Consider the following 55931-nt stretch of genomic DNA (forward strand, 5'->3'; position numbering starts at 1 on the left):
TGGCGGCCAGATCTTGCATGAGTCACTCGTCGATCACCGACGTCGAACCCTACCGATGCCAACCTCCCGGAACCGGCCCACCTATAGAAGCGTCGGCGGGATCTTCGCGCTCATTGCATGCGGAGGGCTTCCGGGGTGTGCAGGCGGAGCATGGTGGCCGCGACGTCGGCCGGGGCCCGCCGGCGGGTTGCCATCGACACGACGACCATCACGGTGAAGGCCAGCGGCACCGTCCAGGCGGCCGGCTGCGCGATGAGCGTGGCCGGCCAGCCGGACAGCGCCGGGCCGAGCACGGTGACCACCACCGCGCCGATCGCGGCGCCACCGCCGACCACCACGCCGGCCGTGGCGCCCACGTCGGTCAGCCCGCGCCACCAGATGCCGAGCACCAGCAGTGGGCAGAAGCTCGACGCGGCGACCGCGAAGGCCAGCCCGACGACCTGCGACACGTCCAGTCCGGAGACGTGCAGCGCCAGCACCGCCGGCACACCACCGGCGATGACGGTGGCCAGCCGGAATCCGCGTACCGAGCCCCGACCGAGCACGTCCGTCGAGATCACCCCGGCGACGCTTGTCAGCAGGCCGGACGAGGTGGAGAGGAACGCCGCGAACGCGCCCGCGGCGACGAGCGCGGCGAGCAGGCGCCCGGTCAGCCCGTCGCCCAGGGCCGCGCCGGGCAGCAGCACCACCACCGCGTCGGTCTGGCCGCTGAGCAGCAGTTGCGGGGTGTAGATCCGGCCGAGCACGCCGTACAGGGTGGGGAGGAGGTAGAAGGCGCCGACAAGCGCCAGCACGACGAGGGTGGTCCGGCGCGCCGCCGCGCCGTCCGGGTTGGTGTAGAAGCGGACGAGCACGTGCGGCAGACCCATGGTGCCCAGGAAGGTGGCCAGGATCAGCGAGTACGTGGCGAACAGTCCCCGGTCGTCGTCGCCGGCGGCGCTCGGCAGCAACCAGTCGTTGGCGTCGGTGGCCACCCCGGAGACGCCCGGCACCGGATCACCGGCGGCGAAGGTCAGCTCGTCGCCGGGGCGTACCTCCCGGATGTCGCCGTCGGGCAGGGTGAGGGTCGCGCGGTGCTCGACCACGACGGTGGTCGCGGCCCGGAACGTCGGCCCGTCGGGCGGGGTCACCGCCGGGCGGCCGTCGGCCTGCCACTGCAGGGCCAGGAAGATGACGGGTACGGCGAGAGCTGTCAGCTTGAGCCAGTACTGGAAGGCCTGCACGAAGGTGATGGCCCGCATGCCGCCCAACGCCACGTTCGCGGTGACCACGGCGGCCACCAGCAGGGCACCGAGGGGGTACGGGGAGCCGGCCACCGTGGCCAGGGTCAGCCCGGCGCCCTGGAGTTGCGGCACCAGGTACAGCCAACCGATGAAGATCACGAAGGCGGTGGCCAGGATGCGGAGTCGATGCGACCCCAGCCGCAGCTCGCAGAAGTCGGGCAGGGTGAACGCCCCGGAGCGGCGCAGCGGCGCAGCCACGAAGAGCAGCAGGGCCAGGTAGCCGGCGGCGAACCCGACCGGATACCAGAGCACGTCCACGCCGTACTTGAGGACCAGCCCGGCGATGCCGAGGAAGCTCGCCGCCGACAGGTACTCCCCACCGATGGCGGCGGCGTTCCAGGTCGGGCTGATCGCCCGCGACGCCACCAGGAAGTCGGACGTGGTGCGGGCCAACCGCAGCCCGTAGAAGCCGATCCCGACGGTGACCAGGGTGACCGCGACGATGGCCGGGACCACGAAGTCGTTGCCCACTCAGCGCTCCGGCCGTTGCACCAGGTCGGTGAAGTCCTGCTCGTTGCGCTCGGCCAACCGTACGTACGCCCAGCCCACGGCGATCAGGAACGGGAAGGAGGCCACTCCGAGCAGCAGCCACGGCAGGTTGACGCCGGCGACTGTGGTCCGGCCGAGCGACGGCGCGATCGCGAACAGCCAGGGCAGCCCGCCCAACCCGATGGCCACCACCAGGGACAGCCGCAGCGCCAACGCGAGTTGGGCCCGGACCAGGCCGCGGACCAGCGCCTCACCGACCTGGGTCTGCTGGGCCAGCTCGGCGCGGGTCCGGTCGGCGCGGGTGTCCTGCCGGGTGATCTCGGCCAGCACGATCCGGGACCGCCGGGGCGGCGGCACCGCACCGCTCGACCCCACGTCCGGGAGTTGCTTGGCCACCCCGGCAGTCTCGCCCGCCGTGCGCGATTGTCAAGCGTTCACGCTCACCAGCGCTTCAGGTCGAGGCAGTAGGTCAGGGTGGTGTTCACCGGAATCGTGTCGAGTTCCGCTCGGGCCCGCAGCCGACCGAGGTTCGTCGCCCAGAGGCCGTCCCGGGGCTGCTCGGCGGCGATCTGGGTCAGCGCGCAGACGCGGATCGGGTCGGGTAGGCGGGCCAGCGCCGGCACGGCGTCGGCCGACAGCCCGGACACGTAGTCGACGTCCAACCGGCCGGTCTGCAGGTAACGGTCGACGTTCCGGTCGGCGATCAGCCGGTCCGGATCGACAAGTGCCAGGCCGAGCAGGGCCAGCACCGCCGTGCCGATCACCAACCGGGGCAGCCACTCGGCCCGCAGCCGCACCACGGCGACCCCGACCAGGAGGAAGAGCAGGCCGAGCCACAGCTCCACGGTCGCCACGGCGAGCCGCAGCCGGGTCGCCCCGTAGGCGTCGGCGTAGACCTGCATCCGGTACAGCGCCGAGGCGACGATCACCAGACTGAGCACGGTGAGCGTGCCGAGCAGGATCCGGACCAGCAGCCGGTCTGCCCGGGTGGCCTTCGGTGCGCGGCGAGCGGCGATGGCGATCACCAGCAGGGTGAGCGCGGTGACGGCGAGCAGTTGCCAGAAACCACCCCGGGCGTACTGGGCGTACGTGAGCCCGGCCGTCCGCAGCACGTGCCCCGCGCCGCCGAACAGCACCGTCAGCTGGACCAGCACGAACGCCGCGAACAGGGCGTCGAGCAACACCAGCGGAACTGTCCACTCCAGCCGGTGGACCGGGCGCGACGGCGGCGGCCGTAGGCCCTCCAGGTCGGGTGGGCGACTGACCAGGTACGCGCCTCCGAGCAGCACACCGCCGATCAGCACCAGGCGGAACGTCCAGCCGATCGCGGCGGGCAGCGAGACGTCCGGCAGTAGGCCGGTGACCAGCTCGGCGAAGACCGCGTCGGCGGAGGCGAAGAGCACCCCGAACAGCGCCAACAGCACGGCGGAGATCGCCAGGCTGGTGAGGATGCGCCCGAAGCCGATTCCGGACCCCGCCGGGCGGGTGTCCCGTACTCCGCGTGCCGCCCACGGGAGGGCCCGTACCGCCGCGGCGGGCGGCAGTGTCGCGGCGAGCAGCATCCCGAGCGGGCTCCGCGCGCCGGTCACCGCGAGAGTCCCGGTCACCAGGGCCGCGAGCAGGCAGAGGGCGAAGAGCCAGGCCGCGGCCCGGACCGTGCCGACGGCTGTCAGCGCGACAGTCGAGACGGCCCAGATGGCCTGTTCCGCCCGCCCCGGTGCCCCCGTGGCACCGGGACGGGCGGTGGCCGCCTGGACGCTGGCGGCGACGAGGGCGGCGGTGACTGCAAGCGCCGCCACCAGCCAGCCGAGACCAGGACGAACCATCGTCAGGGTCGACGCGCCGACGACCGCCGCAGCCGCCAGCGCCCCCAGCGCCAGCGGGCGGGCGGAGTCGGGAGGCCCCGGCCAGCGGCGCGTGATCAGCGACGGGGGCCGGGGCGGGGCAGGTGTGAGCGGCGACGCCTGAGGTCGGCCGGCGACAGGTGTGGCAGCCGGGCCGGGCCTCACCGCCGGGGAGTCCTGCGGCCCGGTGGCCGGGAGCGGGCTACTGCCGGGGCTGGTCATGCTGCCTCTCCTCGGGATGGCCCGTCGCACGGGATGGTGACCTGGATGCGGCAGCCGGGCCGGGCACCGTGGACTGGTCGGGCGGGGTCGAGGACGCGGATCCGACCGCCGTGCAGTTCGACGACCCAACGGGCGATGGCCAGGCCGAGCCCGGTCCCGCCGCCGGCCGACCGGTCGCCTCGGGTGAACCGCTCGAAGACGCGGGAACGCTCGATCGGCGGAATGCCCTGGCCCTCGTCGCTCACCTCGAAGCTGAGCTGGTCGCCGTGTTCCTCCGCGCTGACCCGCACCATGCCACCGGGTGGGCTGTGTCGCGCCGCGTTGTCGAGCAGGTTCGCGAAGACCTGGTGCAGCCGCCACGGGTCCGCGTGGACCGTCAGCGGCGCCGGCAGGTCACGGAGTTGGAAGCGCACGTCCAGACCGGCACCGGACGCGCTCGCCGTGGCGTGCTCCACCGCCTCGTCGAGGAAGTCCCCCACGTCGATGCGTACGCGCCGCAGCGGCACCACGCCCGCGTCGAGGCGGGACAGGTCGAGCAGGTCGGCGACGAGGTGCCCGAGCCGTTCGGTCTGGGCCAACGCCGAGCGCAGCGCCGCGGGTTCGGGGTCGGCCACCCCGTCCACCATGTTCTCCAGCACGCCCTGCAACGCGGTGATCGGCGTACGCAACTCGTGCGAGACGTTCGCGATCAGCTCGCGTCGGCGCTGGTCGGCGGCGTGCAGGTCCTCGGCCATCTTGTTGAACGCCTGGGCCAGCTCACCGACCTCGTCTCGGGAGGTGGCACGCACCCGACGGGTGTAGTCGCCCCGGGCCATCGCACCGGCGGCTGCGGTCATGTCCCGCAGTGGCGAGGTCATGCCGTGGGCGAGCACCTGCGAGGTGAGCAGGGCGACGGCGATCGCGGTCGCCGAGGTGACCGGTGGCGGCCAGCCGATGCCGTACGAGAAGTAGGCCAGCCCCGCCGCGCCGGACGCGACGAGCAGCACGCCCAGCTTCAGTTTGATCGAGCGCACCGGGTCCAGCGGTCGGGGCAGCAGCTCCAGCACCCGGTCCAGGCGGGTGAGCAGGGTCGCCGTCACGACGGCAGCTCCAGTGCGTAGCCGACCCCGTGCACGGTGCGGATGAGGTCCGCGCCCAGCTTGCGGCGCAGGGCCTTGATGTGGCTGTCCACGGTGCGGGTGCCGCTCCCGTCACCCCACCCCCAGACATCGGCGAGCAGCCGTTCCCGGGGGAGCACCGTGCGGGGTCGCCCCGCGAGGTGGACCAGCAGGTCGAACTCGGTCGGGGTGAGGTGCACGTCCGCGCCGGCCCGGCGGACCCGTCGCTCGGCCTCGTTGATCTCGATGTCGCCGAGGCGGATGGCGGGCGGCGCGGGAGTGGCGGCGGCCCGCTCCACCCGACGCAGAAGGACGTGCACCCGGGCGGTGAGCTCCCGCATCGAGAACGGTTTGGTGAGGTAGTCGTCCGCGCCGAGGGCCAACCCCACGAGCAGGTCGGTCTCGTCGTCCCGGGCGGTGAGCATCAGCACCGGCACCGGTCGGTCGGCCTGGATCCGGCGGCACACCTCCAGGCCGTCGAAGCCGGGCAGCATGACGTCGAGGACGACGAGATCCGGCTGTCCGGCGTGGAACTGGGCGACCGCGCTCGGCCCGTCCGCCGCGATCTCCACGGTGAAACCCTCGGCCCTCAGGCGGGCGGCGATGGACTCGGCGATGGTTCGTTCGTCCTCGACCACCAGGACCCGGCGTTCGTTCATGGGTCCTGACTGTAGGGATCGGCCATGGAGATCGTTGGGTCGCGTTGTGAACAACCTGTGGAGAACTGTTCACGCCTGTGGATAACTCGGGGACCACGCCCGCTGGCGTGTGGCAACTCCCGAGGCTCGTTGTGGACAACCGACCGAGCTGTCAGGGTGGTCGGGTAGAGAGGAGGTGCGACGGTGACCAACCCTGCCCGGCCCGGCTGGGGCGACGCCTGGACGGTGGACGACCTCCAGAGCCTCCCCGAGGACGACCAGGTCTACGAGATCTTCGACGGGAGCCTGCTCGTGTCCCCCCATGCGGACGTCTTCCACGGCGCGGTCGCCAACCGCCTCCGCCGCATCCTCGACCGGCAGGCCCCCGCCGGTGTGCTCGTCGGTCAGGACATCGGGGTCAGCGCGCAACGCTCGTCCTACTTCGTGCCCGATCTCTTCGTCGCCAGGGAGAGCGCACTGGACAGCGGCGGTGCCGCGCTCGACCCGGCCGACGTGCTCCTCGTCGTCGAGGTGATCTCACCGAGCAACGCCGGCCGCGACCTGGTGCTCAAACGGCACGGGTACGCGGCCGCCGGCATTCCGCTCTACTGGCTGGTGGACCCCCGTAAGCAGATCCTGACCGTGCTGGGGAACGGCGCGGGCGGTTACCGCGAGCACGCCGTTCTGCCGACCGGTGAGTGCTACCGCACCGAGCAGCCGTTTCCTCTCGTCCTGCCGCTGGCCGACATCTTCTGACCTCAGGGCTTGGCCCCTCGGCCTGCGCAACGTCGGCGTCCGACTGTCACTCCAGGCCGATGCGTTCCGGTCGGGCCGAGGCGGAGCCGAGCCAGGTGTGCGGGTTGCCGTACCAGCACCAGCCCAGCTTGGGTGCGCCCTGGCTGATCCAGAGCGCCGGCACCCGCTTGTCGCCGCAGCGGGAGCCGACGAGCGAGAAGCACCTGTTGCTCGCCAAGGCGGTCGGGTGCAGCGTGATGAAGGCGAGCCCCTCGTCGATGCTCAGCGGTAGTCGACCCCGCGCGGTGATCCCCTCCATCGCGGTGGCGGGGGCCAGGTTCCGGAACTCCTCTCCCCGGTCGACGTCGAAGAGCAGGTACGCCGGCCCGGCCGGCACCTCCAACTCCTTGATCGGGTCGAAGCGGGGCAGGTCGTCCTCGGCGTAGTTCCGGTCGACGACACCGGGCTTGCTCTTGCCGGCAAGGGTGGTCAGCTCCACCCGCTCCGGCACCCCGATCAGCTCCCGGGCGACGACAAGCAGGAACGGCGTCCGGGCATCGGTGGGGGCGGGCAGCCCGGCGGCGCCCTCGACGGCGCGCGCCCGCAGTGGTGCGACCAGGCCACGGAAGGCGCTCTCGGTAAGCCCGGCGAGGGCGGGATAACCGAGCTGCACCAGTCGGTCGAGTTGCCTGTCGAATTCGGTTTCGGCGTGGAACGGGGTCTCGGTCACGGCAGGCCTCCCGGAAGTCGTACGGACTAGCGTACAACGTACGGTAGGGCTCTGCCCATTCCCGACTCAGCGACTCCAATCCTGTTTCGCGGCCCTGACCAGCTTGTCCTTCAGCTCTCTGGTGTGCCGCCGGCTCACCGGCAGCTCAGTAGAGTCGATCACCACCACGTAGCCGGAGTTGACGAGCCGCAGCTCCGCGATCAGCTTCAACTGGACCAGGTACGACCGGTGCACCCGAACGAAACCGGCGTCGGCCCAGCGCTCCGCCAACGTGGCAAGCGAGACGCGCACCAGGTGCGACCCCTCGGCGGTGTGCAACCTGGCGTAGTCGCCCTGCGCCTCCACCCAGCGCACCGCCGAGCGGGGCAGCATCCGGGTGGTCCCGGCCAACTCGATGGGAATGGTCGGGTCCTCCTCGGCGCGGGCCAACGCCGCCGGGTGCGACGGCACCACCCGCGAACCGATCACCCGGCGCAGCGACTCGGCCAACCGATCGGCGCGAACCGGCTTCCGCACGTAGTCGGTGGCGCCCAGATCGAAGGCGTCCACCGCGCCGTCGTCGTACGCGGTGACGAACACGATCGCCGGTGGCCGGGCGAAGCGGCGCAGCACCCGGGCCAGCTCCATGCCGTCCAGGCCGGGCATCCGGATGTCCAGGAAGACCACGTCCACGTCCGCGTCGCGCAGCAGCCGCAGCGCCTCGGTGGCATCCCCGGCCGTGTGCAGCCGGGCCACCCGGGGGTCGGCCCGCAGGTGGTACGCCAGCTCGTCGAGCGCGGGCGGCTCGTCGTCCACCGCGAGGACGCGCAGGAAGCCGGACGCGTTCACCGCGCCCATCCCGGTTCGCTCGCTCACGACCCGGCCCGTACGCCCGGATGGAACTTCGGCACCCGCATGCTCACCTTCGTGCCCGAGCCCAGCCCGGTCTCCACGACCAGGCCGAAGCGGTCCCCGAAGACCGAGCGCAACCGCTCGTCGACGTTGGAGAGGCCGACGTGCTGGCCCGTGTCGTCACCCGGGTCGCCGGTGCCGCGGGCCAGCTCGGCGATGCCGGCGGTAAGCGTGGTCGGATCCATTCCCACTCCGTCGTCCTCCACGGTGATGTGGCATTCGGCGCCCGCGTCCCGAGCCTCGATGCTCACCATGCCCGTGCCCGGCTTGCGGGACAACCCGTGGCGAACCGCGTTCTCCACCAGCGGCTGGAGGCAGAGGAACGGCAACGTCACCGGCAGCACCTCCGGGGCGATCTGCAACCGCACCTGCAACCGGTCGCCGAACCGGGCCCGTTCGATGGTCAGGTAACGGTCGATCGACCGCAGCTCCTCGGCAAGCGTGGTGAACTCCCCGTGCGCCCGGAACGAGTACCTGGTGAACTCGGCGAACTCCAGGATCAACTCCCGGGCCCGCTCCGGGTCGGTGCGCACGAACGAGCCGATCGCGGTAAGCGCGTTGTAGATGAAGTGCGGGCTGATCTGCGCCCGCAACGCCCGGATCTCGGCGCGGGCCAGCCGCTCCCGTGACGAGTCCAGCTCGGCCAGCGCGAGCTGGTTGCCGGCCCAGTGCGCCGTCTCCAGGGTGGCCTGCACCAACCCCGGAGGTGGCGGGCTGTCGGCGACCGCAACCAGCGCGCCGACCACCCGGCCGTCCGCAGCCAGCAACGGTGCGACCACCGCACCCCGGATCGGGCAGTCCACCCGATCGCAGTGCAACTCCTGCTCACCGAGCACGGTCGAGCGGCCGGAGCACACCGTTCGCTGGGCCGCCGCGAGCAGTTCCGCTGCGTGGTGCGTGCCTCGTCCGTCGAGGGCCAGCAGCCGGTCGACGTCGGTGAGCGCCAGCCCGGCCGCGCCAACCAGAGCTCGCAGATGGCGTACGGCCTTCGCCGCGCCCGCCTCGCTCAGCCCCGCGCGCAGCGGGTCGGCGGCCAGGCCGGCGGTGTGCAGCACCTCGTAGGTGGCCCGCTGGGTGGCGGTGGCGATGCCGCGCCGGGCCCGCAGCCGCAGCACCGCGAACAGGGCTGCGGTCAGCGCGGTGACGAGTGAGACGACGCCGACCACGGCGGAGAGGTTGGCAGCCACGCAGCGATCCTCACCCCTGCGGGCCGTCGCGCCAACCCTCTAGTACGCGCCCTTGCGGGCGAGCACCACCCCGACCGTGCGCCACAGGATGCTCAGGTCGTACGCCAGCGACCAGTTGTCGACGTAGTAGAGGTCCAGTCGGACCGACTCGTCCCAGGACAGGTCGGAGCGGCCGGAGACCTGCCACAGCCCCGTCATGCCGGGGCGGACCAACAGGCGGCGGCGGACGTCACCAAGGAAGTCACCGTCGTCGGCCGGCAGCGGTCGGGGCCCGACGAGCGACATCTCACCCCAGAGCACGTTGATCAGCTGGGGTAGCTCGTCGAGCGAGGTGGCCCGGAGGAAACGACCGACCGGGAAGACCCGAGGGTCCTCCTTCATCTTGAAGAGCATGCCGTCGGTCTCGTTGCGGTCGACCAGGCTGGCCAGCCGGTCCTCGGCGTTGACGTACATGGTCCGGAACTTCCACACCCGGAACGTGCGCCCCTCGTGCCCCACCCGGGGCTGGCGGAAGAAGACCGGCCCGGGGTCGGAGATCCGGATCGCCACGGCGATGGCCAGGAAGAGCGGGATCAGCAGCAGCAGGCCGAGGCCGGCGGCGACCCGGTCCATCAGGTTCTTCGCCAGCAGTGCCGGCCCGGAGAGGGTCGGCTCCTCGACGTGCAGCAGCGGCAGACCCTCGATCGGCCGGATGTGCACCCGGGGCCCGGCGATGTCGGTCAACTGCGGGGCGACCACCAGGTCGACGCCGGAGCCCTCCAGCTGCCAGGCCAGCCGGCGCAGCTCGCCCGGCTCGGCGCTGGCCGACCCGCAGACGGCGATGGTGTCCCCACCGACCTCACGGACCAGCGCCAGCACGTCGCGTCCGGCGTACACCGGAACCGGGGTCGGCATGCCTCGGGCCGCCGCGTACCCGTCGGTGATGTGGATGGCGACGGGCATCAGCCCGGCGGCCGGGCTGCGGGTGACCGCCGCGTAGACCTCGAGACATTCGGGCAGGGTGCCGACAAGCACCATCCGGTGCGCGGCCTGACCGGCGCGCCGCCGGATGTAGTGCAACGCCCAGCGGGCCACGAAACGGCCCCACAGGATCAACAGCAGCGCCCCGAGCAGCGCGGTGCCGACCGTCCAGCGGGACAGCGCGGTCTTGGTGGCGAAGGCGAGGAACGAGACGCTCGCGGCGACTGTCACCGCGGCCCGGATGACCCGTTTGAACTCGTCCGGCCCGAGCCCCAGGTAGCGCCGGTCGTAGGCCCGGTTGCTCCAGAGGATGACCACCCAGCCGAGCGGAAGCAGCAGGTAGGAGACGGTGTGGAACCAGGTCGGGTCCTGCTTGAGGTCGGAGAACCCGGAGGCGGCCTGATCGAACAGTTGGATCGCGATCCAACTTGCGAACGCCGCCGCGCCGAAGTCGAGGAGCAGCAGGATCGCCGTGTAGGGGCGGTGCCAGCGGGAGACACGGCGTCGCGCTCGGGCCCAGGCCGACCGGGGTACGCCGTTGTGGGACGGCGGCGTCGGCGGCTGGATCTCGAAGCTGTCGACGTGCCGCACGAGTCTGCTCCGGCCTTCGTTGGTTACCGGGCGCTGGAGGCTTGCCGTCACCTCACCCATGTCCTCCCGCATGACACGGGCCGCTCACTCGGCGTGAGGGCCCGGTCGCCCACCGTCCCAGTCTCCCACGCGGGCTCCGAGCGGTCGCCGCTCCGATGGAGATTGGCGATCGACGGTGCTGGCGGGATCTGGCCGGCTCCGCACCTTTTCAGAAGCCGGGGACCGGGCCACTATACCGATGGATGCGCGCCTGACCAGAACGGCGGACCGGAGCTTCCACTCAGTGAGGGCGATTCCACTCGGTAGTCCTGAAGTGGAATTACTCACCGTACGAGGCGGGACAACCGACGGTCAGCGAGCGGCTTGCCACCGGTCTGGCAGGTCGGGCAGTACTGGAGGCTGGAGTCGGCGAACGACACCTCGCGGACGGTGTCCCCGCACACCGGGCAGGGCAGCCCGGTGCGCGCGTGCACCTTCAGCCCGGAGCGCTTCTCGCCCTTGAGTTCCGCGGCCCGCTGACCGAGGGACCGTTCGACCGCGTCGCCGAGGACCTGTCGGGTGGCGGCGTGCAGGGTGGCGATCTGAGCGTCGGTGAGCCGGTCGGTGATCGCGAACGGGGACAGCTTCGCGGCGTGCAGGATCTCGTCGGAGTACGCGTTGCCCACCCCGGAGAGCACCGACTGGTCGGTCAGCACCCCCTTGACCTGCCCCCGCCGGCTTCGCAGCCGCTCGGCGAAGGTGGGCAGGTCCGCGGCGAGCGCGTCCGGGCCCAGCTTGGCCACCCCGGGGACCGCCGCGAGGTCGGTGACCAGATACGCGGCGAGCTTCTTCTGGGTGCCCGCCTCGGTGAGGTCGAAGCCGGAACCGTCGTCCAGGCGTACCCGCACGGCGATCGGGCCCTTACCCGGGCGCAGCGGAGTGGTGGCGGGGAAGGCCTCCCGGTAGTGCAGCCAGCCGGCGCGCGCCAAATGCACCACAAGGTGCAGGTCACCCTCGAAGAGGACATCGAGGAACTTGCCGTGCCGACCGGCGTCGACCACCGCCCGACCGGCGACCTCGGTGGGCGCCGGCTCGTACGTCTTCAGGGCGCTGATCGCGGCGATCTCCAGCCGATCGACGCGCCGCCCCACCGCGCGCTGACGCAGGTAACCCGCGAGCGCCTCAACCTCCGGTAGTTCGGGCATCAGCCAACGGTAGCCTTCTTTCCCGTGAGCGTGAGGAATGAGCTCGCGACTCCCCGCCGCGAGCGCGAGGAGTGAGCTTGCGAGCCCCGCAGTCGCGAGCAACAGTCGGCACAGCCGCGAACGAAGGGCAAGCTCAGTGAGAATCGTGGTGGCGCACAACCGGTACCGGGAAGCCCAGCCCTCCGGTGAGAACACGATCGTCGACTCGGAGATCGCCCAGCTCACCGCCGCTGGCGTCGAGGTGTTGCCCTTCATCCGCAGTTCGGACGAGATCCCGTCGATGTCGAAGGTGGCGAAGGCGCTCCTGCCGATCTCGCCGATCTGGGCGCCGCGCGCCCAGCACGACCTGAGCCGGCTGCTCACCGAGCACCGACCCGACGTTCTGCACCTGCACAACCCGTACCCCTTGCTCTCGCCCTGGGTGGTGCGGACCGCGCACCGGCACGGCGTGCCGGTGGTGCAGACGGTGCACAACTACCGGCAGGTCTGCTCGTCGGGGATCTACTTCCGGGACGGCGTGATCTGTCAGGACTGCAAGGGTCGGGCGTTGGGTGTGCCGGCGATCAAGCACCGCTGCTACCGCGACTCGGCGGCGCAGAGCGCGTTGATGGCGACCACCCTGGCCGTGCACCGGGGCACCTGGCGCTCGGTGGATCGGTACATCGCGCTCACCTCGGCGATCGCCGACCACCTCCGCGACTACGGCATTCCGGACGACCGCATCGTGGTGAAGCCGAACTCCGTACCCGACCCGGGCCGGCCGGCGCCGCTCGGTGACGGGTTCCTCTACATGGCCCGACTATCTCCGGAGAAGGGTGTCGACCTGCTGCTGGACGCCTGGCGTCGGCACCCGGTGGGTTCCCTGGGCACGCTGCGGGTGGCCGGCGACGGTGAACTGCGCCCACTCGTGGAGGCGGCCGCGGCCGAGCGACCCGACGTGGTCTACCTCGGTCAGCTCGACCGGGCCGGCGTGCAGGCCGCCGTCGAGGCGAGCGCCGTGGTGATCGCCGCCGCGATGTGGCACGACGTGCTGCCCACCGTGATCATCGAGGCGTTGGCGAGCGGCCGCCCCGTGCTCGGGACGGCGTTGGGTGGCATTCCGTATCTGGTCGGGGCGGACGCCCCGCACGAGCCCGCCGGCACCGGGCCCGCCGCGGTCGCCTCCGCGGTCGCCTCGCCGGTCGCCGCCGAGGTCGCCTCACCGATCGCACCCGGGGTCGGGCGGTCGGCGATGCCGGCCGGGATCGCCCAGGGTGAGGCCGGTTGGGTGGTCGCGCCGGAGCCAGCCGCGCTCGCAGCCGCCCTGCCGGTCGCCCGCGCAGGTGCGCCCGGACTGGCCCTGACCGCCCGCGCCCGCTACGAACGCACCTTCCACCCGGACGTGGTCACGAAGCGGCTCATCGACGTCTACGCCGGCCTGTCCCGTACCCCCGACCACGTCTGAACCTCGCCCCGGGCGGCCTTGCTCCGCCCCGACCACCCCGCCTTCCCGGCATGATCGATGGATCTTCCGGGCGGGGCGGGTCAGCGTAGGGAGGCGCGGGCCGAGAAGGCGATGCTGGCAAGCAGGAAGCCACCGTTGACGATGGTGAAGGCGATCATCACCCAGAGGGCCAGCGCGGGAGCCACGGCGAGCACCAGGGCGGCCACGAAGATCACCGCGCCGTAGTCGCGCACAAGCTTCACCAGGCGTACCGGCAGCGAGGTCGAGGTGACCATGCTCGCCGCGTTCGGGCCGGTCTGCATCACCGACGTCACCAGGTTGACCATCCAGGTGCCGGCGAAGGTCGCCACGAGCCAGGTCGGCGTGGACGGCTCCTGCGCCACGGCGGTGGCGGCCAGCGCTGCCACCAGGGCGATCTGCGCGGCCACGTCGCAGAGCACGTCGACACGGGCACCGGCCGCGCTGCCCTGGCCGGTGACCCGGGCCAGCTGCCCGTCCGCGCAGTCCAGGGAGTACGCCACCTGCCAGCCGACCAGGGCGAGCAGACCGACCACCCAGGCCGGTACGTCCCCGGCGGCGACCGGGCCGGCGAGCGCCACCACGGTGACGGAGGTGGCCAGCCCGAGCACCAGGTTGGTGATCGTCAACGCGGTCGGTCGCAGCCCGAGCCGCTGGGCGACGAGCGCGAAGACGGCCCCCAGCCACTGGCTGATCGACTCGCTGAACAGGCCGCCGCCCCGGTTCACCCGGTGGAAGTCGGCGACGGTGGGACGGGGGTCAGCCAAGCTGGTCGCGGATTGCACCGGCGTAGTCTGCCAGCCGTTCCCGGGTCTCGGTAGGCGACAGTGCCAGGTGTTCGAGGATGGTGTACCGATCCGGCCGGGTACGCGGCGCGAACTGCACCGCCTCGATGAACTGGTCGTCGGTGAGCGCCACCTCGGCGGGGAGCCGGGGCAGACCGTGCCGGGCCAGGCAGGCCGACATCTCGCCGAAGCGGCGGAGGTCCCCGCGCAGCCAGGTGCAGAACAGCGCACCCAGCCCGGCCAGCTCGCCGTGCGACGCGGTCCCGGGGAAGAGCGCGTCGACCGCGTGCATGATCTCGTGGCAGCCCCCACTGCACGGACGGCTGGTGCCGTCGACGGCCATCGCCAGGCCGCTCGAGATCAACGCCTCGGCGAGGACGGTCACGAAGGCGTCGTCGCTCATGTCGCCCGGGTGGTTGAGCACCGCCTCGGCGCCCGCCCGCGAGAGCGAGGCGGCCAGCCCGTCGACCGGCTCACCGCGTACCTGCCGGGACAGCTCCCAGTCGGCGAGCGCGCTGATGTTGCTGACCACGTCGCCGATGCCGGCCCGGTTGTGCCGGTCCGGGCCGCTCTCCACGAAGTCCAGGTCGACGATCACCCCGATCGGGATGTGTACGCCGTAGGAGCCCTTGATCCCGTCGGTGATCAGGCTGGCCACCGGGGAGGCGATCCCGTCGTTGGCGAGACTCGTCGCCACCGACACCATCGGTAGCCCTCGACGGGTCGCCGCGTACTTGGCCACGTCGATGGTCTTGCCGCCGCCGATGCCGACGACCGCGTCGTACGACCGGGCGCGCAGTTTGCCGCCCAGGTCGTCGGCGGCGTCGAGCGTCCCGCCGGAGACGGTGAACACGTCCGCCGAGCGCAGCGACGGCCGGATCAGCTCCGCGATCTGGGCACCCTGACCCGGCCCGACCACCACCGCGACGTCACCCCCGGAGGAGATCCGCCCGTCGGCCAGGATCGCGCCCAGGTCGGCGACCGCCCCGCGTCGCACGTCGATGTGCAGCGGGGTGAGGACGCTCCGAGCTAGTAGCGGCACGCGATCTCCCGCGCACGGGCCAGGTCGGCGTGGTTGTCGACCTCGACCCACGGGACGTCACCGATCGGCGCCGCCCGCACCTCCCCGCCCCGGTCGGAGAACTCCTGGTAACCGTCCTCGTAGTAGAGGTTCGGGTCCCGTCGCCAGGTCGCCTCCAGCGCGTCGGCGAGGGCGTCGGCGACCTGCGGCTCGATGAGCGTCGCGCCGATGTACTCCCCGTACGCCTCGCCGGGGTCCATCAGCTTGGTGATGCGGGTGAGCTGGCCGGCGGCGTCGAAGGTGGTCTTCATCTCCTCCTCGGCCAGCGGCTTGAGGGTGTCCACGGCCAGCAGGATGCCCGGCCCACGCTCGGCGAGCAGGGTCTTCTCCACGCTCACCGGGTGCACGGTGTCCCCGTTGACAAGCAGGACCCCACGGGCGAAGTGCTCCCGGGCGAGCCAGAGCGAGTAGGCGTTGTTCCACTCCTCGGCCTTGTCGTTGTGCACGAGGGTGAGCGTGACGCCGTACTTCTTCTCCAGGTCCGCCTGGCGGGAGACGACCGCGTCCGCCGCGTAGCCGACCACGATCACGATGTCGGTGAGCCCGACCTCGGCGAGGTTGCCGAGCGCGATGTCCAGGATCGTCGTCTCGCCGTCCACCGGCACCAACGCCTTGGGCAGGGTGTCGGTGTACGGGCGCAACCGTCGTCCCGCGCCGGCCGCGAGCACCATTCCGATCATCGCGACATCCTCCCTCGTCCTGCTCCGGTCACCGCTGGAGGATAGCGCCGGCCGGGTGTGCCGCTCCGGTCAACCGGGTCAGCCGGGCAAGGCCGCCAGGTCGGCGAGCATGGTCAGGCGCTCCTCGGTGCCGAGCGCGGCGTACGGGCCGGCGGCCCGCCGGTCGGTCTCCAGCTCGATGGCGAGCCGCTCGGGGCCGATCGGCAGGGCGGCGATGCTCGACGCGGTGTGCCCGGCGGCGGTCCAGGCGGCGGCGTGCGCGTCGGCCCGGTGGTGTCGCAGCGCGCCGAGCCGGTTGAGCAGCAGCACGCCCAACGGGGTGCCGTCCGGCTCGTACGGGGGCGCCAGCGCGGTGAAGGCCGAGTCGCCCGGGTTCTCCTCCTCGTCGGCGAGCACCAGGGCGTACGACAGCAGTCGGCCGAGCACGGCCACCAGCCGGGCCACCCGGTCGTCGTGCCCCGCCCACAGCTCCTCGGTGACCTCGGCGTGCACCTGGTACAGCTCGGCGAGGAAGGCGGCGCCACGCTCGGTGGCCGAGAGGGCGCCGTCCGGGCCGCGGTAGACCATCCCGTGTGCCACCTGTTTGTCCACGGTCCGCCGGCAGACGACCGGGTCCTGGTAGCGGGTGATCGCCGCGAACCCGGGCCCGTCGACGGTGCCACCGGGCGCGGCCAGCCGGGTGCGCAGGTCGACGAGGAAGCCGGTCGCCGTCACTCCGCCGTACCGCTGGGACAGCTCGGCGCCACCACCGTCCCGGCCGGCGAGCATGCCGGCGCGGAAGGTCCGGTCCACGGCCGGTGCGAGTAGCCCGGCGATCCGGTGGGGCGTCAGTTCGACGGTGTTCACAGACCGATCGACCGCAGGGCGGCGAAGCCCTCCTCCGCGATCCGCCGGATCAGCCCGTCGTTGACGTCGCGGTGCTCGTCGAGCACCGTCACCTCGTGCTCGGCCAGCCAGCGGTACTCGGTGTGCTTGCCGGCCTCGAGCGTCGGGCGGTCGAGGTCGCCGTCGACGCGGACCAGGAAGTCGTACTCGGTCCGGGCCAGACCGTCGTCGCCGACGTAGTGGTACTCGCCCACCTGGCCCAGGACGTGCGAGAGGACCCAGCCGGTCTCCTCGGTGATCTCCCGGCGTAGCGCCTCGTCGATGTCCTCGCCCGGCTCCAGGTGGCCGCCGACGATGTCCCAGCAGTCGGGAAACAGGCGTCGGTGGGGTGACCGGCGCTGGAAGAAGATGCGGCCGTCGTGGTCGACGATCAGCGCGCCGGCGCAGCGCAGGGGCTCGGTGGACACCATCCGACAGTAGCCAGCCTCCGCAGCATGTGCGATGCCGCTCTTGTCCCGGAAACATCCACCGACCACCATGTCCGTACCGAATGCCACCGTCCCAAAGGGGTGATGCGTGATGCAGGTACGGGATGCGATGTCCAGCCAGGTCCTCGTCGTCGGTCCGGAGCACACGCTCCGCCAGGCGGCCCGGATGATGTCGGCCCGCGGTGTCGGGTCGGCGGTCGTGATCGACCCGGACTCCGAGGGCGTGGGGATCATGACCGAACGCGACGTGTTGAAGGCCATCGGCGCTGGCCTCGACTGCGACGTGGAACGCACCGGCGCCCACCTGACCTGGGACGTCGTCTACGCCGGGCCGGAATGGACGGTGGCCGAGGCCGCCGCCGCGATGGCCCGGGGCGGGTTCCGGCACCTGGTGGTGCTCGACGGCCGGGAGGTGGCCGGCGTGATCTCCGTACGGGACATCATGCGGGTCTGGTCGGAGAGCCAGGCGGTCGCGACGACCTGACCGGGGGTGGTGTGCCGGGTCGGATCGATGGGTAAGCATCCCCTCACGGGCGCGGAGGTGCCGTGGCCGTGGGGGAGGTCCCGATGCGCGACGTGGAGCGGCTGGTCGAGCAGCAGTACGCCATGCTCCTGCGTCGGGACGTGGCCCGCCTTCCGGATCTCTACGCCCCGGAGGCGTTCTACGCCATGCCGGGTGTGACGGTCCGCCCCATCGAGCTGCCGGCGCTCCTGCGTACCTGGACCGGCGCCTTTCCGGACCTGCGGGTCGACCCGATCGGTGCGGTCCGCACGGGCGGTGGCGCCGCCGTCGAGCTGCGTCTGACCGGCACCCACACCGGCACCCTGCACTCGCCGTACGGCACCGTCGCGCCCACCGGCCGCCTGGTGAGCTGGGAGGTGGCAGACGTGGTTCGGGCTCGCAAGGGTCGGATCACCGCCTGGCGTTCCTACTTCGACTGGAGCCAGCTCCTCGACGCGCTCGGCGTGCAGTTTGACGGGCTTTCCCGGGCGGCGCAGCACGACGCGCTCGCCCTTCCGGTCTGATCTGCGGCCGACCGGACGAGGAGGGTCACCCGACCCGGTGGCTCAGGATGCGGACATCGCCGTGCCGACCGCGCGTTCCCCGCTGCCGCCCGTACGCTCAACATCCATGACCGCCGAGCAGTTGATCTCCTTCGCCCGTGGGGCTCCCTCGCTGGACATCGTCGATGTCGAGGGGCTCAAGGCCGCCGCCGTCCGCGCCTTCGACGCCGACCCCGCGGGGGTGACGGCGTACGGCACCTCCGTCGGGTACGTCCCGCTGCGGAAGTGGATCGCCGAGAAGCATGGGGTCGAGGCCGACCAGGTGCTGGTCACGAACGGGTCGCTCCAGGCCGACGCGTTCCTCTTCGACCACCTGGTCCGCCCCGGCGACACGGTGGTGGTGGAGCGCCCGACGTACGACCGGACGCTGCTCAACCTCAAGCGGATGGGCAGCGAGCTGCACGGCGTCTCGGTCCAGCCGGACGGCCTGGACACTGCCGAGCTGCGCAAGCTGCTGGAGTCCGGGGTCCGGCCCCGGCTTGCGCACGTCATCCCGAACTACCAGAACCCGGCCGGCATGACGCTGTCGCTGGAGAAGCGTCGGGAGCTGCTGGACCTGGCCGCCGAGTACGAGTTCACGATCTTCGAGGACGACCCGTACGCGGACGTCCGCTTCCGTGGCGAGGCGCTGCCGTCGATGCTCTCGCTTGACACCCGCAACGTGGTGGTGCACGCGTCGAGCTTCACCAAGACGGTCTGCCCGGGCGTGCGGGTCGGCTACCTGGTCGGCCCGGCCGACCTGATCGCCTCGATCGCGAAGAACGCGACGAGCCTCTACATCTCCCCCGGGATGGTGTCCCAGGCGATCGTGCACCAGTTCTGCGTCTCCGGTGACATCGACCGCTCGATCGAGACGGTCCGGGCGGCGCTTGGTGAGCGGGCCCAGGTGCTCGCCGAGTCGCTGCGTCGGCACCTGCCGCAGGCGCGGTTCGTGGAGCCCGACGGCGGCTACTTCCTCTGGGTGGAGTTCCCGGAGGACGTGCTCGTCGATCGGCTCGCCCCGGCGGCGGCCGAGCGCGGGGTAGCTGTCGTCAAGGGCAGCGACTTCATGCTGGACGGCGGACGCCACGCCCTACGACTGGCCTTCTCGGCGGTGACCGCCGACCGGATCGACGAGGGCGTCCGGCGGCTCGCGGAGGCCGTCGAGGCCGTTCGCAGCTGAGCCGTCTGTCGGGTACCCGACAGAACGACGATGCCGGTCGTCCCGGGGCTCCCCTCCGGGCGGCCGGCTGGCCCACAATGCTGCGAGCGTCACCCCGTCAGCTGCGGAAGTCGCCCGGTCTCCGGGCCGGCCCAGCCCGGGTCGACGCGGCAGCACACCTCCCGCCCCCACAGGTGCCGGGCGGGCCGTGTCGTCCCCCGCACACCCCCCGATGCGGCCCGGCCCGCCCGGCGCCGCCCCTCCACGCGACCGCCGTCACACCGTTCCTCGACCGCGGTCGGCGTAGCCTGCAAGCCGCAGCCGAGCGCGGGAGGTGACGCGATGACGGATCGGACAGAGCGGGACCGGACGGCACCGTCGACCGCCGGTCGGGTCCTACGGCCTCGGGCGTGGCCCTCCCCGGTCCGGGCGATGACCCGGATCCTCAACGCCGACGGCTCGCCGCCCGTGCCGGCCCCGACCGGCACCGACCGCAGCGCGGTGGTCGACTGCGCGCTCTACGTCGACGGCAAGCGGCAGCCCGGTGACTGGACGTACGCGGAGGCGCTGGCCGCGGCCCGCCGCGAGGAGCACGGCTTCGTCTGGATCGGCCTGCACCAGCCGGAGCTGGCCGAGATGACCGCGATCGCGGAGACCTACGGCCTGCACGAGCTGGCGGTCGAGGACGCGGTCAAGGCCGAGCAGCGGCCCAAGCTGGAGCGGTTCGGCGACGTCGTCTTCCTGGTGCTGCGCACCGCCCGTTACTGCGAGCACACCGAGCTGACCGAGAACTCCGAGGTCGTGGAGACCGGGCAGGTGATGCTCTTCATCGGCCCGAACTTCGTGATCAGCGTCCGGCACGGCGACGCCTGCCGGCTCGCCCCGATCCGCGCCGACCTGGAGACCAAGCAGGAGTTGCTGCTGCACGGCCCGTGGGCGGTGGCGTACGGGGTGACCGACCGGGTGGTCGACCTGTATCTGGAGGTGGCCGAGCAGATCGAGGACGACCTGGACACGCTGGAGGCGGAGGTCTTCGACCGGCACGGCCACGGGCGGATCCAGCGGATCTACCAGATGAAGCGGGAGCTGGTGGAGTTCAAGCGGGCGGTGGTGCCGCTGCAACGGCCGCTGATGACGCTTACCTCACAGGTCAACCGGGACGTGCCCAAGGAGATCCGCAAGTACTTCCGGGACGTGCAGGACCACCTGAGCCGCACCGTGGAGCAGGTGAACTCCTACGACGACCTGCTGAACTCGATCCTCCAGGCGCGGCTGGCCCAGGTCACCGTCGACCAGAACAACGACATGCGCAAGATCGCCGCCTGGGCGGCAATCGCCGCGGTCTGGACCTCGATCGCCGGCGTCGAGGGGATGAACTTCGACAACATGCCCGAGCTGAAGATGACGTACGGCTATCCGGTGGCTCTGGCTCTCATGCTCGGCGTGTCGCTGGCCCTCTACCGCTGGTTCCGCCGCAACGGCTGGCTCTGACCCGCGACGCGCAGGTGCCGGCGGGCGGGGTCGACCCGCTCGCCGGCACCTGATGCGCTGCCGCTGGCCTCAGCGGCGGCCGTTGCGGGCCGTGTCCTTGCCCAGCGCCTTGGTGAGGTCGTCGGTCGGCCGACCGGAGACGTCGGTGGCGCCCTCGGCGACCGACGGGACCTTGTCGGTCGGGCGGACGCCGGTCTGCTTGGTCGTGCCGGTGGTGCTGGCGCTGGTGCCGCCGGCCACCGCCGAGCTGCCCGCGCCGGTCATCCCCGCCGCGCCGGTCATGGCGGAACCGTCGGACCCCCGGGTGGCGGACGGCGTACGGACCTCGATGGAGTCGACCTCGTCGCGCATCGGCTCCAGGGTGCTGCGGGTCGGGTCGTACTCGGCCCACTCCTGCTGCTCGCGGCGACGACGCAGCGCCACCGCGCCGGCCAGCCCGGCGATGGCACCCGCCGCCAACAGGCCAGTCATCATCGAGCCGCGACGGCGCGGCTGCTTCTTCTTACCGGTGATCCGCATGGTCTTCGACTTGGCCTTCCTGGTCAGCGGCCCGGCCTGCGCGGCGCCGTCACGGGCCGCCGCCGCCAGCGGTGCCAGCGTGGTGAGCGTCGTCCCCCAGCCGGTCGACGCACGGTCACGAACCCTCGCCGCCGTCGGTGCGACGTAGCCCCGGGCCACCTGGACCCGCGGGCCGACTGTCGCTCCGGCGCCCTTCGCGGCGTGGTTGGCTGCCTGCATCAGGTGGCTGATGCTCTGGTTCAGCTCGGCCTTGGCCAACTGACCCTGGGACTTGCGCCGCCCGATTCGAAACACGGTCCTACCTCCTGGGAGTTGTTCCTTCGTCATCCTCCACCTTCGGATGCCTCCGCGATGCCAGATCGGGCACATGGGAGGATCCGCATGGAACTGACCAACGAGTGAGGAGTACCCGTGGCCGAGGCTGTCTACGCCACCCTGCACACCAACGCTGGCCCGATCCGGCTGGAGCTCTTCCCCAACCACGCGCCGAAGACCGTCCGCAACTTCGTCGACCTGGCCGAGGGCAACCGTGAGTACACCGACCCGCGCACCGGTCAGCCGGGCAGTGGTCCGTACTACGACGGCACCATCTCGCACCGGGTGATCAGCGGTTTCATGGTCCAGATGGGCGACCCGACCGGAACCGGTCGGGGCGGCCCGGGCTACAAGTTCGCCGACGAGTTTCACCCGGAGCTGCGGTTCGACCGTCCGTACCTGCTGGCGATGGCGAACGCCGGGCCGGGCACCAACGGTTCGCAGTTCTTCATCACCGTGTCCCCTACGCCGCACCTCAACAACCGGCACACCATCTTCGGCCAGGTCGCCGACGAGGAGTCGGTGAAGATCGTGGACTCGATCGCGAACACCCCGACCGGTCCGAGCGACCGTCCCCTCCAGGACGTCGTCATCGAGCGGGTCGAGATCGAGCGGTCTGCTTCCTGAGCGACTGGCGAGGTACCTTTGCTCGCATGATTGAGCGCTCCGGAGCACGGCCGGTGCCGGTGGACCGAGCGGTGGCGGACGGAGGGTCGGCCCGGTGAGCGAGTCTCCGCCGACCACCCCGGTCTGCTACCGGCACCCCGGCCGGGAGACCTACGTCCGGTGCACCCGCTGTGACCGGCCGATCTGTCCGGACTGCATGCGGGAGGCCTCGGTCGGGCACCAGTGCCCGGAGTGCGTCGACGAGGGACGTCGCAGTGTCCGGCCGGCGCGTACCGCCTTCGGCGGCGGTATGGCCGGCCGGCACGGCCTCGTCACCAAGGGGCTCATCGCCCTGAACGTGCTGCTCATGCTTCTGTCCATCGCGTCCGACCGGGGTGGTGACGCGGCAGCGGGCGGTTCGGGTTTCGGGGGGCTGGCCGGCGGCGAGACACCACTCACCCGCTGGGGCGGCGTGCTCGGCTACGCCTCGTACGTCCCCTTCGGCCCGGTGCACGGTGTCGCGGCCGGCGAGTGGTACAGGCTTGTCACCGCCATGTTCCTGCACTACGGGTTGCTGCACCTGCTGCTGAACATGTGGGCACTGTGGGTGCTCGGCCGGGAGTTGGAGGCGGTGCTCGGTCGAGCGCGCTTCCTCGCCCTCTACCTGATCGCGGGCCTGGGCGGCAACGTCGCCGTCTACCTGTTCAGCCCCGCCAACCAGTCGCCGACCGTCGGTGCGTCGACGGCCACCTTCGGGCTCTTCGCCGCGATCTTCGTGATCATGCGACGTCTCGGCCACAGCACCTCGGCGATCGTGCCGATCCTCGTCATCAACCTCGTCTTCACCTTCGCCGTGCCGGGCATCTCGATCCCCGGGCACCTGGGCGGGCTGGTGGTCGGCGGGCTGCTGGCGTTGGTGCTCGCGTACGCGCCACGAAGTCGGCGCACGCTCGTGCAGACGATCGGTGGCGGGGTCGTCCTGCTGGTCCTGCTCGCTCTGGTGCTGGTCCGCACCGCCTACCTGCTCGGTTGACCGATCAGGCGTTCGGGCGGGCGGCCCGCAGCGCGGCGGCCACCTCCTCCGGGGTGGCCCCCAGGTCGTACCTGCCGAACAGGTGCAGCGAGTTGCCCGCGTCGATCTCCAGGGTCTCGCTTGTCAGACCCAGCCGGGGCCGCCTGTCGACGGCGATCGCCTCGACCGTCGACCAGGGCAGCAGCCGCCGGCCGGCGAAGCCGCGGATGACGGTGAGCCCGGCCGGGTCCACCGCCAACCGGACCGGCGCGACCAGGTCACGTACCGCCCAGCCGGCCAGCGCCGCGGCGGCCAGGGCGGCCACCGCGAGCCGGACCGGGTCGCCGTCGGAGAAGAGCAGCCCGAGCGCGACGAGCAGAACCGCGCCGGCCAGCTTCGCCGCCGGCAGGCTCGACGGCACTCGCCACTGTCGGTCCGGGGAGGTCTCATTCACCCGCCAAGCATGCCAGCGGTTCGCCGGATCGGAGCCCCGGGCGCAGGCGGGCCTGGACGACGTAGGATCTGGGCAGCCTAAGTTACCGGGGAGTACAGATGAGTGACGCGGTCATCGTCGGCGCGGTACGTACCCCGGTCGGCCGGCGCAAGGGCAGCCTTGCCACGGTCCACCCGGTCGACCTCTCGGCGCACGTGCTGCGCGCCCTCGCCGAGCGCACCGGGCTCGACCCGGCCCAGGTCGACGACGTCTTCTGGGGTTGCGTGTCCCAGGTTGGCGAGCAGTCGTGGAACATCGCCCGCAACGGCGTGCTCGCCGCCGGCTGGCCCGAGACGGTGCCCGGCACGACGCTGGACCGGCAGTGCGGCTCGAGCCAGCAGGCCCTGCACTTCGCCGCCGCGACGGTGCTCTCCGGCCAGGCCGATCTGGTGGTCGCCGGTGGCGTCGAGTCGATGACCCGGGTGCCGATGGGCTCCAGTGTGGCCGGCGGCATGCCGTTCAGTGACCAGCTACGCGCCCGTTACCGGGGCGTCGAGGGCTTCGCCGACGACGCGCCGCTGCCGTTCAACCAGGGGGTCGGAGCCGAGCTGATCGCCCAGCGGTGGCGTCTCTCGCGTACCCAGCTCGACGAGTTCGCGTTGGCCAGCCACGAGAAGGCAGCCGCCGCGCAGGACGCCGGCGCGTTCGATCCGGAGCTGACCCCGGTGCCGCTCTCCGGTGGTGGCACGTTCGCCGCCGACGAGGGCATCCGCCGGGAGACCTCACTGGAGAAGCTCGGCGAGCTGGCCACCCCGTTCCGCGCCGACGGCGTGGTGACCGCCGGGTCCGCGTCCCAGATCTCCGACGGCGCTGCGGCCCTCGCCGTGACCACCTCCGACTGGGCCAGCCGGCACGGCCTGCGCCCGCTGGCCCGGATCCACACCGCGGTGGTCGCCGCCGACGACCCGGTCACCATGCTCACCGCGCCCATCCCGGCCACCGCGAAGGCGCTGCGCCGCGCGGGGTTGGGCATCGAGGAGATCGGGGTGTACGAGGTGAACGAGGCGTTCGCCCCGGTGCCGCTTGCCTGGCTGGCGGAGACCGAGGCGGACCCGGAGCGGCTCAACCCGCGCGGCGGGGCCATCGCCCTCGGCCACCCGCTCGGCGGCTCCGGTGCGCGGATCATGACGACCATGCTCCAGCACATGCGGGACAACGGGCTCCGCTACGGCCTGCAGACCATGTGCGAGGGCGGCGGCATGGCCAACGCCACGATCGTCGAGCTGGTCTGACCGGCGGCGGAAAACGCCTCGCCTCGACCCGGACGGGCCACCTAGGGTGCCAAGCGTGACGACGATCGCCGGTGAGCGCGCCGCCGACTGGTCCGGCGAGCAGTGGCAGGTGCGGGCCCGGTCCTGGGTCGACGCGCAGGTGAGCAGCGCCGGCCGACGGGTGACCGGGTTGGTGGAGCCGCGCGTGCGTCCCTGGTCGCTGGTGTGGCGGGTGCCCACCGACGGCGGCCCGGTCTGGTTCAAGGCCAACAACCCGGGCACGGTGCACGAGGCGGTCCTGATCGCGGCGCTCGCCGAGGTGACGCCCGACCGGGTGCTGACGCCGATCGCGGTGGACCCGGCGCAGGGCTGGTCGCTGCTCCCCGACGGCGGAGAGTCGTTGCGCGACGTGCTGGCGCGTGACCCCGACCTGGCGCACTGGGAGCGGGCACTACCCGGGTACGCGGCGCTGCAACTGGCGAGCGCGTCACGCGCCGACGAGTTGGTCGCCCGGGGCGTGCCGGATCAGCGCCCGGAGGTGCTGGCCGACCTCTTCGCCGAGCTGCTCGACGATCACGAGGCGTTGCTGCTCGGTGCCGAGGGCGGGCTCAGCCCAGACCTGCACGGGCGGCTGCGGGCCGAGCTGCCGTCGTACGCGCAGCGGTGCCGCCGGCTCGCCGACCTCGGTATTCCGGCCGCCGTGCAACACGACGACCTGCACGACGGCAACGTCTTCGCCGGCGCTGCCGGCTATCGCTACTTCGACTGGGGTGACGCCTCGGTGGCGCACCCGTTCGGCACTCTGCTGGTGACCCTGCGCTCCGTCGCGCATGCCCGGAAGCTCGCCGCGGACGACGTCCAGTTGGTTCGGTTGCGCGACGCCTACCTGGAGGCGTGGACCGACAGGTACGACCGCCGGACGCTCGTCGAGGCCGTCGACCTCGCGATCGGCCTGGGGCCGGTGAGCCGGTCGCTCTCCTGGCGTCGCGCACTGGACACCGCAGAGGAGTCCCGCGCCGAGTACGCCGACGCGGTCCCGGGTTGGCTGGAGGAGCTCTTCGCCGCCAGCCCTCTTCAGCCGAACTCCTGACCACGATCCGTCGGAGTCGGAAGTCGGACAGGCAGTGCGACAGACGGCGTGGAACTTCCAAAAAAGTCGCGTGACCCACGTCACCCCGCTGGGGACGTCGTTGGGCAGGTCATGGACGTCTTCTCCCGAACGTTCCTCCCGGCCGCCGCCGAGGCGGGCCTGGCCGTGCAGACGGTGAGCCGGCACATGCCGGTCTTCCGGCGTTGCGTCGGCTCCGGTGACGCCACCATCCTGGTCACCCGGTGCAGCCGCCCCGACCGCCCGGTCACCGGCGACTACCTGTTGCTGCTCACCCACCGTCGGTTGGTGGTGACCCAGCAGACCCGCCTCCTGCACCGACTGCGCCTGCACCTCAACACCGAGCTGCGCGAGTTGAGCAACGTCACCTGGAGCCCGGACCCGCGGTTGCAGTCGGTCGAGATGGCCGCCACCGCGATCGACGGGATCCGTGAGCGGTTCCTGATCCGGACCAGCCACCCGAAGCAGGTCTGGCAGCTCGACGCGCTGCTCAACCAGGCCTTCCGGACCCGCCTGCGGCCGTCCGGCGCGCGGGTCGTCGCAAGCATCGGTGACGCGCCGGCCGCCGCGCGGCCCGGGATGTTCGCCCCGTCCTGGTGAGCTGACACCCCGGTCGGGCCTCGCACCGCCTTTACCGAACTCGAACACGCACCGATCGCGCCGAGCCCACCGGGTCGGCAATCATGGGCCGGTGACCGTCGAACCACCGCATCGCGGGCTCGTCCTCGTCGTCGAGGACGAGCCGAGCATCGCCGACCTGGTCCGGCTCTACCTCACCCGGGACGGGTTCGGCGTCCACCTGGAACGCGACGGTACGGCAGGTCTGAGCGCGGCCCGCCGGTTGCGACCGGTGGCCTGCGTCCTTGACATCGCGCTGCCCGGCCTGCCCGGCACCGAGATCTGCCGCCAGCTGCGCGAGGCCGGCGACTGGACTCCGGTCATCTTCCTCACCGCCCGGGACGACGAGGTGGACCGCATCGTCGGCCTCGAGCTGGGCGCCGACGACTACGTCACCAAGCCGTTCAGCCCACGGGAGCTGGTCGCCCGGGTGCGGGCGGTGCTGCGTCGTTCCGCAGGTGGCCCGGAGGGCGCGGACCGACCACGGGTCGTCGGCCCGGTGACGCTCGACCCGGCCCGCCGCACGGTCACCGCCGCCGGCGCTCCGGTGCAGCTCACCTCGACCGAGTTCGACCTGCTGGCGCACCTGATGGCCCGGCCCGGTCGGGTCTTCACCCGGGAGGAGTTGCTGGCCGGGGTCTGGGGTTACGCGGCGCACGCCGGCACCCGGACGGTGGACGTGCACGTCGCCCAGGTGCGGGCGAAGCTCGGCCCGGCGAGCGTGATCAGGACCCACCGCGGCGTGGGGTACGCGGTCGATGCCTGACCACCCCGGGGTCGAGCCGCCGACCATGGCCCTGCCGGTGGTCGGCGCAGGCCCACCCGCCGCACCTCGACGAGGCCGACTCGGCCGTACGCTCACCGCCCGCGCGGTGCTCGTCACCTGCGCGGTGGCGCTGGTGTCGGTGCTGGTCACCGCAATCGTCGCGGTGCCGTTGGCGATCCGGGGCGCGGAGCGGAGCGAGCAGCAGGCGCTCGCCGCCCAGGCCCGCCTCGCGGCCGAGGTGCTGCGGACCCGCCTCGACCGTGGGCGTGGCGCCGACGAGGAGCGGCTCATCCAGCAACTGCGCAACCAGGGCATCGACGCGTACCTGATCCGGCGCGGGGCGGTCGACCGGGCCGGTCTGCCACCCCGCGTGGTGCAGCGGATCGGGCAGGGGCGCAACGTGTCGGCGCGCCGCTCGGTCAACGGTGAGCGGGCCCTGGTCGAGGGGCGGGCGCTGACCGGCGGCAACGGGGTGGTGCTCTCCCGTCCGCTGGCCGACGGTCTGTGGGCTCGGGTGCTGCTCAGCCTCTGGTTGCCGCTGCTGGCCGGGTTGGCCGCCGGGGTGGTGGCCGGGCTGCTGCTGGCCCGTCGGCTGGCCCGGCCGATCCGGGTCGCGGCCACCGCCGCCGCCCGGCTGCGCGCGGGTGACCGTGCCGTCCGGGTGCCGGTCGAGCCGCCGGACGAGGTCGCCGACCTGGCCGAGGCGTTGAACGGCCTGGCCGCCGCACTTGCCACGAGCGAGGGCCGACAGCGGGAGTTCCTGCTCTCCGTCTCACACGAGCTGCGTACCCCGTTGACCGCGATCCGGGGGTACGCCGAGGCGCTCGCCGACGGGGTGCTCGGCGCCGACGACACTGTGGAGACCGGTCGGACGGTGCTCGCCGAGGCACAACACCTGGACCGGCTGATCGGTGACCTGCTGGCACTGGCCCGGCTGGAGGCCGCCGACTTCCCCCTCGAACCGGTGCCGGTGGACCTGACCCAACTGACCCTGGACGCGGAGCCGACGTGGTCCGGCCGGTGCGCGGCGGTGGGCGTGCCGTTCCGGCTGGAGACGCCCGGTCAGCCGGTGCCCGCGTACACCGATCCGGGACGGATCCGGCAGGTGCTGGACGGGCTGCTGGAGAACGCACTGCGAGTCGTACCCCCGGGGTCGCCGGTGGTGCTCGCGGTCCGGCCGGCGGGCGCGGACCCGGCGCACGGCGGCGTGCTGGAGGTCCGCGACGGGGGACCCGGCTTCACCGACGACGACCTGGCGGTGGCGTTCGAACGCGGTGCCCTGCACGAGCGCTACCGGGGGGTGCGCAAGGTGGGCAGCGGGCTGGGGTTGGCGCTTGCCGCCGGGCTGGTTCGCCGCCTGGGCGGAGAGATCCGCGCGGGGCATGCCCCGGAGGGCGGGGCCGCCTTCACGGTCCGGTTGCCCGGTGATCCTTACCTGACCCGAACGTCGGCCTGACGCTCCGCTCGTCGTTCCCGGGAAGGCTGAGGGCTCCACGGACGAGAGGGAAGAGTCATGCCACGTTGGGGTATCGCCACCGGCACCACGGCACTGTTCGCGGCTGTCGCGCTCGGCGTCAGCGGCTGCGGCGCGGCCGAGGTGGCCAGCCAGCCCGCCCGGGATGTCGCAGTCGACGTCGCCGCCGCCATGGGGGTCGAGGGTCAGGCGCTGGCCGGGATGGGCTTCGACGCCGACGACCTGGACGTGCAGACCGTCGCGGCACCGGCCACCCCGACGCCGGGCGCGTCCCCCACCGCCAAGGAGAAGGCCCGGGAGAAGCGCGGCGAGGAGTGGCGCAAGCGCCGCCAGGCCCGCGTGCTGCTGCGCAAGAACACCCTGCACGGTGAGGCCGTGGTCAAGGCGAAGGACGGCGGTACGCAGACAGTCGCCGTGCAGCGCGGCGAGGTGACCGCAGTCGACGGTGACTCGATGACCGTCAGGTCCTCCGACGGCTTCACCATGACCTGGACCTTCGGCGACGACCTGCGGGTGGTCGAGCGGCGGGCCACCGTGCAGCCGAGCGAGGTCAAGGTCGGCGCGACGCTCGGTGTCGCCGGCGCGAAGGACGGAGACAAAGGCGTGGCCCGGCTCGTCCTCATTCCCCGCGCCAAGTGAGCGCAGGGGCCCTGGTCCACCGACCAGGGCCCCTACCCATGGGCAGTGGACGCGGGAGCCGCCGAAGCTAGCGGCCCGGCGGCAGGGCGTAGCCGACGTAGTCGCGGAACTCCAGCCGCCAGCCGGCCGGGACGAGCTTGGTGCAGGCCGCCTTGCTGCCGGTGCAGACGATCGCGTCGACCGAGGAGGGGTCCGCCGGCGGACGTTCTGGCAGCACCGACTGCAACGCCACCAGCTCCGGTGAGCCGCCGTCGGGCTGCCGCAGCAGCAGCCACCACGGGTACTCCCAGTTGTCGTTCTGCTGCACCAGCCCGATCCGTCGGGCGCCGCTGTCCTGGACCGCGGTCGCCGCCCAGCGGAACTCGTCGGCCCACTGCGGGCGGCGCAGGAACCGGGTGTCCCAGTCCGAGGTGGTGAAGACCGAGCCGGCACCGACCAGCCGGCGCGGGAAACCGTACGACAGCGCGAGCACCCCGGCCAGCGCCGAGGTGGCCAGCACGGTGACGGCCGACATGGTGGCAACCGATCGACGTCCACCCGCCCGGTTGCGCAGGAGCGCGTCCAGCCAGAGGCCGGCGAGGGGCACGGCGAGCACCACGGCGTAGAGCAGCAGACGATTGCCCCACGGCTGCCACTTGATCATCGCGGTGTGCAGCAGCACGGCGGTCAGCACCACCACCGCGTACGCCCGCAGCGACCCCGCCCGCTCGGGGGCGACCCGCCGTGGCCGGGCGAGCGCGATCACCGCGCCGATCGCCGCCAATGCCCCGGCCAGCGGGAACGCCACCCGGTCCTCGTCCGGATACCAGGCCGGTTCCGGAAACAGTTCCCGACCGAAGGTGATCGCGCGATCCTGCGGGTCGACCCCGACCGCCTCGGCGCCACTGATGATCACTTCGGCTCCGGCCCGGCGCAGGGGCGCCAGCGGTGTGTCGAACGCGGTGTGCCCGATCCGCAGCGCGTTGACCACTATCGACGCGGGGTCGTGGCGCTCCATCGGGATGGACTCGCGCAGCCGGGGTGGCCCCAGCGGGTGCCCGAACTCGGCGGTCACCCGGGCCAGGAACGGGCCGACCACCACGGCCGCGACCACCAGGATCAGCACCGAACCGCCGACCGTACGGGCCAGCCCGCCGACCGGCCAGGACCTCCGACCCTCGCCAGCCGCCGCCGGGCCAGCCTGGGGTGCCGGTGTGCCCGCCGTCGTCGCCCGGTCGATCCACGCCAGCCTGAGCTGGGCCAACCCCCACAGCACCAGCAGCGGGCCGACCGCGATCAGACCGCTGGTCTTGGTCACCGCGGTCAGCCCGGTGGCCGCCCCCAGCCCGAGCAGCGTTCCCCAGCCGGTCCGTCGACGCAGCCCGTCCAGCACCAGGGTCGCCGCGCAGGCCACCCACGCCGCGCAGATCAGGTCGGTCTGCGTGCTTGTCGCCTGGAGCACCACCATCGGCGTGGACGCGAGCACGAACGCGGTGAGCAACTGGGCGCGCCGGCCACCACCGAGCTGCGCGGTGATCCGTGCGGCCACCAGGAGGCAGACCACTCCGGCGGCCCACTGCACCAGGTTGTACAGGTGGTCCCCGCCGGTCAGCAGGCGCAGGTGCAGCAGCAGGTACTCGGCGCCGGGCGGGATGGTCACCTGCCGGTGGATGGCGGTGGGCCAGAAGTCCAGGTCACCCTGCGCCACCCAGTGCTCCACCTTCGGCAGGTGGTAGGTCTGCGAGTCGAAGTTGTTCGGCTCGGCCAGCAGTGCGACGAGCAACTCCAGCAGGACCAGCCCGCCGATCGTGCCGGCGAGGAGCCGCTCGCCCGGTCGGGCCGTACGCCAGGTGTCGACCGCCGCCGCGAGCAGGCCGGCCGCACCCCGGCTGGCCCGGGTCGGCGCGGGGTCGGGCTCGCCGCGCTCGGCGGCCGGGGCGGACCCGTCCGGGCTGCCACCGGACACCACCGCGCCGACCGGCACCGGCCGTGGCGTAGCGCCGACCGAGGCCGGTGCGGCGGCGGACGGCTGCCCGAGGCGGGTCGCACGCCGCTGGCGCAGACCGGCCGCGACCGCGGCGGCGGCCAGGAAGAGCAGCCAGGCGACGGCGAACGCGGGGCGGGTCAGCGCGTGCGACGCGCCGAGGACCTCGACGACGAGCACCGCGTACGCCCCGCTGAGCAGGACGGCACGCACCACGGCGAGCCGCAGCGGTGCCACCGCGCCAGCCGCACGTGACCTCGACGCGACGGTGAGCAGGAGCACCGCGGCGGCAGGAACCGCCGCGAGCAGGGAGCCGGCAGCCGACATGGCGGAAGTAAACACCATGGATCTGAGCCCGCCGCGCCGAGTGCCCTGCAGTGGCGATACGCGGTGACCAATCCAACCAGGCTAGGCTAAGGCCGACGTGTTGCCGCCACCGTGGAGATTTCCCGTGAAGCTCTCGATCCTCATGCCGGTCTACAACGAGGAAGAACGCATCGCGGATGCCCTCAAGCAGGCGCTGGCGGTGGACTATCCCTGCGAGATCGAGCTGGTGGTGGTCGACGACGGCAGCCGGGACGGCACCGGCGAGGTCCTCGATCGCGCCGACGACGCGCGGCTGCGGGTCATCACGCACAAGCGTAACGCCGGCAAGGGTGCCGCGATCAAGACGGCTGTCGACAGCGCCGAGGGTGACTACATGGTCATCCTCGACGCCGACCTGGAGTACGACCCGCAGGACATCCCCAAGCTGCTCGACCCGGTGCTCGACGGGCGGGCCACGGTGGTCTACGGCAATCGCACCTTCGGCAGTCACAGCGCCTACAGCTTCTGGTACGTGATGGGCAACAAGGGCGTCACGATGGCGGCCAATGTGCTCTTCAACTCGTACATCGGTGACCTGGAGACCTGCTTCAAGCTGATGCCGGTGGCGCTCTACCGCTCGCTCGAGGTGCGCTCGCGGGGCTTCGGCATGGAGGCCGAGGTGACCGGCAAGCTGCTGCGCCGCCGGATCCGGCCGTACGAGGTGCCGATCAGCTACCGGGCACGCGGCCGGGAAGAGGGCAAGAAGATCACCTGGAAGGACGGCGTCGAGGCGATCTGGATCCTCGGGCGTGAGCGCGCCCGCCGTCGCCCCACCGCCTCGGCCGCCAACTGAGCCCAGGCACAGGCCCATCTGGCGCTTCTGCCAGTGGTCGGTGTCGCCGCCAGGCCACTACTGTGTGAGTTGAAGTGCACTTCAACTCAAGGACCTGGTGATGCCGGATTCGTTGACGATCGGTGAGTTGTCCGCCCGTTCCGGGGTGGCGCCGTCGGCGCTGCGCTACTACGAGCGGCTCGGGCTGATCCGCGCCGACCGCACCGGCGGCAACCAGCGCCGCTACGCCCGCGCCGAGCTGCGCCGGGTCGCCTTCATCCGCATCTCCCAGCAGGTCGGCGTCTCCCTCGACGAGATCCGGGAAGCGCTCGACTCGCTCCCCGAAGCACGTACGCCGAGCCCTCAGGACTGGGCGCGACTCTCGGCGAGCTGGCGAAGCCGCCTGGACGAGCGGATCCGACTGCTCAGCAGGCTCCGCGACGACCTGGACGGCTGCATCGGCTGCGGCTGCCTGTCCTTGCAGCGCTGCACGCTGAACAACCCGGAGGACACGCTTGCCGGCGAGGGGCCGGGCGCTCGCCTGGTGCTGCCCCGACCGGCCGACTCGCTCAACTGAAGCCGGCTTCAGCACCCGCAGGCTCGCTCAGCTGGCGGCCGACCCGGCGCCCGACGGGCGGGTGAGCAGCACCTTGCCGAAGTGATCGTTCGACTCGACGAGTCGGTGCGCCTCCGCCGCCTCGGTCATCGGCAGCCGCCGGTCCACTATCGGTCGGATCCGGCCGGCCTCGACCAACGGCCACACCTCGTCCCGTACCCCCTGGACGATCTCTGCCTTCTCCGCGAGCGGTCGGGACCGTAGCGACGTCGCGGTGACACTCGCCCGCTTCGTCAGCAGCGCCCCGAGATCCAACTCGGCCTTGCGCCCACCCTGCATCCCGATCACCACGAGGCGACCGCCGGTGGCCAGCGCGGCGACGTTCCGCCCCAGGTAGGACCCGCCCATGATGTCCAGGACGACGTCCACGCCGCGCCCGTCGGTGACCCGCCCGACCTCCTCGACGAAGTCCTGCTCCCGGTAGTCGATCACGTGTGCCGCGCCCAGCTCCCGCAGCCGGGCGTGCTTGGCCTCCCGCGCGGTGGTCAGCACGGTGACGCCGAGGGCCGCCCCGAGCTGGATGGCGAAGGTGCCGATCCCGCTGCCCCCGCCGTGCACCAACAGCGTCTCGCCCGCGCCGAGCCGCGCCACCTGGACCAGGTTCGACCAGACCGTGCAGGCCACCTCGGGCAGCGCCGCCGCGTCGACCGGGTCGCAGGCCGGCACCGGCAGCAACTGCCCGGCCGGGACCGCCACCCGCTCCGCGTACCCACCGCCGGCCAGCAGCGCGCAGACCTGCTGCCCGACCGCCCACCCGGCGACCTCCGCGCCAACCTCGGTGATCACCCCAGAACATTCCAACCCGGGGTACGCGGGCGCGCCCGGCGGCGGCGGGTAGTGCCCCTGCCGTTGTAGCAGGTCAGCGCGGTTGACCCCGCTGGCCCGCACATCCACGACCACCTCGTTCGGGCCCGGCTCCGGGTCGGGCACCTCGGCCCAGACCAGCGCCTCGGGCCCACCCGGCTCAGGAATCGTGATGGCTCGCATGGGCCCAGTCTTCCCGATCTTCCCGGCCGCCGCAGGCGCACCCTCCAGCCCACAATGGACGCGTCAGACCCCCTGGCCGGCGCACCGGGGAGGGACGCCGGGCCGACCGGAGCGAGCCATGGCAGACTGTGCGTGGCCGTACGCCTGCGGGTGCCGGCCCAGGAGGGTTCGCCTAGTGGCCGATGGCGCTGGTCTTGAAAACCGGTAAGGCAGCGATGTCTTCGTGGGTTCGAATCCCACACCCTCCGCCTGCTGGTGATCTACGTTGACGCAGCTCAGCCCTCGTTTCCCGACGAGGGCTGAATGCTGGTGGGGGCACTACGCGGTGCCGTTGCCGTTGACGGATCGAAGCATGGCGATGGGCCGGGTCTGCTCATCGTGTGCGTTGGCCTCAGCGGGGGGACGGCCGTAGCACCACCCGAAGTGTCGGTAGACGACGAAGCGCCCCCAGCCATCACAGCCGAGGGCGCATAGTTGGGCGTTAGATCATGCCTCTTGCAGCTCCCGCAGGTTGCGGTCGGTCGCTACGTACTGCGGCCAGTCGTCAGTGTGGCACTCGGCCGCGTGCAGAGCTGTGCGGATCTGGACCAGCAGGGCGTTGGCGGCGCTCTCGAAGTCAGGGGCCTCGATGCTCGTGGCGAACTCGACCGTGCGGTCAGCGAGGCTCGCGGCCATTTGCACCTCGTGCCCCAGTTCGTCCAGGTGCTCCTGGACGGCGTCGAGGAAGTCTTCGTACTGCGCGTCAGTCCCGTGAGGGTCGCTTTCGAGCGTCATCTGGATTGCGATGCGATGCTGCCGCATGATCAACCTTTCTCCCAGCATGTAGCCCGCTTGAGCTGCCCGATCAGGTCTCTCAAGTAGTTCGCCCCCGAGGGCGTGCACTTCACGGTCTTCCAGTGCTTCTCCGGACAGGGGCAGTACATCTTGAAGTAGCTCTTCCCCCCGCCGGTGATCCTCCAGTCCTTGCGCTCGGCGTCCTGGAGAACGTCCTCAAGTTCTTTGTACCTGTGCTTGGGGCGTGACACTTGGTAAACGCTCCTTGCCTCTTGAGGTTACATACCCAGAAGATCGACTAACAGGCGCGCTCGGTCACAGCCACATCAACGGGATCAGGCCCAGACTGAGCACGGTATGGGACACCTGCGGCGAAACGCCCTACTCGGGTCGTCAATGCGACAGTCCAGGAGTTCGTAGGCATAGCACGAAGCGCCCCCGGTCGGTATGACCGCGCCTCGTGTGTCGGTGGTGGCGGTTACCTCCCACACCCTCCGCCAACCCGAACGTCGGGCTTGATCCACTCGGCTTCCCGGAAGCCGGGGTGTTCGGCGCACAGGAATACGCCGACACCAGTGAATGCGAGTGAATCAACTGCCGCAGCGAGTAGGCATCGACGAGTGCCTCATCGCGGCGTACGGTCGGGGTACGCGGTGTACCCAATACGGCGAGGTGCCTCATGGCGGATCAGCAGCCCACCCCCGGCCAGCGCGTCGAGCGGCTTCGTCGAGCCGCCGGCCTGTCTCGCGAGCAACTTGCCGGCCTTGCCGGCCTGTCACCGACCACCATCAAGTTCGTGGAGAATGGACGTCGGAGCTTGACGTTGAGGGCCGCCCAGCAGATCGCACCGCACCTTGGCGTACGCGATCTCGGTGATCTGTTCGGACCGCAGGTGACCCTGTCCCTGGATGGCCGACCAAGTCACCCCGCTATCGGCGACGTCCGTCGTGCGCTGACCGCATGGCAGATCTCCGTCTCCGGTGAAGCGGAATCCCCCGACTACCTGCGCGGCGCTGTCGACTCCGCGTGGCAGACCTGGCATACCTCCCGGCACCAACGCACGGAAGTGAGCGTCATCCTCCCCGGGCTGCTCGAAGCCACTCAGCAAGCTGCCCGACTACACACCGGCGAGGACCGGCGTGCCAGCCTTGCTCTGCTCGCCCAAGCGCATCATCTCGCCCAGGCATACCTTGCTTGGCACGGCGACCGTGAGCTGTGTTGGCTGACCGTCGACCGCGGAATGGCTGCGGCTCTCGATGCCGATGACGCCCTCGCCATCGCCCAATCCACCTGGTACGCGGCTCACCTGCTGCGGGCGGTCGGACGCGGCGACGAGGCGTTGGAGCGGCTACAGGAAGCTTGCGGGCTGATCGAGCCCCGAGTCGCCGATGGCGGGAATGAGTGGGCCGAGATGCTGGCCGACCTGCACCTGTGTACTGCGTTGACGAAGGCCCGCACCGGTGACCAGGGCGCGTGGTCGGACTGGGACGCGGCCCGCCGGGTGGTCGAGCAGGCCCTGCCGCCCGGCTTCGTCGGTCTTCGCACCCGGGTTTCGCGGCCGTTGGTCGACGTGTACGCGGTGATGTGTGCCGTCGACCTGGGTGATCCTGACGAGGCGCAGCGGCGAGCACATTCGCTCGATCCGGCGTCGATCCCGTCGACCGAACGGCGGGGCCGGCACTACGTCGAGCTTGCCCGCTCTGCCGACCTGGAAGGGGCAAGGGAGGCGACGCTTCACTTGTTGGGCCTTGCGGAATCTACCTCTCCGGAGACGGTCCGATACTCACCGGCGGCTCAGGAGTTGGCAGGCCGGCTGGCCCGGGAGGCGCCTGCGGCCATCCGAGCCGAGGCGATCCAGTTGGAGAGCCGGATCGCGGTGCCAGAGCTCTAGGGGTACCTCCTGTCGCTGGGTACGCTGCGTACCCTTTGAGCCCTTCGTTGCTGCCTAACGTGTTCTCACGATTGCAGTGGGTGCGTGGCCCCGTCCAGAGCTGAGGTGACGGCCGCCCCCTGAGACGGGAGGGCACCGCGATGATGTGGCCGTTCAACCTGCTCCGGCGGCAAGCTAGGCGACTGGGGGTTCCTGCACCACGGGGTGCCACCGGTCCGGCAATCCAACGGGCGGAGCAGGAAGCTGCCAGGGCCCGATTATTGGCTCAAGCACGCCGCCGATCCACCGAGGGTCGCACCGGCGGTGTTGGCCGGTGATGGGTGAGGTCCCCACCACCGTCAGGGCGGCTGTACAAGCCCGATCGGCACAGGGTCAACGGGCGGCTGCTGTCCTGGCGAGCCGCCTCGCGGACCAGCACATCCCGCGACGGCCCGAGTGGGTCTGCGGGAGCTGCGAGCAAGACACGCCGTGGCCATGCGCTCCGGCCCGGGTACGCCTGTCCGAGGCGTACGGCCGGGATCGGATCGGGCTGTCCATGTACCTGGGCAGTCTGCACGCGGTGGTTGTTGCCGAGTTGCCCACCGTCGCCGCTGGCGAGCTGTTCCAGCGGTTTGTTGGCTGGACTCGTTGAGCGGCACCGTCAGTCGGTGGTCGTCTTGGACATCCTGGTCCAGGCCTCGTAGCTGAGCAGCACGACGAGGAACGCGGTGAGCAGTCCGAGGGCGGCCAGGCCGGGCAGGTACCTGCCGACGGGGAGGAGCAGCAGCGCCGCAGCGGGCGCGAGGAACTGCTCGGGTCGTACGCACCTGACGCTGAGCGCCAGGAACGTCGCCCGGCCCGCGAGGTACAGGGCGGTTCCGCCGAACAGTGCGACAGCCGCGATCCAGTGCAAGGTCTCGTGCGACTTCCCCTGCGCCATGCCGGCGAGCACCTCTTCGACTCCCAGCGCCACGTAGATGGTTCCGGCGAGCAGCGGGAGGTGGGCGACGCTGTACGCGTTGCCGGCCACGAAGCCGCGGTGCAGCCCGGAGTCCGTCGTCAGGGCGTTTCCGGCGCTCGTCGCGCTCGGGAAGTACAGCCAGTACAGGCAGCCTGTGACGGTGAGCGTGAGCAGCGCCGCCAGCAGGGTCGGCCAGTGGATCATCTGGGTTCCGACCCCGGCGCCGACCGAGATCAGGGACTCCCCGAGCGCGATGATCACCACCAGGCCGTGCCGCTCCGCGAAGTGGCCGGGGCTGCGTACCGGCCAGCCGCCCACAAGCAGGGCGAGCACCCCACCGCCCATGTCGACGATGAGCGCGGTCGCCCAGAGCAGGATCTGTGCGGTACCGCCGAACACCGCGCCGAGGACGAGCGGCACCCAGGACAGCGCGGTGGTGAGGGCGTAGAGGCGAACTGTTCTGAGCCGGCGAGGGTCGTCCACCGCCACCCAGTAGAAGAGAGCGAACTGGGTCGACCGCACCACGACGTACGCCAGCACCAGGATCAGCCGGGGTGTCCTCGTACCGCTGCCGGTTTCCCATGCCTCGGGGAGGACCAGCGCGATGAGGAAGACGGCTGCCATCGCCACGGCGATGCCGACCCGGATCAGCCCGATGTCGATGCGTACGTAGTTGCCCAGCCAGGCATAGACCAGCCAGGAGTTCCACAGCAACATGAGGACGAGCAGACCCTGGAGCAGGGTCACCGACGTGGGTCGCTCGCTCATGAACGTGGTGACCCGGATGAGCCCGAAGACGAGCACCAGATCGAAGAAGACCTCGAACAGCGTCGGCCGGTGGGACTCCGCCGTGACTACCGGCCGCGATCGGAAGAACGGCCTCATCAGGTCATCTTCACTGTTCGTGACGGAGGGTTGCGGCGTCAGGCGTCCCGGTCACTCCGGCGGGTCGACGGCCCGCCGATCCCGGCGAATCGTCTCCTCGGCCAGTCGTTCGACCGCGCGTCGGCGGTCCTCGGCGATGGCTCGCTCGTCCCGGCGGCGGAACGCGGTGATGACGGCCACCACGAAATCCCGCCAGATGCCGGCCACGATGTCCCCCCGGAGGACGTTGCCCGAAACTCCACGGTAGCTCCGGAAAACCACAGTGCCGGTCGTCGGACGGGGTGCAGCGGGGTAAGAAGGGGCTGGTATTTCCGCACACCGGAAGGACGCGTCCTGATGACCCTGGAACGACCGATCGCCCCGGACCCGTACGAGCTGCTGCCGACGCTGCCCTCGTTCACGCTGACGAGCGACGACGTGCAGAACGGCGAGCCGATGGACACCCGGCACGCGCATGGCAGCACCGGGGGTGACAACGTCTCGCCGCAGCTGGCCTGGTCGGACTTCCCCGCCGAGACGAAGAGCTTCACGGTGACCTGCTACGACCCCGACGCGCCGACGGGCAGCGGGTTCTGGCACTGGGTGCTGGTGAACGTGCCGGTAAGCGTCACCCAGTTGCCCACCGGCGCCGGTGGCGCGGCGGGCACCGACCTCGGCGGGGCGTTCTCGGTCCGCAACGACTACGGCGAGCAGGGGTACGGCGGTGCGGCTCCGCCGGCCGGCGACCGCCCGCACCGCTACGTCTTCGCGGTGCACGCCCTGGACGTCGACCGGCTGGACCTCACCCCGGAAGCGACCCCCGCCTACGTAGGCTTCAACCTCACGTTCCACACCCTGGCAAGAGCAGTAATCCGCCCCACGTACCAGATCAAGGAGTAACCCGGCCCTCAGCGCCCGCGATCTTGCACTTTCTGTCCCGACATCCCAGACATTCCTGGCTTAGCGTCGACAGAAAGTGCAAGATCGCCGGGCCGGCTGGGCCAGGGCCAGGGCGGGGCCGGGGCAGGGCGGTCAGGCTGGGACGCGGGCTACGGCGAAGACGGACTGGCCGAAGGGTGGGAGGACGAGCTGCTCGGCGGCCTTGGTGGCGGGCAGGACGAGGGTGTCGTACACCTTGACCATCGGGCCCTCCTTTGGCATCAGCCGGAAGACCTTGGTGGCCATGAAGTAGCCGATCAACCCGAGCGCGTTGGCGTAGTGGATCTTCTCGATGGTCAAGCCGGCCTCGGTCATCGCCGCCCCGAGCGTCTTCTTCGTGTAACGGCGGACGTGCCCGGTGGCGATGTCGGCCGGGCCCATCGCGAACTGGAACGCCGGCACGATGATGATCACGGCGCCGCCGGGTCGGACCAGGTCGCGCATGCTCTCCAGCGCGCCCACGTGGTCCTCGATGTGCTCCAGGACGTTGTACGAGACGGCGGCGCTGTAGTCGCCCCGCTCGTTGTGCGGCAGCAGCATCTGTCGGACGTCGATGTTCGGACGGTCGGCGAGGCGCTCCTTGAGCTGCACCAGCCGGTCCGGGTCGGCTTCGGTGGCGGTGAACCGGGGCAGCCGGTCGGACCATTCCAGCGCGTAGTCACCGAGGCCGCTGCCGATCTCGATCGGGTCGTCGCCGAGGTACGGCACGGCCAGTTCGATGAACCAGCGACGGTGGTTGACAGCGGTTGCCAGGCCTTCGAGCACCTCGGACTGCACGCGCTGATCCCCAGTGATTTCTGCCATGCGTCGATTCCTCACGATATGAACTCGACCCGTGCCTGGACCGACAGAGTGAATCATCCGCTGGGTCGGCGAAAGAATCGGGGCATCGGGGTGGCCGAATTGTGGTCGGGGGGTGGGTTCGTGATCGGCGGTCGGCGAACCCGGCACATAGTACGGCAGTACCCCGAAACATGTCACGGCGGTGCCATACGCTGACTACCCTATGAATTGCCATGACTACTCCTGAACCGGACGGGGCCGACGGCGGCAGCGACCCGGCCGCCGCGTCGTCGGCGGAGGGGGCCTCCGGTCTCGTTCGGCCTTCCCGCAGGGGGAGGTTGGCCGATCTGGCCGCCGTGCTGAGCTTCGTGGTGCTTGGCTTCTGGGTCACCTGCCGGCTCTGGCTGGATCCGGGCAGCGACGTGCGGGACAACCAGTCCGATCAGTCGCAGTTTGAATGGATGATGGCGCACGGCGCGCGAGTAGTCACGCACTTTGCGTATCCGTACCATTCCAATCAGATGAACGTGCCCGACGGCGTGAATCTGATGGCCAATACGTCCGTATTATCCATTTCACTGCCAATGACGCCGATCACCCTGTTGTTCGGGCCGCGGGCGTCATTCCTGATCTTTCTCACCCTCGGCATGATCGCCACGGCCACCGCCTGGTATTTCCTGCTCTCCCGGGTCCTGATCGGCAGCCGGGGGCCGGCGTGGCTGGGCGCCGGCTTCTGCGCGTACGCGCCGGCCATGGTGTCGCACGCCAATGGGCACCCGAACATCGTGTCGCAGTTCGTCGTTCCGTTGATCATTTGGCGCACCCTGCGACTCGGCGATCCGGGCCGTTGGCTGCGCAACGGGGTCCTCCTCGCGCTTGTCATCGTCTGGCAGGCGTTCCTCAACCTGGAGATCCTGCTGATGACCGCGATCGGGCTCGGCGTGGTCGTCGTCGTGCTCGCCCTCGGCCGCGCGGATCTGCGGACGCGGACCCGCCCGTTCCTCGCCGGTCTGGCCGTCGCCGCCGGGGTCGCCGGGCTCCTGCTGGCGTACCCCCTCTATGTCCAGTTCTTCGGACCGGGCGCCTACTCCGGGCTGTCCCGCCTGATCCGCGGCTACTCCAGCGACGTGGCCTCGTTCATCGCGTACTCCCGGGAGTCCCTGGCCGGGAGCGCCCGCACCGCCGCGGGCCTGGCCAAGAACCCGACCGAGGAGAACAGCTTCTTCGGATGGGCGCTGCTGGTGCTCGTGGTCGCCCTGGTCTGGTGGCTGCGCCGTTCGATCGTGGTGCTCGCGCTGGCCGCGCTCGGGTTGCTCTTCGCGGTGCTTTCGCTGGGCCGGGAGATCCGCTTCGACAACCGGGGTACGGGTGTGCCGGGCCCCTGGGCTGCGCTGGAGAACCTGCCCATCCTGCACTCGGTGGTGCCGACGCGCTGGGCGCTGGCGATCACTCCGATCATCGGGCTGCTGCTCGCCTACGGCGCGGAGCGTGCCCGCGAGTTGGCCGTCGCCCACCCGGCCGCCCGGGGGCAGGTCCGCTTCGCCACCGCCACAGTCCTCACGATGGCCCTGTTGCCGATCGTGCCCACCCCACTGCCCGTGGCCCACCTCGACCCCGTCCCCACCTTCGTGACAGGTGGGGCGTGGCGGTCGTACGTGGCTGGAGGGCGCAGTGTGGTGACCCTGCCGTTGCCGGACACCACGTACGCGGAGCCGTTGCGCTGGTCGGCGGCGACCCGGCTGGACATGCCGCTGGCCCGTGGCTACTTCCTCGGCCCGGACACCCGCCCGAGCGCCGATCCGCCGAAGGTCGCCCTGTTCGGTGCGGTTCCCCGCCCCACCAGCAGCTTCTTCGCCACCATCCGGCGTACCGGTGCGGTGCCGCCGATCACCCCGCAGAGTCGGGTCCGCGCGGTCGACGACCTGCGCTACTGGCGGGCCGGGGTGGTCATCCTCGGGCCGCACGAGCACGAAGCCGCGCTGCGCCGGGGGATGACCGAGCTGACCGGGATCCAACCGGTCTTCAACGGCGGCGTGTGGGTGTGGGACGTCAGGTCGTTGACCGACTGAGCCCGTGTGGCCGAAACCCGCCCTAGCGGACGCAGCAACCCTGGCAAACCTTCGGCCGGGGCAGCGTGAAGGCGAGGCAGCAGGTGCGGCGCTGCACGGTCGGCTCGCCGGTCGGCCCGGGCACCAACTCGACCAGGTCGGTGAGGTCGAGTGCGCCGAGCAGGGTGTCGATGCTCTGCACCGTGGAGCCGGGCAGGGCGTCGGCGGCCCGCAGGATGCCGTGCGCGATGCCGGAGGCGACCGAGCCGAGCAGCGTCCGGGTGCCCACCCGGACCTCGGACTGGATCGCCGTGATGAGCGGTGCCAGGTGGGCGTCGAGCAGTGACGCACGCAGTGCGGCGAGCAGCTCCGCGTCGTCGGCGACGACCCGCACCTCCGGCAGGCCGGTGAGCGCCAGCGGGTCGTTTGGCAGCACTGCCACGGTGGTGCCCCGGCGCAGGCCCATGGTGAGCAGCTGCCGGTGGTCCTCGAAGTGGATCAGCAGATCGGCCGGGTCGAGCAGCGGGACCCGCCGGGCGGAGGCCCAGCCGAGCACGACCGGCAACGCGGCCCAGTAGCTGTACGACTTCCAGGCCAGCGCGGCGCAGGCGTGCGGGGTGCCGCCCCAGCGGACGGCGGCGCCGTTCAGCAGCTCCGACAGTCGGCTGCCGTCGATCAGGGTGGTGGCGGGTGCCCAGCCGAGCTCGTCGTCGACGAGCAGGCCCCGGGCGAGCCCGGGGAGGTCGTCGGTGCCGAACATGGCCCGGAGAGCCGCGGTGACGGGGGCGAGCGGCGTGGCGGCAGCTTCCCGCCGTGGCATCACCGCTGTCACCTGAGTCGTCCCCTGTCTCTGTGACCGAGGAGTACGCCCCGGCGGACGAACAGCTGCCGTCCTGAGCTAAGGCTAGCCTAACCACACCCGTGGCCGTAAGGGAAGGCTCACCTTGGTCACATCCCCGACGCCCAGCTCACCCCGCGCTTCGGGAGTAGCGCTTCGCGTACTACCCGGAGTCGGTGCAGGAAAACGCCGCCGCACGATCGATGGCCATCGGTGAATTGTCAAGCAGAGTGTCGAAAACATGCCACATGCGTGTGTGCCCGGGTACGGAACGTGAAACTTATATCCCCGGCCACGAGGAAGCTGATGACGACCTCACCCCTCGAACGGGCTGCCGACTCCTTCGCGGCCGAGCTCGCCCGGCAACGGACGGGGCGAGGGCTGTCCAAGAAGCAACTGGCCGTCCTGATGGGGTTCGACCCGTCCTACGTGAGCCACGTCGAGGGGCGCCGGCACCGCCCCACCGAGGATTTCGCCCGCCGCGCGGAAGCCGTCCTGGAGGCCAGCGGCGCGATCTGGCAGCGCTTCCGGGAGTACGACGACCTGCGGCACGCCCGGGTGGGTCAGCCGCACCGCGAGCCGTACCTGCCGGGGCAGTGGCTGCCACCCGGCACCGGCCTGGTCGTGGAACGGGAGCTGGCCACCCTGACCCACACCGACGACGGCTACCTGTGCGTCATCCACCGCGAGCTGTACAACGCCGGCACCGAACCGGTCAACCGCTACCTGGTCCGGGTCGCCGTCGACCGCTACCCGAACGACCCCGGCCGCTCCAACCGGCACCACCGGGAGCACCCCCTCACGTTCGCCGAGCTACAGATACAGGCCCGGCGGGACGACGGCGGCGGCGACCCGGAGCCGATGCACTGGCGGGCCAAACACGATCGGGACGCGTTCAAGGAGATCTGGCTGCTCTTCGAGAACGGAGAGCGCCGCTTCCCCCTCTACCCGGGCGACCGGGCCGTCATCGAGTACGCGTACAGCGTCGGGCACGACAAGTGGGGCCCCTGGTTCCAGCGGGCCGTCCGGCTGCCCACCCGGCAACTCGCCGTACGCCTGGACCTGCCTGCGGTGCTCGACCCGCAGGTGTGGGGCGTGGAGACCTCGCTCAGCGCCGAGGAGGGCCCGCTGCGGACCGCACCGCAGCGTCGGGAAGAGGGCGACCGGGCGATCTACGACTGGCAGACCGACGACCCGCCGTTGAACGCCCGCTATCGGATGCAGTGGCGGTTCCGTGCCCGCCCGGAGACCGAACCGGACCCCGGGCCGGGCAGCGCCCGCGTGCGACCCAGCGACCGGATGCGCGGCCTCGGCATCGTGCAGCGCGGGGACGACCTGCTCCGCCAGCGCGCCCGCCCGTTCGACCTGCCCGCCGAGGAACACGTCGCCCGAGACGTGGTCGACCGGCTCACCATGGCCCTGGCCCGACTCGACGAACTGCACCCGTTCAGCAAGGGGGTGGGTGTCGCCGCGCCGCAGTTCGGCATCGGCCGCTCGGCGGCCGTGGTGCGACCCCCCGACCGGTCGGCGGAGCCGGTCGTTCTGCTCAACCCCCGGGTGGTCGACGCCGACCTGGAGACCGACGAGCAGTACGAGGGCTGCCTCTCCTTCTTCGACCACCGAGGTCTGGTGCCCCGTCCGCTGCGACTCGACGTGGAGCACGCCCAGTGGGACGGCAGTCGGATCATCACGTCGTTCGAGTTCGGCATGGCCCGACTGGTCGCCCACGAGATCGACCACCTGGAGGGCCGGCTCTACGTCGACCGGATGGCACCGGGCGTGCCGTTGGTGCCGGTGGAGGAGTACCGCGAGACCGGGCACCCCTGGCGCTACTGACCGAGGGAGGGACCGGGGCGCGTGCCCCAGGGGGCAGGGGCACGCGCCCCGGTGTGGGGGGAGGAACGTCTAGAGGTCACCGAAGGTGTCGTAGCGGATGTGCGGCGACGGCACGTCGTCCGCGGCGAGCACCCGCAGGGTGGCCCGGACCATGCGGGCGGCGCCGGAGACATAGCAGTCGTGGGTGGTCCACGGGCCGTACCGGGCCACCACGTCCGGGATGTCGCCCTGCTCGCCGTCGAAGTCCGGGTCCTCACTGCACGCCGGGGTGACCGACAACCACGGGTGTACGGCCACCAACTCCTGCAAACCGGCCAGGCCGTACAGGTCGGCTGCCTGCCGGGCACCGTAGAAGACGTGCACCCACCGGGTCCGGTTGAAGGTGGCCAACTCCTCCACCAACGCCTTGATCGGCGCGAGGCCGACGCCGCCGGCCACGCAGAGGATGTCCCGTTCCGAGGTGCGGTCCAGGGTCATCGACCCCATCGGTGCCGCCAGGCGGAGCAGGTCGCCCGGCCGCACCCGACGCACCAGCGCGCCGGAGACCCAGCCGGCGCCCGGAGACCGCACGTGGAACTCCAGCACGTTGTCGTCGTTCGGGGCGTTCGCCACCGAGTAGTTACGCCACACCCGGGGGTGGTAGCGCGGCACCTCCAGGCTGACGTACTGCCCCGCCTGCCAGCGCAGCGGGTGCTGCAGCGCCCGGCAGGTCAGCACGGCGGTGTCCGGGCCGTGCCGCTCGTGGGTCAGCACCTCGGCGTGCCAGAACGGCGGGTCGTCGTCGGCCGCCGCACCGGCCACCATCAGTGCGGCGATGGCCGCGTACGCCTCCCGCCAGGCCTGGTCGTACTCCAGGTTCCAGCCGTCGCCGGCGGTGCTGCGCAGCGCGTCCAGCAGCGCGACGCCCATCGTCGCGTAGTGCCGCTCGTCGACGTGGTACTTGCGGTGGTCGCGGCCCAGCGCCCGGAGGAACTCGTCGAAGCTCTCCGGGTCGTCGACCGTGTGGATGGCCGCGATGATCGCTTCGAGCAGCCGGTCGCCCTGGCCGGTCATCTGCACCGGGAAGAGTTGCCGCAGGGCGGGGTCGAGCAGGAACAGCCGAGCGTAGAAGTGGCCGCTCAGCCGGACCCGGTCGTCCTCGACCAGGGTCCAACTCTCCTTCAGCAACCGCGCGAGGTTGTCCACGAACGCTCCTTCTCCAGACGGCAACGGATCGGGCGCTCATAGAATCTCCACGGAGAGTGTCGACTGGTCGCACAGAATGTGCGATCGGCTCATGGTGACCGGTCGGCCGTGTCACCGGCGCCGAACGTCGGGCAGAGTGGTGCGGTGACCGTTGAGCTGACCCGCCCGGTGTCCCGCCGGCTGTTGGGCACCGAGACGCTGCTGGTCCTCGGCCTCTCCCTCGGCCAGTCCGCGGTCTACGCGGTGGTGTCGATCATCGCGAAGCTGACCGCCGACGGGCCGCTCTCCAAGCAGACCGCCTCGTTGAACACCTCGGCGTCGGCCCGACCCTGGCTGGACCTCACGTACCAACTGCTCGGCATCGTGTTCGCGCTGCTACCGGTGCTGCTCGCCGTACACCTGCTCAGCCGTGACCCCGGCGACCCGGCGCGGACCCTCGGCCTGGACGCCCGACGACCCGGTCAGGACGTGGCGCGCGGGGCCGGCCTGGCGGCGCTGATCGGCCTACCCGGGTTGGCGCTGTTCTGGGTGGCGGCCCAGTTGAACCTCAACGCCACGCTGGTGCCGGCGTCGCTGCCGGACGTCTGGTGGGCGGTCCCGGTGCTGATCCTCGCCGCCGCGCAGAACGCCGTGCTGGAGGAGGTGATCGTGGTCGGCTATCTGGTCACCCGGCTGCGCCAGCTCCAGTGGCGGTTGGCCGCGATCATCGCGGCCAGTGCGCTGCTGCGCGGCTCGTACCACCTCTACCAGGGCTTCGGCGCGTTCGTCGGCAACGCGATCATGGGCGTGGTGTTCAGCCTCTTCTACCTGCGCACCCGGCGGGTGATGCCGCTGGTCATTGCGCACACCCTGCTCGACGTGTTCGCCTTCGTCGGCTACGCGCTGCTGCCCCGGGAGTGGTTCGACTGGCTCTGACCGGTCAGCGCCGGTCGGTGCGGTAGACGGCCACCGCTCGGGCCGCGAGCCGGTCGGCGGCCGCCGAGTCACCAAGCGCCGCCGCCAGCACCGCGGCGCCCGGCAGCAACCGGGCTGCCAGCCGCAACGCGACCCAACCGCCGGCCTGCGCGGTGAGCGGCGCAGCCAACCGCCAGGCCGCCTCCCCCGCCCGCGGCCACGCCCCCTCGACCGGGTCACCCGCCGTCTCGGCGGCGGCCAGGGCCGCCGCCGCGCTCGCCCGATCAGGGTGCACCTGGGTCAGCACCAGCAGGTCGACGGCCCGGTCGGGATGCGTCGGATCCTTGCCGTACGCGGCGGCCAGGTGCAGCACCAGCGACGAGTGCGTCCACAGCACCGCAACCAACTCGGCCAGCGGCGCGAAGAAGCCGGCAAGCGCAGCGGTCGCCCCGCCCGCACCCGCCGCGCGGCCGAACCGCCGTGCCGCCAACCGGGCCAACCCGTCCGCCGACGCGTCCGGATACCGGGTCCGCAACCCCTCGGCCCATCCGGCCGCGCCGGGCCCGAGCGCCCGCACCGCGGCAAGAGCCAACAGCTCCGGCGCGAAGCCCGGGTGGTCGAGCACGCGCGCGGCGACCGCGCGCAGCTCCGATTCCGGGGTACGCCCCAGAGCCGGCTCGGCCCGCCGCACGGCCGGCTCTGCCGGCGCAACCTGCCGCCTGGCGGGCTCTGCCGGTGCCGTCTGCTGTTCGGCGGGTGTGGTCTGCTGCTCGGCCACGGGCTCCGGGGTGGGCTTCGTCGGGGCGGTGCTCTTGCGCGGGGTGGCCGCACGCTTGGTGGGGCTTGCCGCCCGCTTGCGCGGTGCCGGCGTGGGCGCGGTCACCTCGGCGGGCGTCTCGGCCGCCTTCCGGGGGGCTGCCTTACGAGCCGGCGTGGTCCGGGCCCTGGGCGCTGTCGGTGCGACGTCCGCTGTCGGGCCCGGCTCCTCACCGTTGACCGGATCCGGCTGCTCCGCGCTCGCGTCGCTGGCCAGGTCGGCAGGTGTGCTCCGGGGTTGCCGAGGCAGGGGGCGGTCCGGCTCCGGTGGCTGGAAGAGCACCGCCGGGGCAGCCTTGGCCCGTCGCGGACGCTGACTCGCCGGAGCGGCCGCCGGTGCAGCCGTCGAATCGGCGGGCTCCACCGGCACGGTGGGCTCCTCGGTCACTGTCGGCTCGGCCATTGTCGGCTCGGCCACGGTCGGTGCCTTGAAGGTGGCCCGTGGGGAACGCCGACGCGCTCGATCAGCAGGCTCTCGACGGGTCGACTCGCTGGGTGGCTGCTCCTGCATATCGATGGAGCGTAGTCCCGATCACGCTGGCGCACAGCGTGGAATCACCGGGGCGGGCGGCCCTGGTGGGCGTACCCCGGAAGTCGTTTTGCCCCCGGTGGGTGGTGACCTGTATCCTCGGGCGCGGTGGTCTGAGGATCACCAGGGAGACTTCGCCTAGTCTGGTCTATGGCGCCGCACTGCTAATGCGGTTGGGGTCTTAAAGCCCCTCCCGGGTTCGAATCCCGGAGTCTCCGCGCGAAAGCCGGGTGTGTACACTGGCTGAGCACGAGCGCCCGTAGCTCAATGGATAGAGCATCTGACTACGGATCAGAAGGTTAGGGGTTCGAGTCCCTTCGGGCGCACAGATCATGAGGGTCCTGAGCTGCGGAAACGCGGTTCAGGGCCCTCAATTGTTTAAGGGCGATCAATGGTGCGTCGGCGTGACGCTGCGTTACTAATCGGTTCGACATCGCGCAACGTGATCGGGGCTGGACCACGGTCCTGCTGCGCCCGCCAAAGAGTCGTGACGTGAGTACGCGTGCGGATGGCAAGTGCCGGCGGGGCGACGAGGATTTCCCCATGCGAACGCGAATCATGATCGCCCTGGCCGTCGTCAGCCTTGGTGGGCTGATGGCCACGACTGGTTGCTCGTATCGGGAGAGCATCTGCTCCGGTGGTGAGTATCCGGCCATCGCGGTCGGCGGGCAGGGCGGCAGCGCCTGCTTCCCGGATGGGCAGGAGCCGACCCCTCCGTACGTCCGCTACCCGGAGGGCAAGGTCCCGCAGCACGTCGACGACGAGTGGGACGTCTACTGGCGCACCCACGGCATCGACGAGAACAACAACATCGTCGAGACCTGAACGGCACACCCGGCACGTGCGGCGCGGCGGTGCGAACCCGCGATCGTCAGATGGACGGCATCCGGTCCCGCCGCAGCTCCGATCGATCGAAACCGTGCGGGACCGGATGCCTACCTCTCGCTAGCCGAACGCCGGGGCGATCGGACGATCAGCCGAAGCAGTTGGGCACAGGTGGTGAGCTGGGCGTGCAGTTCGTGGGCCGGTTGCCGCTGATGGCTGTCTTCTGGTCCACGGTGACCTGGCCGCCGTCGTTGAAGATGCCGCCGGGTGCCAGGGTGGAGATGTTGTCGGTGACCTTGCTCTCGGTCAGGGTGAGCGTGTTGTTGTTGTAGATGCCGCCGCCCCGCGAGCTCGAGCCGATGGCCCGGTTCCGGTCGACGTGGGTGCGGCGCAGGACGACGACGCCGCTGGTGTTGTAGACGCCACCGCCGTGTTCGATGGTGCTGTTCGTGCTCGCGACGTTCTCGCTGATCCAGCTGTCCTCGGCCACGAACTGGTTGATCTGGTTGTAGACGCCGCCGCCGCGTTGGCCGGCCTCGTTGTGGTGGACCTTGCCGTGCTTGAGGTGGAAGGTGCCGTCGGAGAAGATTCCGCCGCCTTCGCTGCCGGCCCGGTTGTCGTTGATCTCGACGTTCTTGGCCTCGGTGGTGGAGTTGATGCCACCGCGGATGCCGCCGCCACGGAACCCGGCGGTGTTGTTGTCCAGGCGGACGTTGTTCAGCACCGCGACCTGACTGTTCGACAGGCCGCCACCCGCGCCGCCGATGGGCACGATGTTGAAGACTCCGATCGTGTTGTTGTAGCTCAGTCGGGTGTTCTCCACGGTGAGGTTGCCGTTGTTGAAGATGCCTCCACCGTCGAACACGGCGCTGTTGTTGCTGATGGTGCTGCCGCCGTCCTTCTTGTCCTTGTCCTTGCCGTTCCAGCCGTGGTCGCCCCCGCCGAGGATCCTCGTGACGCCGAAGTTGGCGATACCGCCACCAGGGCCGTTGGTGTGGTTGTAGACCACGTTGGTGTTCTCGATGGTGGCCCTGCCGCCGACGTCGATCCGGATGCCACCGCCGCCCTGGCCGAGCCCGCCATCGGCCAGGCCGCCCTTGATGGTGGCGTCGCGCAGTGTCAGGTCGCCGCCGGTTCCGACCTCGAGGATTCGGAACGGGGTGGCGTTGGCCGCGCGGACGATGGTGGCCCCGTTTCCGTCGATCACGACCTGCTGCGTGATGATCGGCAATCCGACCGCGCCGAAGGGTACGGGTGGAGGGGGTGCGGATCTGGTGAGCGTGTAGGTGCACTTCTCGGCGAGCCGGAGTTTCGCCCCGGAGTTGGCGTTCGCGCGGACGATCGCCGCGATCAACTCGTCGGAGTTGCACGGTACGGACCGGAAGTCGTCGCCCCTGCTGTCTCGACTGTCGTTGTCCTTCTTGCGGTCCTTGCCGTCGCGGCCGCCCGGGTCCTGGCCTCCGTGGTCGCCGCCGCCTCGGTTGCCGTCGGCGAGGACCTGCGTTCCGGCGTTCGACGGGCTGTTGCCGCGCTCCCCGAACGCTCCGCTCGCTCCGACCGGGGTGAAGGCGGCCAGGCCGACCACACCTGTCAATCCGGCTACCCCGGCGACGAGCCAGCGCACCCGCCGCCTCTTCGGCGGACGGGCCTGTCCGGCCGCTACCTCGCTCATGTTCGGGTGTAGATAGTTGGACATCGAGCTACCCAGCCCTTCTCCGTACACCATGTCTCCGCACGTCACAGTCGGTGCAGAAGGTGACAAATCGGTTGCCACCACCAGGGCGAAGGTAGCCGAGCGATCCTCACATCAAACGCCTTTATGCGAAAAAGCCCTACATTCGGTGTACCTGTCACGGGCGTCACGGCAGCACCACCATGCCCGTAGCACCACCATGCCCATCTGGGGCCGTCGGGCGTCACAGCACCCCTGATCCACTCGTGTTTCATGAAGTGGGGGTGTCCTGGTCTGAGGGGCGGCCCGACTTCACGAAACCGGAGTGGATCACGAGGTGGCGATGCCTGGCCGGGCGGGTTGTCCGGGTTCTGGAGTGGCCTGCCGCGGCTAGGGCGCTCACCGCCACCACCCGCCAGCCGGGCGGCTCGTCCTCGCTGTCGCCCGCCGTCCGTGCCGCTCACTGTTCCGCGCTGCTGGTGCTTGACGTGGGCCAAACCAGCGACAAGAATTTACAAGAATCGCTGTTAGCGTTAACAAACGTCGCGGTGCTGCGACGGCACTGTCATGCCGATGTGGCGACGGTCGCGACGGCTTGACTCCTCGGCCAGCACTACCACTTCAGGGGAGAAACGTATGCGGACAAGGGCAAGATGGCTCGCGGCTACCGCCGCGCTCGGTGTGGTCCTCGCCGGGGTGCTGACCTCGACGGGCCCGGCCAGCGCGGAGTCCAACGGCGGAGTGCGGGTGATGCCGCTCGGCGACTCCATCACCGAGGGCACCCAGGTGCCGGGCGGTTACCGCATCGGGCTCTGGCAACGCCTGGTCAACGGTCGCTACACGGTGGACTTCGTCGGGTCGCAGTTCAACGGGCCCGCCAGCCTGGGTGACCACGACCACCAGGGGCATCCCGGTTGGCGGATCGACCAGATCGACGCCAACATCGTCGGCTGGCTCAACACGCAGCGCCCGCAGAACGTTCTGCTGCACATCGGGACCAACGACATCCTGCAGAACTACAACGTGAGCACCGCGCCCAACCGGCTCTCCACCCTGATCGACCGGATCACCAGCACAGCCCCCACCGCAGAGGTGTTCGTCGCGCAGATCATCCCGCTCTCCAACAGCAACCAGGCGGCGGCCGCCCGCACCTTCAACGCGGCCATCCCCGGCATCGTGCAGAGCAAGGTGAACGCCGGCAAGCGGGTGCACCTCGTCGACATGCAGAGCGCACTCACCACCGCCGACCTGATCGACGGCGTCCACCCCACGTCCGGCGGCTACGACAAGATGGCTGCCCGCTGGTACAGCGCCCTGCAGTCGGTGCCCGGCAGCATCGGCAACCCGGGCAGCGGTGGCGGATCGACGACGACCGCGATCGTGGGTACCCTCTCCGGCCGCTGCGTCGACGTCCCCGGCTCCTCCACCACCAACGGCACCCAGGTGCAGTTGTGGGACTGCCACGGCCGCACCAACCAGCAGTGGACCTACACGAGCGGCAAGGCGCTTACGGTGTACGGCAACAAGTGCCTGGACGCTGCGGGCTACGGCACCTCCCCGGGTACCCAGGTCACCATCTACGACTGCCACGGCGGCACGAACCAGCAGTGGAACGTCAACGCCAACGGCACCATCACCGGGGTGCAGTCCGGCCTCTGTCTGGACCCCTACAACGTCGGCACCGGCAATGGCACGAAGCTCGTTCTCTGGACGTGCACCGGCCAGACCAACCAGCAGTGGAGTCGCCGATAGGTCGTGCGGTCGCGGAGGGTGGACGGATCAACCACTGCGTCCACCCTCCGCCCGCCGACGATGAGAACGACCCAGCTCGCCGGGTGCTGCCGAGGGGTTCGTGGAGTACGAGGTCGGTAGGTTGCCGCGCATCGATGGCGTTGCCTACCGTCCGTTCGGCGAAGGGCCGCATAAAGTACGGGCTCGGCGGTGCCGGACAGCAGTCGAGGCAGAGATCCTGGGATGGTCATGAGCGAGCAGTCGTTGGCGCATTCGCCGAGAATCCGGTTCGACCGGAGGCTGCCCGTGCTTGCCGATCGGTTCGACGCTCGCGCCAACAGCATCGGGCTGTTGCGGATGGCGCTGGCGTTCGCGGTGCTCGTCGCGCACAGCTGGCCCCTCGCGCTGGGGCGGCCGATGCTCGGCTTCAGCGAGACCATGCGGCAGGCCGATGTCGGCAGGCTCGCGGTGTACGGCTTCTTCGTCCTCTCCGGCTTCCTCATCACCAGCAGCGCTCTGCGCTTCAGCCCGCTGCGGTACCTCTGGCACCGGGCGCTGCGAATCCTGCCGGCGCTGTGGGTGTGCCTGCTGGTGACCGCGCTCGTGGTGGCCCCGGCGATCGCCTACTACGAGCGGGGCACCCTCGACGGCTTCTGGGGTCACCCGCAGGGGCCGTTGCAGTACCTGCGGTCGAACTGGCTGTTGGCCATGGACCAGTGGACGATCTCCGGTGTGCTGCGTGACGTGCCCTACGGCCGTGCCATGGAGCTCGGCGGCCCCGTCAACGGCTCGTTGTGGACGCTGCGTTACGAGGTGGTCTGCTACGTCCTGCTCGCCGCGCTGGCGGGCACCGCGGTGCTGGCCCGGGCGCGCGGCGCCGTCGTGCTGCTGCTGCTCGGGGTGTACGGGGTCGTCGTCGAGGACTTCGTCCGGGGTGACGGGTTCGTCGTCCTACCGGCCAAGCACGGTGTCCTGGGCCCGTACCCGATCGTCGGGATCTTCGAGAAGCAGCTCCTCATCTACCTGACCTTCGCCTTCCTGCTGGGCGCGGTCGCCAAGCTGTACGCGCACCTGCTGCCGATGACCGGTTGGTTGGCGGCGCTCGCCGCCGTCGGGGTCGCCGTTACCGCGCGGTTCGGCGGCTTCTACGTCGTCGGGGTGCCGCTGCTGGCGTTCCTGCTGCTGTACCTGGCGGTCGGGCTGCCCCGGTGGCTACACCCGGTGGGCCGTAAGCGGGACTACTCGTACGGGGTCTACATCTACGCGTTCCCGGTCCAGCAGGTCGTCGCCCTGCTCATCGGCGTGCGGTACGGCTTCGTCACGTACCTGGCGGTGTCGTCCGCCGGCACTCTGGTCCTCGCGGCGCTCTCCTGGCATCTGGTCGAGCGACCCGCCATGTCGCTGAAGGACGTGGCTGTGCCGCTGCCCCTGCGGCGGGGCGGCGCCTCCCCGGTCGACGCGGGCCCCGGCCCGGGTGCCACGAGGACGGGTGTCGTGTCGGCCTCGGACACGCCCACTCAGCCGGCCGTTCCCACGCCGGCGCTCCACCCTGTGAAGGTGCAGGGCTGAAGCTGTCGGCCGCGAAATCGATGGGCAACCGTCGATGTTAACGTGCTCGAAGGGCGTTCCTCAAGTGCTGCGGCGCTGGTCTGCACCGGGATCTGGGCCGATGCCTGCGGGAAGTCGGTGCGTGACATTTTCCGCCACGGTTCGGGTTCGACGGTGGCTGATGTTCCCAGCACGTTACGTCTTGACGAACGCCATGTTATCGCTCACAGTCGATGCCTAAGGACGACGACACCTTGGCTTTCCGGGCAAGCCTCGCCTCGTCGATCTCGAATCAGGCGTGCGCCAGGGCTCGCCGGTGTCTTGTTAACGCTAACTTCTTGACGCCTGCGCACCCGGCCACGCGTCGCGGTACGCCCACTCTCGGGCAGGCCGTTCGGCTCTTGGTCACTGGAGGAGGATCATGTCTGCCCTAGATAGGTCTCCATCGATCGCAACGTCGCCGCGACGGCGTTGGTGGTTGCCCCGCATCGTCGCCGCAAGCGCGGCGGCGTTGATGGTCGGTGGCGCCGCCGTAGCAGTGGTGTCGTCACCCGCCGCCGCGGCGACTGTCGACACGAGCGCGTGGTACGTGTTGGTCAACCGCAACAGCGGCAAGGCCCTGGACGTCTACAACCTGGCCACGAACGACGGTGCCCGGATCACCCAGTGGGCCCGCAACAACGGTAACCAGCAGCAGTGGCAGTTCGTCGACTCCGGTGGTGGCTACTACCGGGTGAAGTCGCGGCTCTCCGGCAAGGTGCTCGACGTCTCGGGCTTCTCGACCGCCAACGGCGGCAGCATCGTGCAGTGGAGCGACACCAACGGCACCAACCAGCAGTTCCGGTTGGCCGACTCCGACGGCGGCTACGTCCGGTTGATCAACCGCAACAGCAACAAGGTGATGGAGGTGCAGGGCGCCTCGACCGCCGACGGCGGCAACATCGTGCAGTACGACGACTGGAACGGCGCGAACCAGCAGTGGCAGTTCGTCCGCGTCGACGGTGGCACCACGCCGCCCCCGACGACGACCCCGCCGCCGTCGAACGGCACGTTCTCGAACCCGGCCATCTGGCAGGACTTCGCCGACGTCGACATCATCCGGGTGGACAACACCTACTACCTGACGTCGTCCACCATGCACTACTCGCCCGGCGCGCCGGTCCTGCGCTCGTACGACCTGGTGAACTGGGAGTTCGCAGGTCATGCCGTGCCCCGGCTCGACTTCGGCTCGAAGTACGACATGAGCGGCGGTAACGCGTACGTCGACGGGATCTGGGCGTCGACGCTCAACTACCGGCCGAGCAACCGGACGTACTACTGGGCCGGGTGCATCGACTTCGCGCAGACCCACATCTACACCGCGTCCGCCGTCGACAGCACCTGGAGCAAGCACACCACCATCCCCAACTGCTACTACGACGCCGGCCTGCTGTTCGACGACAACGACACCCCGTACATCGCGTACGGCAACGGCACCATCAGCG

At 70.9% G+C, this 55931-nt stretch carries 53 protein-coding genes and 3 tRNA genes (1 of these 56 running past the window's edge); 28 read left to right on the plus strand and 28 right to left on the minus strand.

All coding sequences use genetic code 11. From position 1 onward, the window contains the following. Window positions 1-110 precede the first annotated feature (110 nt). The 5 genes from ACWER9_RS20670 to ACWER9_RS20690 are packed head-to-tail and all read right to left on the minus strand — an operon-like array spanning window position 111 to window position 5594. Window positions 111-1754 carry a sodium/solute symporter gene (locus ACWER9_RS20670; RefSeq protein ID WP_452303372.1) on the minus strand — a complete coding sequence of 548 codons (1644 nt, stop codon included), beginning with the start codon at window positions 1752-1754 and terminating at the stop codon, window positions 111-113. Further along, a complete protein-coding gene (locus ACWER9_RS20675) occupies window positions 1755-2168 on the minus strand; it encodes a hypothetical protein (protein WP_452303373.1) in 414 nt (137 codons plus the stop codon). A gap of 44 nt (window positions 2169-2212) precedes the next feature. Further along, entirely contained in the window at window positions 2213-3838 is a 1626-nt protein-coding gene (locus ACWER9_RS20680) for a DUF4153 domain-containing protein (protein ID WP_452303374.1), read from the minus strand. Further along, complete coding sequence (locus tag ACWER9_RS20685; protein WP_452303375.1) at window positions 3835-4917, minus strand: ATP-binding protein; 1083 nt, start codon at window positions 4915-4917, stop codon at window positions 3835-3837. Before ACWER9_RS20685 ends, ACWER9_RS20680 begins: the two co-directional genes overlap by 4 nt. Further along, window positions 4914-5594: a response regulator transcription factor gene (locus ACWER9_RS20690; RefSeq protein ID WP_452303376.1), complete on the minus strand. Its 681-nt coding sequence runs from the start codon at window positions 5592-5594 to the stop codon at window positions 4914-4916. The genes ACWER9_RS20685 and ACWER9_RS20690 overlap by 4 nt, the downstream gene beginning before the upstream one ends. Window positions 5595-5777: 183 nt before the next feature. On the opposite strand from ACWER9_RS20690, the gene ACWER9_RS20695 reads away from it, so the two are divergent. Next, window positions 5778-6329, plus strand: a complete 552-nt coding sequence (locus ACWER9_RS20695) for a Uma2 family endonuclease (protein WP_452303377.1) — start codon at window positions 5778-5780, stop codon at window positions 6327-6329. 46 nt (window positions 6330-6375) lie between these two features. Here ACWER9_RS20695 and ACWER9_RS20700 read toward each other — a convergent pair whose 3' ends face one another. The 5 genes from ACWER9_RS20700 to ACWER9_RS20720 form a co-directional block, all read right to left on the minus strand. Next, window positions 6376-7038, minus strand: a complete 663-nt coding sequence (locus tag ACWER9_RS20700; RefSeq protein WP_452303378.1) for a DUF5701 family protein — start codon at window positions 7036-7038, stop codon at window positions 6376-6378. 66 nt (window positions 7039-7104) lie between these two features. After that, window positions 7105-7875: a LytR/AlgR family response regulator transcription factor gene (locus ACWER9_RS20705; RefSeq protein ID WP_452303420.1), complete on the minus strand. Its 771-nt coding sequence runs from the start codon at window positions 7873-7875 to the stop codon at window positions 7105-7107. A 14-nt stretch (window positions 7876-7889) separates the two neighbouring features. Beyond that, window positions 7890-9116, minus strand: a complete 1227-nt coding sequence (locus ACWER9_RS20710) for a sensor histidine kinase (RefSeq protein WP_452303379.1) — start codon at window positions 9114-9116, stop codon at window positions 7890-7892. A gap of 39 nt (window positions 9117-9155) precedes the next feature. Then, complete coding sequence (locus ACWER9_RS20715; protein WP_357348701.1) at window positions 9156-10727, minus strand: sugar transferase; 1572 nt, start codon at window positions 10725-10727, stop codon at window positions 9156-9158. A gap of 263 nt (window positions 10728-10990) precedes the next feature. Further along, on the minus strand, window positions 10991-11851 hold the full coding sequence (locus ACWER9_RS20720) for an Fpg/Nei family DNA glycosylase (RefSeq protein ID WP_452303380.1): 861 nt from the start codon (window positions 11849-11851) through the stop codon (window positions 10991-10993). 136 nt (window positions 11852-11987) lie between these two features. On the opposite strand from ACWER9_RS20720, the gene ACWER9_RS20725 reads away from it, so the two are divergent. Continuing rightward, window positions 11988-13295: a glycosyltransferase gene (locus ACWER9_RS20725; RefSeq protein ID WP_452303381.1), complete on the plus strand. Its 1308-nt coding sequence runs from the start codon at window positions 11988-11990 to the stop codon at window positions 13293-13295. 80 nt (window positions 13296-13375) lie between these two features. On the opposite strand, the gene ACWER9_RS20730 is transcribed toward ACWER9_RS20725, so the two are convergent. From ACWER9_RS20730 to ACWER9_RS20750, 5 genes are all read right to left on the minus strand, one after another. Next, window positions 13376-14098, minus strand: a complete 723-nt coding sequence (locus ACWER9_RS20730) for a CDP-alcohol phosphatidyltransferase family protein (RefSeq protein WP_452303382.1) — start codon at window positions 14096-14098, stop codon at window positions 13376-13378. Beyond that, a complete protein-coding gene (locus ACWER9_RS20735) occupies window positions 14073-15140 on the minus strand; it encodes an iron-containing alcohol dehydrogenase family protein (protein ID WP_452303383.1) in 1068 nt (355 codons plus the stop codon). The genes ACWER9_RS20730 and ACWER9_RS20735 overlap by 26 nt, the downstream gene beginning before the upstream one ends. Further along, complete coding sequence (locus ACWER9_RS20740; protein WP_452303384.1) at window positions 15128-15859, minus strand: phosphocholine cytidylyltransferase family protein; 732 nt, start codon at window positions 15857-15859, stop codon at window positions 15128-15130. The genes ACWER9_RS20735 and ACWER9_RS20740 overlap by 13 nt, the downstream gene beginning before the upstream one ends. 78 nt (window positions 15860-15937) lie before the next feature. Beyond that, window positions 15938-16705 (minus strand): hypothetical protein, encoded by a 768-nt coding sequence (locus ACWER9_RS20745; RefSeq protein WP_452303385.1) that lies wholly within the window; start codon window positions 16703-16705, stop codon window positions 15938-15940. Further along, the gene (locus ACWER9_RS20750; protein ID WP_452303421.1) at window positions 16702-17154 is read right to left on the minus strand and encodes an NUDIX hydrolase; all 453 of its coding nucleotides are present in this window, start codon (window positions 17152-17154) and stop codon (window positions 16702-16704) included. The genes ACWER9_RS20745 and ACWER9_RS20750 overlap by 4 nt, the downstream gene beginning before the upstream one ends. 109 nt (window positions 17155-17263) lie before the next feature. On the opposite strand from ACWER9_RS20750, the gene ACWER9_RS20755 reads away from it, so the two are divergent. The 4 genes from ACWER9_RS20755 to corA all read left to right on the plus strand — a co-directional run bounded on the left by ACWER9_RS20755 (window position 17264) and on the right by corA (window position 20869). Further along, complete coding sequence (locus tag ACWER9_RS20755) at window positions 17264-17656, plus strand: CBS domain-containing protein (protein WP_030487774.1); 393 nt, start codon at window positions 17264-17266, stop codon at window positions 17654-17656. Between the two features lie 83 nt (window positions 17657-17739). After that, window positions 17740-18198, plus strand: a complete 459-nt coding sequence (locus tag ACWER9_RS20760) for an ester cyclase (protein ID WP_452303386.1) — start codon at window positions 17740-17742, stop codon at window positions 18196-18198. 106 nt (window positions 18199-18304) lie between these two features. After that, on the plus strand, window positions 18305-19399 hold the full coding sequence (locus ACWER9_RS20765; RefSeq protein WP_452303387.1) for an aminotransferase-like domain-containing protein: 1095 nt from the start codon (window positions 18305-18307) through the stop codon (window positions 19397-19399). 321 nt (window positions 19400-19720) lie between these two features. Then, window positions 19721-20869, plus strand: a complete 1149-nt coding sequence (corA, locus tag ACWER9_RS20770) for a magnesium/cobalt transporter CorA (RefSeq protein ID WP_452303388.1) — start codon at window positions 19721-19723, stop codon at window positions 20867-20869. 69 nt (window positions 20870-20938) lie between these two features. Here corA and ACWER9_RS20775 read toward each other — a convergent pair whose 3' ends face one another. Then, entirely contained in the window at window positions 20939-21715 is a 777-nt protein-coding gene (locus ACWER9_RS20775) for a hypothetical protein (protein WP_452303389.1), read from the minus strand. Between the two features lie 84 nt (window positions 21716-21799). Between ACWER9_RS20775 and ACWER9_RS20780 the strand changes: the two genes are divergently transcribed. Further along, window positions 21800-22330 carry a peptidylprolyl isomerase gene (locus ACWER9_RS20780; protein WP_091396894.1) on the plus strand — a complete coding sequence of 177 codons (531 nt, stop codon included), beginning with the start codon at window positions 21800-21802 and terminating at the stop codon, window positions 22328-22330. Window positions 22331-22424: 94 nt separating this feature from the next. Next, window positions 22425-23342 carry a rhomboid family intramembrane serine protease gene (locus ACWER9_RS20785; protein WP_452303390.1) on the plus strand — a complete coding sequence of 306 codons (918 nt, stop codon included), beginning with the start codon at window positions 22425-22427 and terminating at the stop codon, window positions 23340-23342. 4 nt (window positions 23343-23346) lie between these two features. Here ACWER9_RS20785 and ACWER9_RS20790 read toward each other — a convergent pair whose 3' ends face one another. After that, window positions 23347-23775, minus strand: coding sequence for a PH domain-containing protein (locus ACWER9_RS20790; protein WP_452303391.1), 429 nt, complete (start codon window positions 23773-23775; stop codon window positions 23347-23349). 98 nt (window positions 23776-23873) lie between these two features. On the opposite strand from ACWER9_RS20790, the gene ACWER9_RS20795 reads away from it, so the two are divergent. From ACWER9_RS20795 to ACWER9_RS20820, 6 genes are all read left to right on the plus strand, one after another. After that, window positions 23874-25046 (plus strand): thiolase family protein, encoded by a 1173-nt coding sequence (locus ACWER9_RS20795; RefSeq protein WP_452303392.1) that lies wholly within the window; start codon window positions 23874-23876, stop codon window positions 25044-25046. Between the two features lie 55 nt (window positions 25047-25101). Further along, window positions 25102-26115 (plus strand): aminoglycoside phosphotransferase family protein, encoded by a 1014-nt coding sequence (locus tag ACWER9_RS20800; RefSeq protein ID WP_452303393.1) that lies wholly within the window; start codon window positions 25102-25104, stop codon window positions 26113-26115. Window positions 26116-26226: 111 nt separating this feature from the next. After that, entirely contained in the window at window positions 26227-26733 is a 507-nt protein-coding gene (locus ACWER9_RS20805; protein WP_452303394.1) for a hypothetical protein, read from the plus strand. A gap of 91 nt (window positions 26734-26824) precedes the next feature. Beyond that, entirely contained in the window at window positions 26825-27517 is a 693-nt protein-coding gene (locus ACWER9_RS20810; RefSeq protein ID WP_452303395.1) for a response regulator transcription factor, read from the plus strand. Then, window positions 27510-28973, plus strand: coding sequence for a sensor histidine kinase (locus ACWER9_RS20815; protein WP_452303396.1), 1464 nt, complete (start codon window positions 27510-27512; stop codon window positions 28971-28973). Before ACWER9_RS20810 ends, ACWER9_RS20815 begins: the two co-directional genes overlap by 8 nt. A 57-nt stretch (window positions 28974-29030) precedes the next feature. Beyond that, window positions 29031-29630 (plus strand): hypothetical protein, encoded by a 600-nt coding sequence (locus ACWER9_RS20820; protein WP_452303397.1) that lies wholly within the window; start codon window positions 29031-29033, stop codon window positions 29628-29630. A gap of 67 nt (window positions 29631-29697) precedes the next feature. Here ACWER9_RS20820 and ACWER9_RS20825 read toward each other — a convergent pair whose 3' ends face one another. Continuing rightward, on the minus strand, window positions 29698-31920 hold the full coding sequence (locus ACWER9_RS20825) for an ArnT family glycosyltransferase (RefSeq protein ID WP_452303398.1): 2223 nt from the start codon (window positions 31918-31920) through the stop codon (window positions 29698-29700). Between the two features lie 124 nt (window positions 31921-32044). Here ACWER9_RS20825 and ACWER9_RS20830 point away from each other — a divergent pair, with 124 nt between their 5' ends. Beyond that, window positions 32045-32752, plus strand: coding sequence for a glycosyltransferase family 2 protein (locus ACWER9_RS20830; RefSeq protein ID WP_357348602.1), 708 nt, complete (start codon window positions 32045-32047; stop codon window positions 32750-32752). 100 nt (window positions 32753-32852) lie between these two features. After that, a complete protein-coding gene (gene soxR / locus ACWER9_RS20835) occupies window positions 32853-33308 on the plus strand; it encodes a redox-sensitive transcriptional activator SoxR (protein ID WP_452303399.1) in 456 nt (151 codons plus the stop codon). Window positions 33309-33335: 27 nt separating this feature from the next. Here soxR and ACWER9_RS20840 read toward each other — a convergent pair whose 3' ends face one another. Beyond that, entirely contained in the window at window positions 33336-34334 is a 999-nt protein-coding gene (locus ACWER9_RS20840) for an NAD(P)H-quinone oxidoreductase (protein WP_452303400.1), read from the minus strand. 161 nt (window positions 34335-34495) lie between these two features. Here ACWER9_RS20840 and ACWER9_RS20845 point away from each other — a divergent pair. Beyond that, window positions 34496-34582, plus strand: a tRNA-Ser gene (locus ACWER9_RS20845). 238 nt (window positions 34583-34820) lie between these two features. Here the strand turns inward: ACWER9_RS20845 and ACWER9_RS20850 are convergent. Both ACWER9_RS20850 and ACWER9_RS20855 read right to left on the minus strand, forming a co-directional pair. Then, a complete protein-coding gene (locus ACWER9_RS20850; protein WP_452303401.1) occupies window positions 34821-35135 on the minus strand; it encodes a hypothetical protein in 315 nt (104 codons plus the stop codon). Between the two features lie 2 nt (window positions 35136-35137). Then, window positions 35138-35359: a hypothetical protein gene (locus tag ACWER9_RS20855; RefSeq protein ID WP_355004433.1), complete on the minus strand. Its 222-nt coding sequence runs from the start codon at window positions 35357-35359 to the stop codon at window positions 35138-35140. Between the two features lie 428 nt (window positions 35360-35787). On the opposite strand from ACWER9_RS20855, the gene ACWER9_RS20860 reads away from it, so the two are divergent. Continuing rightward, window positions 35788-36999 (plus strand): helix-turn-helix domain-containing protein, encoded by a 1212-nt coding sequence (locus ACWER9_RS20860; RefSeq protein WP_452303402.1) that lies wholly within the window; start codon window positions 35788-35790, stop codon window positions 36997-36999. Between the two features lie 640 nt (window positions 37000-37639). Here the strand turns inward: ACWER9_RS20860 and ACWER9_RS20865 are convergent. Both ACWER9_RS20865 and ACWER9_RS20870 read right to left on the minus strand, forming a co-directional pair. Continuing rightward, the gene (locus ACWER9_RS20865; protein WP_452303403.1) at window positions 37640-38824 is read right to left on the minus strand and encodes a low temperature requirement protein A; all 1185 of its coding nucleotides are present in this window, start codon (window positions 38822-38824) and stop codon (window positions 37640-37642) included. 51 nt (window positions 38825-38875) lie between these two features. Further along, the gene (locus ACWER9_RS20870) at window positions 38876-39031 is read right to left on the minus strand and encodes a hypothetical protein (RefSeq protein WP_452303404.1); all 156 of its coding nucleotides are present in this window, start codon (window positions 39029-39031) and stop codon (window positions 38876-38878) included. 129 nt (window positions 39032-39160) lie between these two features. On the opposite strand from ACWER9_RS20870, the gene ACWER9_RS20875 reads away from it, so the two are divergent. Next, the gene (locus tag ACWER9_RS20875) at window positions 39161-39703 is read left to right on the plus strand and encodes a YbhB/YbcL family Raf kinase inhibitor-like protein (protein ID WP_452303405.1); all 543 of its coding nucleotides are present in this window, start codon (window positions 39161-39163) and stop codon (window positions 39701-39703) included. Between the two features lie 132 nt (window positions 39704-39835). Here ACWER9_RS20875 and ACWER9_RS20880 read toward each other — a convergent pair whose 3' ends face one another. Further along, on the minus strand, window positions 39836-40546 hold the full coding sequence (locus ACWER9_RS20880; RefSeq protein ID WP_452303406.1) for a class I SAM-dependent methyltransferase: 711 nt from the start codon (window positions 40544-40546) through the stop codon (window positions 39836-39838). 212 nt (window positions 40547-40758) lie between these two features. Between ACWER9_RS20880 and ACWER9_RS20885 the strand changes: the two genes are divergently transcribed. Next, window positions 40759-42594: a hypothetical protein gene (locus ACWER9_RS20885; RefSeq protein WP_452303407.1), complete on the plus strand. Its 1836-nt coding sequence runs from the start codon at window positions 40759-40761 to the stop codon at window positions 42592-42594. Window positions 42595-42616: 22 nt separating this feature from the next. On the opposite strand, the gene ACWER9_RS20890 is transcribed toward ACWER9_RS20885, so the two are convergent. Continuing rightward, entirely contained in the window at window positions 42617-43393 is a 777-nt protein-coding gene (locus tag ACWER9_RS20890; RefSeq protein WP_452303408.1) for a hypothetical protein, read from the minus strand. A gap of 324 nt (window positions 43394-43717) precedes the next feature. Here ACWER9_RS20890 and ACWER9_RS20895 point away from each other — a divergent pair, with 324 nt between their 5' ends. Next, on the plus strand, window positions 43718-45247 hold the full coding sequence (locus ACWER9_RS20895) for a peptide deformylase (protein WP_452303409.1): 1530 nt from the start codon (window positions 43718-43720) through the stop codon (window positions 45245-45247). Between the two features lie 69 nt (window positions 45248-45316). On the opposite strand, the gene ACWER9_RS20900 is transcribed toward ACWER9_RS20895, so the two are convergent. After that, entirely contained in the window at window positions 45317-46432 is a 1116-nt protein-coding gene (locus tag ACWER9_RS20900) for a globin domain-containing protein (protein WP_452303410.1), read from the minus strand. A gap of 144 nt (window positions 46433-46576) precedes the next feature. On the opposite strand from ACWER9_RS20900, the gene ACWER9_RS20905 reads away from it, so the two are divergent. Then, window positions 46577-47347, plus strand: a complete 771-nt coding sequence (locus tag ACWER9_RS20905) for a CPBP family intramembrane glutamic endopeptidase (RefSeq protein WP_452303411.1) — start codon at window positions 46577-46579, stop codon at window positions 47345-47347. A gap of 4 nt (window positions 47348-47351) precedes the next feature. Here the strand turns inward: ACWER9_RS20905 and ACWER9_RS20910 are convergent, their stop codons facing one another. Next, window positions 47352-48560, minus strand: a complete 1209-nt coding sequence (locus ACWER9_RS20910) for a hypothetical protein (RefSeq protein WP_452303412.1) — start codon at window positions 48558-48560, stop codon at window positions 47352-47354. Window positions 48561-48798: 238 nt separating this feature from the next. On the opposite strand from ACWER9_RS20910, the gene ACWER9_RS20915 reads away from it, so the two are divergent. The 3 genes from ACWER9_RS20915 to ACWER9_RS20925 all read left to right on the plus strand — a co-directional run bounded on the left by ACWER9_RS20915 (window position 48799) and on the right by ACWER9_RS20925 (window position 49496). Continuing rightward, window positions 48799-48889: transfer RNA gene (locus tag ACWER9_RS20915), tRNA-Ser, on the plus strand. A gap of 35 nt (window positions 48890-48924) precedes the next feature. Beyond that, window positions 48925-48997: transfer RNA gene (locus tag ACWER9_RS20920), tRNA-Arg, on the plus strand. A gap of 217 nt (window positions 48998-49214) precedes the next feature. Beyond that, a complete protein-coding gene (locus tag ACWER9_RS20925; protein WP_452303413.1) occupies window positions 49215-49496 on the plus strand; it encodes an SCO0607 family lipoprotein in 282 nt (93 codons plus the stop codon). 148 nt (window positions 49497-49644) lie between these two features. On the opposite strand, the gene ACWER9_RS20930 is transcribed toward ACWER9_RS20925, so the two are convergent. Then, window positions 49645-51222 carry a hypothetical protein gene (locus tag ACWER9_RS20930; protein WP_452303414.1) on the minus strand — a complete coding sequence of 526 codons (1578 nt, stop codon included), beginning with the start codon at window positions 51220-51222 and terminating at the stop codon, window positions 49645-49647. 582 nt (window positions 51223-51804) lie between these two features. Between ACWER9_RS20930 and ACWER9_RS20935 the strand changes: the two genes are divergently transcribed. From ACWER9_RS20935 to ACWER9_RS20945, 3 genes are all read left to right on the plus strand, one after another. Next, window positions 51805-52920 (plus strand): ricin-type beta-trefoil lectin domain protein, encoded by a 1116-nt coding sequence (locus ACWER9_RS20935; protein ID WP_452303415.1) that lies wholly within the window; start codon window positions 51805-51807, stop codon window positions 52918-52920. A gap of 228 nt (window positions 52921-53148) precedes the next feature. Then, window positions 53149-54468, plus strand: a complete 1320-nt coding sequence (locus tag ACWER9_RS20940) for an acyltransferase family protein (protein WP_452303416.1) — start codon at window positions 53149-53151, stop codon at window positions 54466-54468. A 400-nt stretch (window positions 54469-54868) separates the two neighbouring features. Further along, window positions 54869-55931, plus strand: the 5' portion of a protein-coding gene (locus ACWER9_RS20945; protein ID WP_452303417.1) for a family 43 glycosylhydrolase. It continues 1061 nt past the right edge of the window; 1063 of the gene's 2124 nt are visible here — the first part of the coding sequence; it begins with the start codon at window positions 54869-54871; the stop codon falls past the right edge of the window.

Source organism: Micromonospora sp. NPDC003944, from assembly GCF_053605225.1.

Excerpts from the sequence above, each read along its gene's own strand:
- ACWER9_RS20680 (WP_452303374.1), bottom strand. The coding sequence starts at position 3,838 with ATGACCAGCCCCGGCAGTAGCCCGCTCCCGGCCACCGGGCCGCAGGAC.
- ACWER9_RS20875 (WP_452303405.1), top strand. The coding sequence starts at position 39,161 with ATGACCCTGGAACGACCGATCGCCCCGGACCCGTACGAGCTGCTGCCG.
- ACWER9_RS20755 (WP_030487774.1), top strand. The coding sequence starts at position 17,264 with ATGCAGGTACGGGATGCGATGTCCAGCCAGGTCCTCGTCGTCGGTCCG.
- ACWER9_RS20740 (WP_452303384.1), bottom strand. The coding sequence starts at position 15,859 with ATGATCGGAATGGTGCTCGCGGCCGGCGCGGGACGACGGTTGCGCCCG.
- ACWER9_RS20895 (WP_452303409.1), top strand. The coding sequence starts at position 43,718 with ATGACGACCTCACCCCTCGAACGGGCTGCCGACTCCTTCGCGGCCGAG.
- ACWER9_RS20940 (WP_452303416.1), top strand. The coding sequence starts at position 53,149 with ATGAGCGAGCAGTCGTTGGCGCATTCGCCGAGAATCCGGTTCGACCGG.
- ACWER9_RS20815 (WP_452303396.1), top strand. The coding sequence starts at position 27,510 with ATGCCTGACCACCCCGGGGTCGAGCCGCCGACCATGGCCCTGCCGGTG.
- ACWER9_RS20880 (WP_452303406.1), bottom strand. The coding sequence starts at position 40,546 with ATGGCAGAAATCACTGGGGATCAGCGCGTGCAGTCCGAGGTGCTCGAA.
- ACWER9_RS20805 (WP_452303394.1), top strand. The coding sequence starts at position 26,227 with ATGGACGTCTTCTCCCGAACGTTCCTCCCGGCCGCCGCCGAGGCGGGC.
- ACWER9_RS20705 (WP_452303420.1), bottom strand. The coding sequence starts at position 7,875 with ATGGGCGCGGTGAACGCGTCCGGCTTCCTGCGCGTCCTCGCGGTGGAC.
- ACWER9_RS20820 (WP_452303397.1), top strand. The coding sequence starts at position 29,031 with ATGCCACGTTGGGGTATCGCCACCGGCACCACGGCACTGTTCGCGGCT.
- ACWER9_RS20765 (WP_452303387.1), top strand. The coding sequence starts at position 18,305 with ATGACCGCCGAGCAGTTGATCTCCTTCGCCCGTGGGGCTCCCTCGCTG.
- ACWER9_RS20925 (WP_452303413.1), top strand. The coding sequence starts at position 49,215 with ATGCGAACGCGAATCATGATCGCCCTGGCCGTCGTCAGCCTTGGTGGG.
- corA (WP_452303388.1), top strand. The coding sequence starts at position 19,721 with ATGACGGATCGGACAGAGCGGGACCGGACGGCACCGTCGACCGCCGGT.
- ACWER9_RS20825 (WP_452303398.1), bottom strand. The coding sequence starts at position 31,920 with ATGTCGGCTGCCGGCTCCCTGCTCGCGGCGGTTCCTGCCGCCGCGGTG.
- ACWER9_RS20720 (WP_452303380.1), bottom strand. The coding sequence starts at position 11,851 with ATGCCCGAACTACCGGAGGTTGAGGCGCTCGCGGGTTACCTGCGTCAG.
- ACWER9_RS20795 (WP_452303392.1), top strand. The coding sequence starts at position 23,874 with ATGAGTGACGCGGTCATCGTCGGCGCGGTACGTACCCCGGTCGGCCGG.
- ACWER9_RS20690 (WP_452303376.1), bottom strand. The coding sequence starts at position 5,594 with ATGAACGAACGCCGGGTCCTGGTGGTCGAGGACGAACGAACCATCGCC.
- ACWER9_RS20860 (WP_452303402.1), top strand. The coding sequence starts at position 35,788 with ATGGCGGATCAGCAGCCCACCCCCGGCCAGCGCGTCGAGCGGCTTCGT.
- ACWER9_RS20865 (WP_452303403.1), bottom strand. The coding sequence starts at position 38,824 with ATGAGGCCGTTCTTCCGATCGCGGCCGGTAGTCACGGCGGAGTCCCAC.
- ACWER9_RS20850 (WP_452303401.1), bottom strand. The coding sequence starts at position 35,135 with ATGCGGCAGCATCGCATCGCAATCCAGATGACGCTCGAAAGCGACCCT.
- ACWER9_RS20885 (WP_452303407.1), top strand. The coding sequence starts at position 40,759 with ATGACTACTCCTGAACCGGACGGGGCCGACGGCGGCAGCGACCCGGCC.
- ACWER9_RS20890 (WP_452303408.1), bottom strand. The coding sequence starts at position 43,393 with ATGCCACGGCGGGAAGCTGCCGCCACGCCGCTCGCCCCCGTCACCGCG.
- ACWER9_RS20750 (WP_452303421.1), bottom strand. The coding sequence starts at position 17,154 with ATGGTGTCCACCGAGCCCCTGCGCTGCGCCGGCGCGCTGATCGTCGAC.
- ACWER9_RS20775 (WP_452303389.1), bottom strand. The coding sequence starts at position 21,715 with ATGACGAAGGAACAACTCCCAGGAGGTAGGACCGTGTTTCGAATCGGG.
- ACWER9_RS20840 (WP_452303400.1), bottom strand. The coding sequence starts at position 34,334 with ATGCGAGCCATCACGATTCCTGAGCCGGGTGGGCCCGAGGCGCTGGTC.
- ACWER9_RS20715 (WP_357348701.1), bottom strand. The coding sequence starts at position 10,727 with ATGGGTGAGGTGACGGCAAGCCTCCAGCGCCCGGTAACCAACGAAGGC.
- ACWER9_RS20760 (WP_452303386.1), top strand. The coding sequence starts at position 17,740 with ATGCGCGACGTGGAGCGGCTGGTCGAGCAGCAGTACGCCATGCTCCTG.
- ACWER9_RS20930 (WP_452303414.1), bottom strand. The coding sequence starts at position 51,222 with ATGGTGTACGGAGAAGGGCTGGGTAGCTCGATGTCCAACTATCTACAC.
- ACWER9_RS20935 (WP_452303415.1), top strand. The coding sequence starts at position 51,805 with ATGCGGACAAGGGCAAGATGGCTCGCGGCTACCGCCGCGCTCGGTGTG.
- soxR (WP_452303399.1), top strand. The coding sequence starts at position 32,853 with ATGCCGGATTCGTTGACGATCGGTGAGTTGTCCGCCCGTTCCGGGGTG.